Origin of the sequence: Streptomyces musisoli (assembly GCF_016741855.1) — a bacterium.
Taxonomy (GTDB): Bacteria; Actinomycetota; Actinomycetes; order Streptomycetales; family Streptomycetaceae; genus Streptomyces; species Streptomyces musisoli.
Genome location: NZ_JAERRH010000008.1, coordinates 284,390 through 340,311, shown reverse-complemented (window position 1 = coordinate 340,311; position 55,922 = coordinate 284,390). Strand labels below are relative to the sequence as shown.

Below are 55,922 nucleotides of genomic sequence, written 5' to 3'. Positions count from 1 at the left end.
GCGGCTTCACCCTCGCGCCCCTCCACCCCGGCCGGCCCGAGGACGCCGACTACACCCGGCGGATGATGTCGAAGGTCGAGGGGATGTCCCTGGTCGCCCTGGAGGAGGGGGCGCCCTGGAACTGGCACTCCTTCGGGGAGTACCTGGACGCCCTCGAAGGCCGGATCGCGGTCAACGCCGGCTTCATGGTCGGGCACTGCGCGCTGCGGCGGCACGTCATGGGCCCGGACGCGGTCGGCGGGCAGCCCACCGAGGAGCAGCTCGGCGCGATGGTCGGCCTGCTGCACGCGGCCATGGACGCCGGGGCCTGGGGCCTGTCCACCACCCAGTCCAGCACCCACTCCGACGGTGACGGGCAGCCCGTCGCCTCCCGGCACGCGGGGCCCGAGGAGCTGCTGGCGCTCTCCCGGGCCGTCGGCGAGCACGAGGGCACCCAGATCGAGGCGATCGTCGCCGGATGCCTGGACCGGTTCAGCGATGCCGAGATCGACCTGCTCGTGGAGATGAGCGCGGCGGCGGGACGGCCGCTCAACTGGAACGTCCTCACCGTCGACGCGGCCGTCCCCGAGCGGGTGCCCCGGCAGCTGAGCGCGAGCGAGCGGGCGCGGAAGGCCGGCGGCCGGGTCGTCGCCCTCACCATGCCCATCCTCACCCCGATGAACATGTCCCTGGGGACGTTCTGCGCGCTCAACCTGATCCCGGGCTGGGGGCCGGTCCTCGCGCTGCCCGTGCCCGAGCGCATCGCCAGGCTCCGCGACCCCGGCGTCCGGGCGGAGCTGCTGCGGCGGGCCCGGTCGAAGGAGGCCGGGGTGTTCCGGCGGCTGGCGGACTTCGGGCGGTACGTCATCGGGGACACCTACAGCGAGGCCAACCGGGGGCTCACCGGCCGGGTGGTGCGGGACATCGCCGCCGAACGCGGCCAGGACCCGTTCGCCTGCCTGGTGGAGATCTGCGCCGCCGACGGACTGCGCACCGTCCTGTGGCCCATGCCGAGCGACAACGACCCGGCCTCCTGGGCCCTGCGCGCGGAGACCTGGCAGCACGAGGACGTCCTGCTCGGCGGCTCGGACGCGGGCGCCCACCTGGACCGGATGTGCGGGGCGCCGTACACCACCCGGTTCCTCGGGGACTGCCTGCGCGGCCGGAGACTGGTCGGTCTGGAGCAGGCGGTGCGGATGCTGACGGACGCCCCGGCCCGGCTCTTCGGGCTGCGCGAGCGGGGCCGGGTGACGGAGGGCTGGCACGCCGACCTGGTGCTGTTCGACCCGGAGCGGATCGACGCCGGACAGGCCCGTCTGGTGCACGACCTGCCCGGGGACAGCCCGCGGCTGGACTCGCGGGCGATCGGGGTGCGGGCGGTGTGGGTCAACGGCGTGGAGGCGATCCGGGACGACGAGGTGAGCGGGGCCGTACCGGGCCGGGTGCTGCGGTCCGGGCGGGACACGCGGACGGTGAGCACGCGGTGAGCGAGGGACAGCGGCTGTTCGTCGGCGGGGCGTGGGTGGCGCCGGACGGCGGGCACTACCCGGTGACCGATCCGGCCACCGAGGAGACCGTCGGCCGGGCGCCGGAGGCCTCGCCGGAGCAGGCGCGGGCGGCCTGCGCCGCGGCCCGGGAGGCGTTCGGGGCGTGGTCGCGGACCCGGCCGGAGGAGCGGGCGGAGGTGCTGGCGCGGGCCGCCGGAATCATCCGGGACCGGCTGCTGCCGTACGCCGACCTGGCCCGGGCCGAGACCGGGGCGACCACCGGGACCGCCCGCGCGATGCAGGTCGGGGTGGCCGCCGCCCGCTTCCGCCGGTACGCGAGCGTGGAGCCCGCCGAGTGGGCCGTCGCCCCGCAGATCAACGAGGCCGGGCCGATGGGGAAGGCCGGGGTGATGGGGGCGCTCGCGGTGCGGCAGCCGGTCGGGGTCGTCACCTGCATCACCTCCTACAACAACCCGTGGGCCAACCCGGCCGGGAAGATCGCCCCGGCCCTGGCCATGGGCAACACGGTGGTCGTGAAACCGGCCCCGCAGGACCCCTTGTCCGTCTACCGGATGGCCGAGGCGCTGGCGGACGCCGGGGTGCCGCCGGGCGTGGTGAACGTCGTCTCCGGGCGGGACGTCTCGGTGGGCGAGGCCGTGGTGGCGTCCGACGACGTCGACATGGTCAGCTTCACCGGGTCCACGGCCGTCGGCCGGCGCATCGCCGAGGTGTGCGGGCGGGACATGAAACGGCAGCTGATGGAGCTGGGCGGCAAGGGCGCCGCGCTCGTCTTCGACGACGCCGACCTCGCCTCGGCCGTCGCCGGCATCGGCACCACCTTCTCCTTCTACAGCGGGCAGATCTGCACGGCACCGACGCGGGTGCTGGCCCAGCGCGGGGTGTACGAGCGGCTCGTCGAGCGGCTCGGGGCGTACGCGGCCCGGCTGCCGGTGGGCGATCCCCGGGCCGCGGACACCGTCGTGGGGCCGGTGATCTCGGCGGAGCACCGGGCGCGCGTGGAGTCGTACGTCGAACTCGGCCGCAAGGAGGGCGCGGTCGTGGTGGCGGGCGGCGAACGGCCGGACCTGGAGCGGGGGTTCTACGTCGCGCCCACGCTGCTCGCCGGATGCGCCAACGACATGCGGGTGGCACGGGAGGAGATCTTCGGGCCGGTCGTGGTGGTGATCCCGTTCGACGACGAGGACGAGGGGGTGGCCCTCGCCAACGACTCCGACTACGGCCTCGTCGACTACGTCTGGTCCGGTGACGTGGCCCGCGCCTTCCGGGTGGCGCGCCGGCTGCGGGCCGGGGGAGTGGGCATCAACACGGTCGCCCGCAACATGGAGGCCCCGTTCGGCGGCTTCAAGAAGAGCGGGGTCGGGCGGGACGTCGGCGTGTACGCCCTGCACGCGTACAGCGAGGTGCAGGCCCTCGTGTGGCCGGGCTGAGTTCGCCGCCGTGCCGGTGTCGCGTGGCGTGGTCTCGTGTGGCCGGGCTGGGTTCGCCGCCGTGCCGGTGTCGTGTGGCGTGGGTCTCGTGTGGCCGGGCTGAGCCCGCCGCCGTGCCGGTGTCGCGTGGCGCTGCTCAGTCCGTCAGGTCCACCCGGATCGTCAGCAGATCCGTGCCGAACGCCCGTACCGCCGCGCTGTTGAACCGGGGCAGGGCCCGCAGCCGGGCGGCCGCGTCGTCGTCGGGCAGGAGGTGGGCGGTGCCGTGGTGCCAGCGGCCGGCGATACGGACCCGGACCGCGGGATCGGCCTGGATGTTGCGCACGTACTGCGACTTGCGGCCGAACTCGGAGACCAGCCAGAAGGAGTCGCCGACCCGGCGCCCGCCGACCGGCGTCTGCCGGGGCAGTCCGGACTTCCGGCCGGTCGTCTCCAGCAGCACCTGGAACGGCAGGCGCCGGTTGAGCGGGTTCGCGACGTACCGCTGGAAGCGGGTCACGATGCGGTGCTTGCGGTCTGCGCGGCCTGACATCTTCTCCGGCTCTCCTGCTCTCTCGGGCCCCGCACGGGCGCTGTCCAGGGCACCGGAACAGCGCCCGCGCCGATGGCGTGTCGGCCCCGTGCGGGGCGTGTGACGGGTCGACGGCCGTACGAACGGCGCGTGTTAGCCTCCCCCGCAGCCATGAACTTTCGCAACGGGGGAGCCTGATGGGCGCGTCTTCGGACGGCTACAAGGTCAGGTCCGGCATGTCCGGGCAGGCGACGGAACTGGACGGCGCGGGCGACGACGCGGGACACATAGCCGAGGCGATCGGCACCACCGAGTGCCACACCCCGGACGCGCTGGGCGGCGCCGACTCGGCGGCGGCCTTCGACGCGTTCGCCGCCGCCTGGGAGACGGACGTGACCACGCTTCAGTCGGCGCTGCACGAACTCGCGGGCAAGGTACGGCTGGCCAAGGGGGCGTACGGGGGCGGCGACCACACCGTCGCGGCCCGGGCCGCCGCCGTCCCCGGGGACGGCCTCACCACGATGCCCGTCCCGGCCGGCGGCAGCGGCCTCACGACGATGCCCGCGTATGCCGAGCGGCCGTCCGCCCTCACGCAGTACTGAGAGGCGGACCGATGACGGGGTTCTTCAGCCCGCTCGACTCCCCGGCCGCCCGCCGCTCGTGGCTGGCCGATCTCTGCGGGAGCATTCCCAAGGCCGCAACCAAGAACGACCTGCTGGACCAGATCGACGGTGCGCTCTTCGTCTCCGCCCCGCAGGGCGACACGGGGGCCCTGGAAGCGCTGGGCAAGCGCTACCGCGGCCAGGTCGACAAGGCCGGCGACCTGCACGACCGGGTGCACAAGGTCGCCCGCAAGGGGCTGCCGGAGGTCTGGGTCGGTGACACCAGCGTGCTCGCCTCCGACGGTGTGGCCGCCGCCGCGCGGGCCGCGACGAAGATGTCGGAGGCGTTCGAGGGCGGCGCGAAGGCGCTGCACGCGCTCGCCGACGCGCTCGGCCCCGCGAAGAAGCAGGACGCCGACGGCCGCGCCAAGCTGGTGCAGGCCAAGCAGCAGCTCGGGCCCAGGGACGGCTTCTTCGACCTCGGCCGTCTGATCGAGACCGACGAGGAGAAGGCCGAGCGGCAGAAGGTGCTCGCCGCGGCCCGTGCCGTCGCCACGGACGGGGTCGCCCTGATGCACGAGGCCGCCGTCGCGGCGGACGACGCCGTGCGCGCCGCGGCCCGGGACCTGAACAAGTGGGCGGCCGAGGCGCGCGCGGGCAAGATGCACACCGGTCAGCTGTCCGCGGTGGACCGGCTGATGCTCGCCGACACCAGCGGCAAGGCCGGCGCCGCCGACTACAACGAGATCCTCACCGCCACGGAGCTGGAACGCTCGGGCCGGGCCATGGACGGCCTGCCGCCGGCCGACCGCTCGCGCATGGAGCACCTCCTGGCGGACGCGAAGTCCCCGCAGGAGAAGGCGTACCTCATGAAGGCCCTCGCCGCGGGGCACAAGGTCGACGACATCGAGGCGTTCGGCGGGAAGATCCACGGCAAGGACCCGGCGTGGCTCCAGCGGCACCTGTCGCCGATCGTCACCCAGGGGGACAGCCTCCGGGACGAGGGGACGGACCCCGGCAACGGCGCCAACCTCAACACCGACCTCCAGAGCTTCGACGGCCAGCAGTGGGCCCAGGGCGGCGACGGCAGGGAGGGCACCTGTGTGGCCTCCTCCACGGTCACCGCCCGGGCCATGGTGGACCCCGTCTTCGCCCTCGGGCTCACCGGCGGCCCCAGCGGCCAGGAGGACGACCCGGTGGCCTTCCGCATGCGCCTGGTGGACGAGCAGCACCGGGTGCACCAGGAGGGCCACGGTGGCAAGAACTGGGACGGCATGGACCAGAAGGGCAAGACCGAGGTCCTCAACAAGGAGGTCAGCCCGGAGACCGGTGGCTCCTACGAACTCCAGGAGGTGCGGGACGCGGACTCCCGGCGCAACGTCCTGCCGGAGATAGAGAAGGCGGTGGCCGAGGGCAAGCCGGTGCCCATCGGCGTCGAGGGGTACGAGGCGGACGGCACGCGGCACGGGCACGCCATGATGATCATCGGCCAGGAGGGCGACAAGCTCCAGATCTACAACCCGTGGGGCCAGACCACATGGGTCAGCGAGGACGACTTCGTCAACGGCGGCATGGCGAAGGCCAGCGACAGCAGGCTGCCCGACGCGTACGCCGTGCACCTGCCCCAGGACTGAGAGACCCAGGAACCAGCGATCCACCATGACGTCACGCACACCGCTTCTCGGCACGGCCGCCCTCGTCTGCCTGCTCACCGTCACCGGCTGCGGGAAGGACACCGGCGGCACCGGCACCGCCACCCCCGGCGCGACCGTCGGCACCGGCCCCCAGGGCGCGACCGGCACCTCCGGCGCGACGGCCACGGGCACCTCCGGCGGGACGACCGGCACGAACACGACCGGCGGCACCACGGGGACCTCCGGCGGGACGACCGGCACGAACACGACCGGCGGCACCACGGGGACCTCCGGCGGGACCACGGGGACATCCGGCGGGACCACCGGCACGGGCACGGGCGCCTCCGGCGGGAAGACCGGCACCGAATACGGCCTCGACCACCGGAGGGTGACCGTCGAGCCGGGCGAACGGTTCTCCCTCACCGTCCCGTCGTCCGCCTCGCTCGGCGAGCGCTGGTACCTCACCGTTCCCGGGCCGGACACCGCCGTGCTGAGACACCGGGGCGACCGGGCGTCCGGCAGCGGCAGCGACGCCGACGGCGCCTCCGGCGGCACGCAGTCCTTCGACTTCGCCGCACTGACGAAGGGCAGGACGACGGTCCGGCTGCTGCACTGCCCGCTGCACACGTGCACCGGGCCCGGCCCCGACGACCGCTCCACCCTGGCCCCCAGCCCGGCCGGCACGGCGTCCCCGTCCCCGTACCCCACCATGACCGGCGTCCCGGACACCCACGCCGGTGCCGGCGTCTACGTCTTCACCGTCACCGTCCGCTGACCAGGACCGGAACCGAGGCCCTCATGCCCCCTGCTCCCGACAGCCGCTCCGACGACGAGGTCCTGGCCGCCACCGACGTCACCGTGCTCCTGCGCTACGGCCTGACCCAGGACGCCTTCCGCACGGCCCTGTTCGGCGACGGCGCCGTCGCGGGCGCGGTCACCCTCGACCGGCTCGGCGTGCTGCCGCGCTCGCTGGTGTTCGTCGCCGAGATCGTCCGGGCCGGCGGCCTCGCGTACGCCGCGGAGCTGCCGGAGCCGCTGCCGGACCCGGAGCCGGCGGCCGTGCTGCGCGACTGGCTGACCGAGGCCGCCCGGACGGCGACCTCCCCGGAGGCCGAGGCACTGGCCGCCCGCTGGCTGAAGGCGGTAGCCGAACTGATAGCCCTACGCCGCACCACCCCCACCCCACAGAACCCCGGCGAACTCCCCGACTAACCCGGCCAACACCACGAACCCCCACAACCCAAGCCCCAAAGGGCCGCGACGAACCGCGCGACCACCCACGACGGCGCCACAGAAGACCACGATCCGCGCAGCGCCCCGACAGGGGCGCGGGGAACTACGCGAAGAGCCCGGACGAAGCCGCGGAAGACCACAACCCGAGCCCCAAAGGGCCGCGACGAACCGCGCGACCAGCCACGACGGCGCCGCAGAGGACCGCGATCCGCGCAGCGCCCCGACAGGGGCGCGGGGAACTGCGCGACCAGCCGCAACGGCGCCGCACACGACCGACGACACCACCCGCGCCTGCCCAGGCACCCTCGGCCCCTACCCCTCGTCGGCCAACCAGTTGCCGTGGAAGCCGAACGGCACCCGCCCCGGCAAGCGAACCGTGGCGACCGGCGGCGCGGCGAGATCGTCGGCGTCCAGGACCACCAGCTCGCTGCGGTCGGTGGCGGCATCGTGGACGTACGTCAGAAGCCACCCCGCACCACCGGCCGTACCGTCGGCGGGCGCGAAGGCGGCCTCCCCGGGAACGCGGCCGGCCCCGAAGTCGTGGGCGGTGACGGCACCGGACCGCAGGTCGTAGCGGACCAGTGAGGTGCCGCACGTGACGTGCCCGTGCCCGGCGGCGAGCCCGGTCAGCCGGTCGTCGACGCGCGGGAACTCGCCCGGGCGGTCGTCGAGCTGCTCCTCGCGGACCGTGCCGCGGGCCGGGTCGACGGTCCACTTCCACAGCACGGCCTGCTGCGGCCGTGTGCCGCCGTCGGCGGTGCGCCGCCACATCTCCGGATAACGCATCACGTACAGCACGACGGTGCCGTCCGGAGCGTCGTGGGCGTTCAGGACGTGGAAGACGTAGCAGGGATCGACGGGCAACCAGCGGACCTCGCCGTGCGGGTCGTCGCGGCGCAGCAGGCCGAGCCGCGCGCCGTGCCCGTCGTCCCAGCTGTACGGCATCGTGCCGCCGGTCAGGGCGAGTTCGACGTCGAAGACGACCGGCAGGTCCATGAAGACGACGTGCCCGGCGGTGAGGGCGAAGTCGTGCAGCATGGTCGGCGCGGGCACCTCCACCGGCCTGCTGAGCACCAGCTCGCCCGTGGCGTCGGCCCGGTGGTAGGTCAGGTGGGTGGGCTCCAGCATGCCGTAGCCGAAGAAGTGCAGTTCGCCGGTGACCGGGCAGGTCTTCGGGTGGGCCGTCATCGCGGTGTGGAGGCGGCCGCCGAAGTCGTACGGGCCCTTGGTGTCCAGCTCGCGGGTCAGTTCGTAGGGCAGGGCCGTCTCCACCAGGGCGAGGGTGCGGCCCGCGTGCCGGACGACATGCGTGTTGGCGGGGCCGGCGGTGAGGTCCCGGCGGCCCTGGTCGTCGTACATCCGCGCCCCGTCGGTGAGGCGGCTGGTGCGGACCCAGCGGTTGCGGTAGGAGGTGGCCCGGCCGCCCTCCAGCCGCACCCCGTGGACCATGCCGTCGCCGAAGAACCAGTGCCCGGAGGCGGCGTCGGCCGGGTTCGGGCCGTTGCGCAGGTACCAGCCGGACAGCTCGGGCGGGATCGTGCCGGTCACCGGCAGGTGGTGCGCGGTGAGTTCCTCGGTGACCGGGGCGTAGTTGCCGAGGAGGTGCTTCGGGGCGGTGGTCACCGGGCCACCTGCCCGGCGGCCTGGGCCTTCGCCTGGACGTGGGCGACGTAGCGGACGGTGAAGAGCATCGGGGCGGCGAAGCCGGCGATCTGGACGAGGGTGGCGGCCGTGGAACGGGCGTGTCCGGAGTGGTCCAGCACGGCGAGGGCGGCGGCGGTCAGCGCGAAGGCGGTGGTCCAGACGGCGGTGATGACCACGTTGGTCCGGATGAACGGCTTCAGGTGCCACAGCTCGCGCGGGGTGGTGCGCTTGGCGATGCCCAGGGTGAAGGGCCGGCGGGCGGCGAGCGAGAGGCCGGCGATGACGGCGAGGGTGGCGGAGGAGAGCGCGGCGGAGTAGTCGTGCACGCCCGAGTGCGGATCGGCGAAGGCGATGGCCGCGAGGACCGCGAAGAAGACCGCCGAGCCGGACTCGATGACGAGGGCGTCGAAGCCGGTCCCGGAACGCTTCTCCTGGGCGATGAGCCCGAGCGCGACCACCAGGGCGGCCAGGGCGCCCCACTGCCAGTCGGCCGAGGGGACGACGGCGAAGACGATCCATGGCAGGAAGGTGCGCAGGTACGACATGGGGACCCCCGATTGGTCTGAGTTCCGGTTTCGACATGTCAAAAGTAGAAGGTCAGAACTCGACATGTCAACAGTGGAAGGTAAGCTGGAGGTATGAGCCTCAAACACGCATTGCTCGGCCTGCTCTCGGAGCGTCCCGCCAGCGGCTACGACCTGCTCAAGACGTTCGAGACCTCGCTCGCCAACGTCTGGCCGGCGACCCAGAGCCAGATCTACACCGAGCTGACCAAACTGGCGGGCTCAGGGCAGATCACCGTGACCGCCGAGGGCCCGCGCGGCCGCAAGGAGTACGCCCTCACCGACGAGGGCATGACCGAGCTGCGCCACTGGCTGACCGAGACGCGGCCCCAGCGCAACACCCGCAGCGACGTCCTGCTGCGCGTCTTCTTCCTCGGCGTGCTCCGGCCCGAGCAGGCCCGCGAGTACCTCACCGGCCTGACCGAGATGTCCCGCGAGGGGTACGAGCAGCTGCGGCAGCTCGCCGACTCCATCGACTGGGACGACGACAACCTCTCCGTCTACGGCCGGATCGCCCTGGAGTACGGCCTGCGCTTCAACGCGATGCGGCAGGAGTGGGCCGAGTGGGCGGCGGGCCAGATCAAGTAGTCCCGAGGAAGACCGGGTTGGTGAACGCGGCCATCGCCCCCGGCACCGGCCCCAGCGCCGCCTCGTGCCGCAGCTCGGCCCGCACGTAGGCCGCGCGGGCCGGGGTCGTGTGCCACTCCACGGTGCCCGTGCCGGACACCGGCAGCGGTCCGGCGGTGAACAGCACGCCCTGGTCGGTGACGAACCGGACCGAACAGCGCGGCGCGCCGGACACCTCCAGCCGGACCGCCACGGCGGTGTCCGCGCCGACCGCCAGCCGCTCGCCGATCCCGGCCCGTTCGCCGCCGGCGGCCGTCACGGTGAACGCCACCGAGACGTGCCGCGACTCGGCCACGTAGGAGCGGCCGGCCCGCAGCCCCTCCTGGATCGCCTCGCGGGTCAGCCCGTCGGCGAGGACGACCGTCTGCGGCAGGCCGACCACGTCCGGGTCGCGGTGGGCGTCGCTGTCGCCCATCGCCGGCAGCCAGGCCCGTTCGCCCCGCGCCGACGCCAGCAGCCGCGCGTCCCACGCCGCCAGGGTCATCTCGTCGTCCGGGGTCCAGGGCCCGTTCCACACCTCCACGGCGTCCGCCTCCGCGAACCCGAACCGCCAGCCGCAGCCCACGCAGTCGGCGTGCGGATGCGCCGGTACGACCAGACCGCCGGCCCGCCGGACCGCCCGCGCGAAGTGCGCCCAGCGGCCGTCCCGCGCCCGGTAGCGCCAGTCGACGAAGGTCCCCGGGTCGGTGCCGAGGGCCAGGACGTGCCCGTTGCGGGTGGTGACCTCCTCGCCGAGCAGCACCAGCAGGTCGTCGCCGGCCGCGTCGGCCCAGTGGGCGTGCGAGGCGTTCGTGTTGTGGTCGGAGCTGCACAGGAAGTCCAGGCCGGCCGCGCGGGCCAGAGCCGCGATCTCCGCCGGGGTGCGGCGGCCGTCGGAGTGCCAGGAGTGCAGGTGGCAGTCGCCCCGGTACCAGTCCCGCCCCCGGCCCCGGGCCCGGCCGGGCGGATACACCGGCTCCGGGGCCTTGCCGGACTCCCCGGGCGTCAGCGTGACCGTCACCTCGTACGACAGCCCCTGCGGGGCCACCGTGTACGGGCCCAGCACGATGTGCCAGGTGCCCGGGCGCAGCGGGCCCGGGAGATAGCCGGGCGTCGCCTCGTCCGCCCGCACGAAGAACTCCGTCCGCGCACCCCCCGACCAGCCCCGGAAGCCCCGCCCGCCCAGCTCCGTGCCGCGCTCGTCGAAGAGCCCGATGTCCAGGGCGTTGCCGGGGACGCCGGGCGGGACGGAGGGCCTGTCGTAGGTGTAGGAAACCTTCAACTCGGCCGTCTCAGGGGGCACTTCCACGGGAAGGTAGACGTAGTCCGGTGAACCGGGTGCCAGGGTGCCGCGCAACGTCGCCACATCCACAACGTAAGGCAACCCGGGGGCGCGGGACAGTACGGAATGCGCCGCCGCCGCGCGGGCGTGCCCCCGGGACCATGTCCGGGCCGCGCGGGCGTTCAGTGGGCCGTGTCCGGCCCGCGCGGGCGCGACCGCCGTACCGTGTCCGGCCCGCCCTCCGGCAATCCCGTCCAGTCGGTATGGACATACGATCCGGCACCCGGTACAGATCGCTCATGCGTATCGCCGTCACGATCTTCCTCACGGACGAGACCATCACCCCGACCCGCATCGCCCGCGAACTCGAACAGCGCGGGTTCGCCGGGCTGTACCTCCCGGAACACACCCACATCCCCGTCGAGCGCACCACCCCCTACCCGGCCGGCGGCGACCTGCCCCGCGAGTACGGCCGCACCCTCGACCCCTTCGTCGTGCTCGGCCAGGCCGCCGCCGTCACCGAGCGCCTCGGCCTCGGCACCGGGATCACCCTGGTCGCCCAGCACGACCCGATCGACCTCGCCAAGCAGATCGCCACGCTGGACCACCTGTCCGGCGGGCGCTTCACCCTCGGCCTCGGCTACGGCTGGAACGTGGAGGAGGCCGCCGACCACGGCGTGACCTGGCGGACCCGGCGCGAGCTGGTCCGGGACCGGATGGCCCTGATGCGCGCGCTGTGGGCGCAGGAGCCGACGGGGTACGCGGGGGAGTCCGGGAGCGTGCGGGCCAGCCTCGCCCACCCCAAGCCCGTGCAGAAGCCGCGCGGCCCCGTCGTCGGCCCCCGCACGCTCGTCGGCGGGGCCGCCGGGCCGAAGCTGTTCGCGCACATCGCCGAGTACGCCGACGGCTGGCTGCCGATCGGCGGGCGCGGGCTCACCGAGTCGCTGCCCGTGCTGCGCTCGGCGTGGGCGGACGCGGGCCGCGACCCGGCCGCCCTGGAGGTCGTCCCGTACGCCGTGCAGCCGACCCCCGGCAAGCTCGCCCACTACGCGGAACTCGGCATCGAGGAGGTCGTGGTGCAGCTGCCGCCGGCCGGTGAGCGGGAGGTGCTGCAGGCGCTCGACGCGTACGGCCCGCTCCTGCCGGCCGGCACGCCCCGGACGTGATCAACGCGAACGTATGCTCAAGAGATGACGACTTCCGCGACCTCCGGAACCGGCCCGACCGAGAACTCCATGCGTCGCGCCCTCAAACGAGCCCGGGACGGCGTCGCCCTCGACGTCACCGAGGCGGCGGTGCTCCTCCAGGCGCGCGGCGAGGACCTGACCGCCCTCGCCGCCTCCGCGGCCCGGGTACGGGACGCGGGTCTGGAGGCGGCGGGCAGGCCCGGCGTCATCACGTACTCGAAGAGCGTCTTCATCCCCCTCACCCGGCTGTGCCGGGACAAGTGCCACTACTGCACGTTCGTCACCGTGCCCGGCAAGCTGCGCCGCGCCGGGCACGGGATGTTCATGTCCCCCGACGAGGTGCTGGACATCGCCCGCAAGGGTGCCGCGCTCGGCTGCAAGGAAGCCCTGATCACCCTCGGCGACAAGCCGGAGGACCGCTGGCCGGAGGCGCGCGAGTGGCTCGACGCGCACGGCTACGACGACACCATCGCCTACGTCCGCGCCATCTCCATCCGCATCCTGGAGGAGACGGGTCTGCTGCCCCACCTCAACCCGGGGGTCATGACCTGGACGGACTTCCAGCGTCTGAAGCCGGTCGCGCCGAGCATGGGCATGATGCTGGAGACGACCGCCACCCGGCTCTGGTCCGAGCCCGGCGGCCCGCACCACGGCTCCCCGGACAAGGAGCCGGCCGTGCGGCTGCGGGTGCTGGAGGACGCCGGCCGCTCCTCCGTGCCCTTCACCTCCGGCCTGCTCGTCGGCATCGGCGAGACGTACGAGGAACGCGCCGAGTCGTTGTTCGCCCTGCGGAAGGTGTCCCGTGCCTACCACGGCATCCAGGAGCTGATCATCCAGAACTTCCGCGCCAAGCCGGACACGGCGATGCGCGGCATGCCGGACGCGGAACTGGACGAGCTGGTCGCCACGGTGGCCGTCGCCCGGCACATCCTGGGCCCGGGCGCCTGCCTCCAGGCCCCGCCGAACCTGGTCGACTCCGAGTACGAACGGCTGATCGGCGCCGGCATCGACGACTGGGGCGGGGTGTCGCCCCTGACCATCGACCACGTCAACCCCGAGCGCCCCTGGCCGCGGATCGAGGAGCTGGCCCGGAAGTCGGCGGCGGCGGGCTTCGAGATGCGCGAACGCCTCTGCGTCTACCCGGAGTTCGTCCGCCGCGGCGAACCCTGGCTGGACCCGCGGCTGCGCCCGCACGTGGCCGCCCTGGCCGACCCCGCGACGGGCCTCGCCCTCCCGGACGCGCCGGTCGAGGGCCGCCCGTGGCAGGAGCCCGAGGAGGCCTTCGTGCCGGCCGGGCGCACGGACCTGCACCGCACGATCGACACCGAGGGCCGTACCTCCGACCGGCGTGACGACTTCGACGAGGTGTACGGCGACTGGGAGGCCCTGCGCGAGGCGGCGGCCCCCGGCATGGCCCCGCAGCGCATCGACACCGACGTGCGCGGGGCGCTGCGCACCGCGGCCGACGACCCGACCCGGCTCACCGACGCCGAGGCCCTCGCCCTGCTGCACGCGGACGGTCCGGCGCTGGACGCGCTGTGCCGGGTGGCCGACGACGTCCGCAGGTCGGCCGTCGGCGACGACGTCACCTACATCGTCACCCGCAACATCAACTTCACCAACGTCTGTTACACCGGCTGCCGGTTCTGTGCCTTCGCGCAGCGCCGCACGGACGCGGACGCGTACACGCTGTCACTGGATCAGGTGGCGGACCGTGCCCGGCAGGCGTGGGACGTGGGCGCGGTCGAGGTGTGCATGCAGGGCGGCATCCATCCAGATCTGCCCGGTACGGCGTACTTCGACATCGCGAGGGCGGTGAAGGAGCGCGTCCCCGGCATGCACGTACACGCCTTCTCCCCGATGGAGGTGGTGAACGGCGCGACCCGCACCGGCATGTCGATCCGCGAATGGCTCACGGCCGCCAAGGAGGCCGGCCTGGACTCCATCCCCGGTACGGCGGCGGAGATCCTGGACGACGAGGTCCGCTGGGTGCTGACCAAGGGCAAGCTGCCCACGGCCACCTGGATCGAGGTGATCAGGACCGCCCACGAGCTGGGCATCCGCTCTTCCTCCACGATGATGTACGGGCACGTGGACCAGCCCCGGCACTGGCTCGGCCACCTGCGCACCCTGGCCGGGATCCAGCGCGAGACGGGCGGCTTCACGGAGTTCGTGACCCTGCCCTTCATCCACACCAACGCGCCGGTCTACCTGGCCGGTATCGCCCGCCCCGGCCCGACCGTGCGGGACAACCGGGCGGTGACGGCGATGGCACGGCTGCTGCTGCACCCCTGGATCCCCAACATCCAGACGAGCTGGGTGAAACTGGGCACCGAGGGGGCGGCGGAGATGCTCCGCTCCGGCGCGAACGACGTCGGCGGGACGCTGATGGAGGAGACGATCTCCCGCATGGCGGGCTCCTCCTACGGCTCGTACAAGTCGATCCGCGACCTGGTCGCGGTGGCGGAGGCGGCCGGCCGTCCCGCGAAGCCGCGCACCACGCTCTACGGCGAGGTCTCCGAGGAACGGCGGCGGGCCGCCGAGGCGTCCGACGGGCACCTGCCGGATCTGCTGCCGGTCCTGGACTGAGTACGATGATCCGACCCCCGATCCTGGACGGGGACCCGTAGCGGAGGAGATGCGTCCCGTGGCTGCCCTACTGCCCTCGTGGGCCTGGGTCACCGGTCTGACGGTGGGGGCGACCGCCGCCGTCGTCGCCCTCGCGATACAGGCGGACCACGCGCCGCGACCCGCGGCCGCCGTGACCAGGCCCGCCGCGTCGGCACCGGCGAGCCCGCACGCCTCCGCGTCCCCGAAGACGCCGACCGCGCCCGCCCTGCCGGACGCCTCCGGCGAGGGCCGCCGGATCGTCTACTCGCTGGCCGGGAAGCGGGTGTGGCTGGTCGACGCGACCGGCAAGCCGGTCCGCACGTTCACGGTGTGGCCGGGCACGGTGAACCCGCAGCCCGGCCGCTACTCGATCACCCTGCGCACCCAGTCCCTCAAGGGTTCGGACGGTGTGGAGATCGAGCACGTCATGTACTTCACCAAGGCGTCCGGCGTGAACGTCGCCTTCTCCAACGCCCTGGACGGCGCCTCGCCGCCCCCTGCGAACGGCCAGAAGCTGGGCGGCATCCGCCTCCACAAGGAGGACGGTGCCGCGCTGTGGTCCTTCGGCGATCAGGGCACCAGGGTGGCGGTCGTCAACTAGCGTCCCGGCGGCCGGCGGGCAAGTGGTTGACGATCAACGCCACCCCGCTGAGCAGGAACACCCGGGTCGCCGCGTCCAGCCCGTTCCACGTCTTCGACTGCCACATCGCGAACCACTCGCCGCCGATCGCGATGAACCCGGCGCCGAAGAGCAGCAGGAGCATGAGCAGGCCGTAGGTGGAGAACCGCCGGGCCCGGTCGTGGTCCCGCCGCGCCCACAGCCACGCGCCCCGCACCAGCACGAGCGCCGCCACCGTCTCCCACGCGATGATCAGGACGTAGGCGGTGTCCTGGAGCGCGGTGCTGGTGATCGCGCGCCACATCAGGTCGTCGTCCTGGAACGTGGTGTCCATCGCCAGCACATGCCGCACGAACTGCTGGTTGGTCCCGAAGTCGGTGATGTTCCCGAGGGCGACGAGTGCGATGTAGAGGGCGAGTATGCCGGTGAGGACACCGGCGGCAAGGCTGAGGCCGGTGTGGCGTGTGGGGGTGGTGGTCATGGCTGGATTCTCCCCCGCCCAACACCGCTTTGGCTCGCGATCATTGAGCCAGAGTTACCCCGGCCGGGAGGCGAACCCGAGGCATCCGCCGCCGAACACCGCGGCGTACGACCACCGGGCCGGCGTCACCCCAAGCGGGAGGCGAACCCGAGGAATTCCGTCCAGGTGCCACCACCGACGGCGAGCTGGGCGCGCTCGGGGTCCTTGGAGTCGCGGACGTGAACGGTGGCGGGGGCTATGGCTACCTCGACGCAGTCGGGGCCGTCGTTCCCGCTGTAGCTGCTCTTGAACCAGGTCAGCTTGTCGGTGGTCATGTCTCTTCTCCCAGAATCTTCTCGATGAGAGCCACGGACTCCCGAGGCGAGAGTGACTGCGCTCGGATCATTCCATAGCGCATCTCCAGGATCTGCACTTCCTGTGGCTGACTGATCACTCGGCTGTACAGCTGGCCTTCGGTCTGGCCCATTGTCTTGCCCCTGCGGAGCTTCAGCACACGGAACGAGCCCATCATGCCCGCGTGGTCCTCGCGGTCGGTAGGCATCACCTGGATCTCCACGTGCCTCAACCCAGCCAGTTCCAAGAGGTGTTCGAGCTGCTGCCGAAGGACCAGTCTGCCTCCGACGGGCCGCCGTAGCGTCACCTCTTCCAGCACGAAGGTGATGAGCGGCTTCGGTACCCGCTCGAACACGGACTTCCGTGACATGCGCGCCGTGACGAGCCGGTCGATCTCCTCTTCGGAGTACGAGGGGCGCCGCATCTCGTACAACGCCTGCGCGTACTCGGGGGTCTGGAGGAGTCCGTGGATGTGGAGAGCGGCGTAGGCGCCCATCTCGACCGACTCGTCCTCCAGTTTCTTCAGGTCCCGGACGTTCTTCGGGTACCTGGCCTTCTCGACGTCCTCCTTCATCGCTGCCAGCTTCCCGGCAGCGCCCAGCACCTCATCTGCCGCGTCCAGGAATTCCGGTTGGGGGACTCGTACTCCTCTTTCCACTGCGGAGACCAGATCCATGCCGTAGCCGATGCGCGCGCCCAGTTCTCCCTGCTTCAGGCCCGCGGCTTCACGCCACACCCTGATCTGCCGCCCGACCGCCTTGAGTACGGCCGCGGCCTCCTCGTCCTCCATGCTCACCCTCCGTGTTGACGCTGTCACTCAACAGCGTAGGGGCGGGCGGCGGCGCCGGGTGATGCCAATGGGGAAGTCGATGGCCGGCCGCGTCCCGACCGTCCACGACCCGGTGAACGACCCTTGCGCACCCGGTACTTGGAGCTACGGTCCGTACCGGCGCGCGGGGGGCCACGACCCGGTGGTGCCCGACCCCAGAAGACCAAAGAACCGGGGTAAGAACCGAACCCACCCCCACCGCCCCGTCGCTCACTCGCCGGAGTGAATATGCCCGACGCAACTGGCGCGGCAGGGGAGTCGTCGGGCAGTGTCGGCGACGACCACCTGGCCCAGCACGCCGAGCTGTCGCTCGTGGCCATCGGCCTGGCGCTGCACATCCAGTCGCTGCCGGAGGGGACGCCGATCGGCATCAAGGCGCTGGCGGCGAAGTTCCCCGAGGGAGAGATCCGGATCGCGGCGGCACTGCGCGAGCTGGAGGAACACGGATACCTCTCGCGCCCCAGGGAGCGTCTTCAATCGGGACAAGTGACGACCCGGACGATCTCGTACAACAAGCCGAGGCTCGCGGTGGCCCTCGCCGCCCCGGCGGTGGCATGACCCCGGAACCAGGGCCGACGTGCCACCTCGCGCAGCCGTCGCATCGACGGTCCCACCGGTACCGTACGAGGACCGACACACCTGCCCCGGAGGTCACCGTGAGCGCTCAGACCGACGGCCCGTACGAACCGCTGATCTCCATGCCCGAGCTCACCCCGGACGCATTGCGGGCGGCGGTCGCCCGCATCGCTCCGAGCCGGGTCCCAGCTCTCACGCAGCACCTTTTCGAAGCCACGACCAATGCCCAGCAGACCCAGAGCCTGGCGCCCCTGCGAGCCTTCGTACACTCCTGGGCCGTCTTCGTGGCCATTGAACGGCACCCGGAACGCGCGGCCCGGCTGAAGGAACTGGAACGCATCGTGGACGGGGGGCAGCAGGACCCGACGCCTGCCGTCGAGGAGATCCGTGCGATCCGTGCGGCGGCCGAGGCGGAGGCCGGGCTGTGACGGATTGGGCCTGGGACTAGAACCCGAGCGCCGAGTACATCACCGACGGGCTGCCCCCGGGGGTGGTGGCAGAGGTGGAACGCCTCGCGGTCGAGTTGGCTGCTCTCGGCCAAGACGCCGTCAAGTGGGCCGGCCCTTCGATCGCGAGGGTGGGCTGCGGGAATTCGACATCCTCCAAGGACGGGGCTTCATCGGCTTCCTGGCCGTGCCGCGGCACGAGTGCGTGTATGTCTGCAACGTCACGTGGTACGGCTGACCTCATCCCGGTCCCAGGCTGATCGGGAATGACCGGCCGGGGCGGATTTGTCCCGCTGAACGGATCGTTCCCGGTCGATTACAGTGCCTTGCGTCGTACAGACGGACCGTGCCGTGGGAGGTCTGGTGAGCGCCACGTCCGGTGCCGTGTGGGGCCGCGCCGAGCAGCAGGACTTCCGCAGCCGGGTGCGCGGCACGCTGCTCGGGGCCGCGTTGGGCGACGCCCTCGGCGGGCCCGCCGACGCGCTGTCCCTGGAGGAGATCCGGGCCGCGTACGGCGGCGAGGGGCTGCTGGACCTGGTCTTCGGGCACGGCAGGCGCGGCACGGTCACCCACCACACCCAGCTGAGCCTGTTCAGCGTGGACGGGCTGATCCGCGCGCAGGTGCGTCGCGACACCGGCGCCTGGCACCCGCCGACCGATCTGCACCGGGCGTATCTGCGCTGGGCGGCGACCCAGCGGGACTGGGGGCCCGACGAGCGCCGCAAGGACGACGGGTGGCTGGCCCGGGAGGAGTGGCTGTACGCCCGCCGGGACCCGTCCCGGGCGCTGCTCGTCGGCTTCGGCGACGGGACCATGGGCACGCTGGAGACCCCGAAGAACCCGGGAGAGCTGGGCCCGGAGGCCGTCGCCCGCTCGGCGCCCTTCGGCCTGCTGGTCGGCTGGGAGCCGCAGCTCGTCGTCCAGCTGGCGGTGGAGTGCGCGGCCCAGACCCACGGTCACCCCATCGCCTACCTGTCGGCGGGCGCGTACGCCGTGATCGTGCACGCGCTGGCCCGGGGCGACAGTCTCGACGGCGCGGTGCAGCGGGCTCTCGCCCTGCTCGCCGCCCGCCCCGGGCACCAGCCGGTCTCCGACGCCCTCCAGCACGCCCTCGGTGCCGTACGGCAGGGGATGCCGACTCCCGCCCGGGTGGAGGAACTGGCCGGGGACGGCACGGCGGACGGGCTGCTGGCGGCGTCCGTGTACTGCGCGCTGGTGGGGGAGGACGTACGGCACGGTCTGTGCCTGGCGGTGAACCAGAGCGGTCCGTCGGCCGCCGCGGGTGCCCTCACCGGGGGTCTGCTGGGTGCCCTGCACGGCGAGACGGCCCTCCCGCCGGCCTGGCTGGTCGAGCTGGAAGGCCGCCCGACGATCCTGGAACTCGCCGACGACTTCTCCATGGAGATGACCCAGGGCCCGGCCCTGCACGGCCCCACCGGCTCCTCCCCGGGCTGGCTGGCCCGGTATCCGCGTTAGCCGTCGCTGTCAGGCGATGATGGCCTGGAAGAACCTGATGCCTCCCGCGACGCTGGCGACGCCGGCGACCACCGCTGCCGACAGGGGGTAGCCGGCCCGTACGGTGAAATGTCTCGGAGGACGTCCAGGCGGCGCCGGTCATGCTGGCGTCAAGAGACAGGCATCTCGTCGTCGGTGCCGTCGAGTAGGTTCTGTCCGTTCGGCCCGACAGGCGGGCCTCCGAACTCGAGGACTCGTCGCTGTGAGCATCCACATGCATATGCGCGCCGTCGCGGAATCCGAGATCCGGGACGACCACACCTGGCTTGCGGCGTTCATGTGGGAGGCTTGGGAGAACCACGCCGCCGAGTACGCAGCGGGCGTGGCCGTCTCGATCGACAAGGTCTGGGGCGCCGTCAATGACCTCTACGCCGCTGCCGAAGTCCTCGACGCAGACGCCGCCAAGCCCTGGAAGCTGCCGATTTACGGTGGCCGTCCCGTCGCTCACAGCGGCGACGCCGACCCCTCCAACCCCCCGATGGGGATTCTGGAGCCGCCTGAGGTGTCACAGGCCGCAGGCTTCCTCGGACGTGTCTCGTTCGACGAGCTGTGGAACGTCGCCAGTGCCAAGCTCGTCTGGTCCGGCAGGGACGAGGCGCAGGTCAGGCTGGAGTTCCTCGACCATCACAGGCCCCTCCAAGAGTTCTACGGCCGGGCGGCTGCAGCAGGCCACGCCGTCGTCAGGGCGGTGTGGGCCTGAGGCTCGTGATCAATACACCTAGTCCTTCACCGCCGTACCGATGACGTCGTCCCCCGCCCCCGCAGGCACCGGCACCGCCTGCGCCGCGCCCTCGTCGTCCGTGTTGACCTTCTCGATCACGGCCATCCGCTCCGGCGTGTCCTCCGGCTTCAGGTAGCCGATCAGGACGTACAGGACCAGGGAGACGGCGAGCGGGATCGAGACCTGGTACTGGAGCGGCACGCCCCCGTCGACGTTCCAGTTGATCGGGTAGTTGACCAGCCAGAACGCCAGCAGACCGGCCGCCCAGCCGGTGAGCGCCGCCGTCGGCCCGGACCGGCGGAACGCCCGGAGCAGACCGAGCATCATCGGGATCGCGATCGGCCCCATCAGACCGGCCACCCACTTGATGACGACCGTGATGATGTCCTTGAACGCGGGCGAGTCGACCTGCGTCGCGACCGCCATGGACAGGCCGAGGAAGACGACCGTCGTGACCCGGGCCGCGATCAGCCCCGAACGCTCACCCCACGCCCGGGCCCGCGCGGACACCGCCGGCGCCACGTCCCGCGTGAACACGGCCGCGATGGCGTTCGCGTCGGAGGAGCACATCGCCATGGTGTGGGAGAAGAAGCCGACGATGACCAGGCCCAGCAGACCGTGCGGCAGCAGTTGTTCGGTCATCAGCGCGTAGGAGTCGGAGCCGTCCGGCTTCTGCGCGTGCACCAGCAGCGGGGACATCCACATGGGGAAGAACAGGACCACCGGCCAGACGAGCCACAGCGCCGCCGACAGCCGGGCCGAGCGCTCGGCCTGGCGTGCGCTGCCCGTCGCCATGTAGCGCTGGGCCTGGTTCAGCATGCCGCCGTTGTACTCGAAGAGCTTGATGAACAGGAACGCCAGCAGGAACACCGTGCCGTACGGGCCCACCAGCGGCTTGCCGTGACCGTGCAGCGCGGGCTCGTCCCACGCCCCGAGGAAGCCGATGTCCTTGTCGCTCAGCTTCACCACGACCGCGACGAACATGGAGACGCCGGCCAGCAACTGGATGACGAACTGGCCGAGTTCGGTCAGCGCGTCCGCCCACAGGCCGCCGATCGTGCAGTAGACGGCGGTGATCGCGCCGGTGATGAGGATGCCCTGGTTCAGCGAGACCCCGGTGAACACGGACAGCAGCGTGGCGATCGCCGCCCACTTGGCGCCCACGTCCACGATCTTCAGCAGCATGCCGGACCAGGCGAGCGCCTGCTGGGTCGGCAGGTTGTAGCGGTTCTTGAGGTACTCCAGCGGGGAGGCCACATGGAGCCGGGAACGCAGCCGGTTGATGCGCGGCGCGAACAGCTTCGAGCCGATGGCGATGCCGAGCGCGATGGGGAAGGACCAGGTGATGAAGGAGGTGACGCCGTAGGTGTAGGCGATGCCCGCGTACCCGGTGAACATCACGGCGCTGTAGCCCGACATGTGGTGCGAGATGCCGGAGAGCCACCAGGGCATCTTGCCGCCGGCCGTGAAGAAGTCGGAGACGTTGTCCACGCGCTTGTGCGACCAGACACCGATCGCGACCATCACTCCGAAGTAGCCGATGAGCACGGCCCAGTCGAGACTGTTCATGTGCCCGATCGTGAGTCCGCCTACATGAACGCGACAAGCAATCGGTACGTCAAGTCACGGTAAAATTGTTCGACTTGATGACCTCGATTCATGTGTATGAACAAGCAGGTGATCGCCGAAGCCCCCTCGGCCGCCCGCTACCGCATCAGCTCCCCGGCGTTGACCAGCAGCGACTGCCCCGTGATCGCCCGCGCCCGGTCCGAGGCGAGGAACACCGCCGCGTCCGCCACGTCCCCGTCGGTGGCCAGCTCCGGCAGCGCCATCCGCTCGCCCAGCCGGCCCAGCACCTCGTCCTCCGGCAGCCCCTCCGTCTGCGCGGTGAACCGGACGTACGCCTGCACCGGCGGCCCCCACATCCAGCCCGGCAGCACGGTGTTGACCCGGATCCGGAACGGCCCCAGCTCCCGGGCCAGTGAGTACATCGCACTGGTCAGCGCCCCCTTCGAGGCGGCGTACGCGGCCTGCTTCACCTGTGAGGGCGCGGCCACGGCCGACTGTGTCCCGATGAACACCACCGACCCGCCCCCGCCCTCCTTCAGCGCCGGCAGGCACGCCCGGGTCATCCGCAGCGTCCCCAGCAGGTTCACGTCGAGGACCGACCGCCAGCTCGCGAAGTCGGCGTCCTCCAGGCCGCCGAAGTACGAGTCCCAGGCGGCCACGTGCACCACGGCGTCGATCGCGCCGAACCTCTCCCGCGCCAGCGCCGCCAGCGCCTCGCACTGCCCCTCGTCGGTGATGTCGGCCACCCGGTACGCCGTGCGCGTGCCGTCCGGGTCGATCCCGGCCGCGCTCTTGGCGAGGTTGGCCTCGGTGCGCGCCCCGAGCACCGCGTTCCCGCCGTCCCGCACGACGGCCGCGGCGACCTGGTGGCCGAGCCCGGCCCCGACACCCGAGACGACGACGGTCTTGCCGGTGAGCAGGGACATCGGGGCCTCCCGGGGTCTGGCGTTCTATCTGACGGAGCGTCAGAGTATGGGCGTCCGCGGGAGGACGGAAGGGGAACAGCATGAGCGAGGACACCCACAGCGAGCTGTACGCCGAGCTGGCCGCCGCAGGACCGTACGGCGTCCGCCCCGGCCACGCCCTGATCACCATGGTCGAGCCGCACCCCGGCCACGAGTACGCCTACAACCGCTGGTACGAGGACGACCACTACTACGCCGGCGCGATGGCCATGCCCTGGATGTACGCGGGCCGCCGCTGGGTCGCGACCCGGGAGCTCCAGCTCCTGCGCTACCCGGAGAAGTCGGCGGTCGCCCAGCCGGTCACGGCCGGCTGCTACCTCTCCACCTACTGGATCACCGCCGGCCGCTACGCCGACCACATGAAGTGGACGGTCGCCATCAACAAGCGCCTCAACCGGGACGCCCGCGTCCACCACGCCCGCACCCACGTCTTCACGGCCTTCCAGGACCACGAGACGACGGTGTACCGGGACGGCGCCGCGGGGCCCAGGGACTTCCATGCCCTCGACCACCCCTACGCCGGCCTGGTGCTGGAGGTGATCGACACCGAGTCACCGCAGCAGCGGACCGAACTCCTCCAGTGGCTGCACACCCGCCATCTGCCCCGCCGCCTCGCGGGCTCCCCGTCCGCCCTGGTGACCGTGTTCCGGCCCACCCCGCTGCCGGGCGACCGCATGACCTACGTCAAGCAGGTGGAGGGCGTGACCACCCGGCTGACCCTGCTGTGGTTCCTGGAGACGGACCCCCGGGAGTGCTGGCAGGAGCACTTCTGCGGACTGGACGAGCAGGTGGCGGACGCGGGCCTGGGCCGGGTGGAACTGGTGGCGCCGTTCATCCCCACGGTGCCGGGCACGGACACGTACGTGGCCGAGCTGCGCGGGACCGAATAGCCCCGGCCGGCCCGGACCCGCCCGCGGGCCCAGGGCCCCGGGCGGACGGCGGGGAGGTCACTTCAGTTCGTCGGGGCACGGCGTACCGCGGGGCAGCTGGTACGGGGCGGCCAGGTGGTACGTCCCGGCCCGCGGAGCGAGCAGCACCGTCCACCTGTCGCCGTTCCCGTCCTCCGGCGTCTGCAACAGGCACCCGTTGACGTTCCGGTACGCCTTCGGCGTACCGGTGGACGCCTGCGGCGGCTTCACGCTCTTGCCGTGCTCGTCGACGACGCTCAGCCACGGGGAGTACGGAATCCGTATCAGGATCCGCCCGGCCTTCTTCACCTGCAACGTCATCTCGCCCTGCTCGGCCCGGTCGACCACCGCGTTCGGCTCGGCGAGCGGCGCCGGATCCGTCACCTTGAACAGCTGCCAGTTGGTGTCGCCCCAGACCTGCTTCAGATACGGCATCCCGCGCCGCAGCAGCTCCCGCTCGCCGCCGTCGCCGTCCACGTTGTCCTTGGGCAGCACCACGAAGTGCACCGCCCACCGCTGGAGCCACTCGTGGTAGGTCGCCGAGTTGAGCGTGTCGTCGTAGAAGAGCGGATTGCGCTCCATGTCGGCCTGCCGGTTCCAGCCCCGGGCCAGGTTGACGTACGGCGCGAGCGCGGAGGCCTCGCGGTGGGAGCGGGCGGGGACCACCTCGACGCGGCCCTTCTCGGCGCCGGCCTTCTGGAGCTCGTTGACGAGCGGGGCCAGCTCCCGCGCCCAGGAGGCGGCCGGCGTGGTGTGGATGATGTCGTCCACCGACTTGAAGCCGATCCAGCCGACGAAGCCGAGGAAGGCCAGCACGGTCACGTACCACGTGCGGGTCTTCGGCACGGTGTACGGCAGGGCCGCGATCAGGGTCGCGCCCGCGAACAGCATCGGCAGCCGCGAGATGTTGGACCCGATCTGCGAGCTGATCAGCCACACCAGGACGACACCGACGCTGTAGACGGCGGCCGTCAGCCGGACGGTCACCCACTCCTTCGGCACCAGGAACAGGCACAGCAGGCCGTACAGCAGCGGCAGTATCACCGAGCCGATCCCCATCGGCTGGGTGCCGGAGAACGGGAACAGCCAGGCCGACACCGCGACCACCGCCGACGGCGCGATCCCCAGCGCCCAGGCACCCGGGCGCCGCTTCTGGAGGAACAGCGCGACCGCGACCAGGCCCACGAACAGCCCCGCGACCGGCGAGGCCATCGTGGCGAGCGCGGCCAGCGGGGCGGCTACCAGGGCCTTCGCCCAGCGTTTGTACCGCCACCGGTACGGCCAGCAGAACACGGCCGCGACCGAGCCGAGCGCGAACATCGTGCCCAGCCCGAAGGTCACCCGGCCCGAGATCGCGTTGCAGATCAGTGCGAAGAGCGCGGCGAGCGAGACCCACAGCGGGTTCTTCACCGCCCGGCTGCGGATGAGGAGCATCGTCAGCAGCCCCGCCGACAGCGTCCCGGCGATCATCATCGTCGTACGGACGCCGAGGACCGACATCAGGTACGGCGACACCACGCTGTACGACACCGGGTGCATGCCCCCGTACCAGGCGAGGTTGTACGCCGAGTCCGGGTGCCGGCCGACGAACTCGGCCCAGGCGTCCTGCGCGGCCAGATCGCCGCCGCTGTTGGCGAACGTGAAGAACCAGACGATGTGCAGGACACCCGAGAGCGCGGTCATGGACAGCACGGGGTGCCGCAGCAGCCGCTGCCGGAGGGGTTCGAGGAGGGCGAGCGCACGGGCACGTGCGCCGGGACGGTCTGCCAGGGCTCCGTCACCGTCCGTGCCGGACGGTGTGCGGGCGGCCCCGGCGACGGACGTGTCGGCGGCCGTATCCGTCGCGACGTCGGTCATGGACAGACGTATTCGCGGCCCGGATTCCGGCCCCGGATCGGCGTCGTCGGCGCGTGTCGGCTCCGCTGTGGCCACCTGAAGGCACTCCCCGTGTCCTGTTTTCTGTTCTCGGCCGCTTCCTACGGTGTTCCCGGCCGCTTTCCGTCCAGTTCGCGGTTTCGCCCCGTGACCCCGCGACCTGCCCCGATTCGTGACGCTAGCACGCACCCCGCGACGGGGCTCCCGGGTGGGGCTCCGTCGACGGGGTGCGCGGATGGGCCGGCGGCCGTGTGGTCAGCCCAGACGCGTGAGCTTGGCGCCGAAACCGGGCTCCGCGAGATCCTTCTGGAGGGCCACGGGAACCTTCACGGCACCGGCCGAGCCGTCACCGACGGTGAGCGTGCCGACCTGGGTGCCGGCCTTCGCCGTGTGCGGCACGGTCCCGGAGGCGAAGGACAGCTTCACCTTCAGGCCGGCCCAGCCGACGGCCGTGACGTCCTTGGTGATCACGATCGGGGTGTGGCCGCCGAGCCCGTCGTCCACGTAGCCGACCACGTCCCCCTTCTTGAGGATCTTCGACGAGGTCAGCGCGTCCTGGGCGGCGAGCAGCGCGGTCTGGCTGACCTTGTTGGCCGTCTCGAGGATCTTCGGCTTGTGCTGGCCGAGGATCGCGCCGACGAGGGTCACCGTCTGCCCGCCGACCTTCTTGCGGGAGGCGAAGAGCAGGTTGCCGCCGGCCTTGGAGGTGCTGCCGGTCTTGATGCCGAGCGCGCCGATGTTGTACGGCAGGTGGTTGGTGTTGTCCCAGTACTTGCCGGACGGGTCGGTCCAGCTGGCGGAGCTGGTGATGGCGACCAGGGCCGGGACCTTGACGAACGCGCGGCCGAGCTTCACCTGGTCCCCGGCGGTGGAGACGGTGGTCTCCTTCAGCCCCGAGGGGTCGGTGTACGTCGTGTGGGTCATCCCGAGTTCCTTGGCGGTGGCGTTCATCTTCTTGACGAACGCCGCCTCCGAGCCCGCGTCCCAGCGCGCGAGGAGCCGCGCGATGTTGTTGGCGGAGGGGATGAGGACGGCCGACAGGGCCTGCCTCTGGGTGAGGGACTGACCGGCCTTGACGGTGTCGAGCGTCGACTCGCCGTCCTTGTTGTAGCCGCCCTCCTTCTCCGCCGTCGGGTCGATCTTGATCTTCGGGCCTTCCTGCCCCGGCTTCAGCGGGTGGTCCCTCAGGATGATGTAGGAGGTCATGGTCTTGGCGACCGAGCCGATGGCCACGGGGGTCTGCTTGCCGAAGCTGCCCATCGTGCCGATGCCGTCGCCGTCGAGCCAGCCCTGGCCCTCGCCCGGCCAGGGCAGGTTCGTCTTGCCGTCGAAGGTGTACGTGTCCTTCGCGGTGAGCGAGAGGGTGGGGGACGGCAGCGGGCGGAAGGTCTGCACGACCGCGAAGACGATCGCCAGGAGCACGACCAGGGGGGTCCAGATCTTGACCCGGCGCACGACCGTGCGGACCGGGGTCTCCGGGGGCGGGGGCGTGTTGGTCAGCTCCGCCAGCAGGTCCAGCGGGGGCTTGGGCGGGAGCGGCTGCTGGGTGGTGCGTTCCGGGCCGACCTGGGGGACGGGGGTGGTGGCGTCGGGGGGCGTGACCGGGGGTGCGACCGCGGACCTGGGCTTGCCGGCCGGGCGCATGTCGTTCTTCAGCGCGACGAACTTGCTGGTGCGCTCGGGGTCGGACTCGGCCGGGGCCGCGGAAGCCTCGGACTTGGAGCCCCCGGGCTTGGAGCCCTTGGGCTTGGCATCCTTGGGTTCGGCGTCCTTGGGCGTGCCGGCCTTGGGAGCGGCGTCCCTGGGCTTGGCGTCCTCGGGCGTGCCGTCCTTGGGCTCGGCGTTCGTGGGCGTGCCGCCGAGCTTGAGCATGGTGGTCGGCTGGTCGACGCGGGGCTTCTTGGGCTGTACGGCCTTGAAAACGGTGGTCGGCTGATCGACGCCGTCCGCGGACGGCTTGGGCGCCGCCTCGGCGGGCTCGGCCTCCGCCTCGGCTTCGCCTTCGGCGGCGTCCGTCTTCCCACCCGCACCACCCGTGCGGCTCTCGTCGTCACCTGCGGGTGGCCCCTGTGGGGCGTCCCCGCCATCGGCGACCACCGGCCCGTCCCCGACCGCACCCACCTCAGCCTCGGCCGCCGCGCCGTCGGCCTTGGTGTTCGCGTTGCTCTCGGCGCTCGCGTCCGTGTCGCTCTTCGCCGCCGAGCCGCCCTTGGCGCCCGCGTCGGTCTTCGGGCTCGCCTCCGCCTTGTTCTTCGCGTCGTCGCTGTTCGCGCTCGCGTCGGCCTTCGCCCCCGCGGCACGCTTGGCGCCCGCGTCGGTCTTCGAGTCCGCCGCCGGCTCGTTCGTCGAGTCCGCGTCCGCCGTGGTGTTCGGCTCGGTCACGGTCTTCGGGTTCGGCTTGGTCTTCGCGTCTGCGTCGGCCTCGGTGTCCGCCTTGGCCTCCGCGTCCGTCGTGGCCGGCTTGTTCTTCGCGTTCATGTCACGCTTGGCGCCGGCGCCGGCGCCGTCCTTGTCGGCCGCGTCGTCCTTGTCGGCCGCGTCGTCCTCGTCGGTCGCGTCGGCCTTCGTACCGGCGTCGGCGGTCGCGGTGGCCGCATCCGTCTCCGCGCCGTCCGCGTCCGTCGGCTCGTCCGAGGTCGGCTCGTCCGAGGTCGCCTCCGTGTCCGCGGCCGTGCCAGACGGCGTCTCACGCTCGGCTTCCGTCTCGGACGTCGCCCCGGGGCCGGACTCGGCGCGGCCGGCCGGTGAGGCCTTGTCCTCGGTCGCCGCCCCGGCCGAGGCATCGGTCCCGGGCGAAGTCTCCGGCTTCGCCTTCGGGTTGGACGGGGCCCCGGAGTTCGCGTCCGTGTCGTCCTCGGACTTGGCCTCGTTCTCGGCCCCCGTCTTCCCGGACTTTGCAGTCGCGTTGGTTCCCGGCTCGCGTACCCACGCCGAGACCGCCGCCCGCAGGGCGGCGTCCTCGCCGGACGCGGAGGAGTTCTCGCCGGACGCGGGGGAGTTCTCGGCGCCGGCCGGCTCATCCGGCTCGGCCGGGGTTTCGGCTCGTACGGTCAGGACCTTCGTCGCCGTGTCCGTACCGCCGCCCGAGGAATCCTTTTCACGGGCGACCGCGAGACGCGGATCGCGCGCCTCGGGAACCGAACCCGCGCTCCCCGACGTCGGTTCCACCGACGACTCGCGCTTCTTCGACCTGTCGGGGGACTCGCCCGCCACCGATGCCTCCTCCTGCGCCGCACGCCTGCACGCGCCCTGTCCGAACCATGTACCAGTGTCCTGTGTGAGGGCTTGGCCCCTGTGGTAGACGAGAACGACATACCTACCGGTTCCCTCACGAACCGGTCACGCACTCTCGACAGACCAATGTGAGAGGGGTCACCCTGTCATTCATCCACGCGGGGAGGCATGGATGGGCAGGAGCCGCAGAACACTTCCGGAGGAGCTTCTGCTGCTGGCATTGGACCCGGCCACGGGTACCACTGCACAGCCGCAGTCGCTCGACCTCGGTCTGGCCGGAGCACAGCTAGTGGAGCTGGCGCTGGCCGGACGGATAGCCCCAGACGGGGATCGTATCGCCGTGGTCGTACCACGGCCGACAGGAGATCCGACTCTGGACTGCGCGTTGGAGTTGCTGCGAAGGCGCGGCGCTCCGGTACGCGCTGTCCACTGGATCGGCGGGCCGCGTCTCGGGCTCCGCCAGGTCTACCTCTCGCATCTGGAGCGGTGCGGCATGGTCGCCGCCGTGCCGGGCCAGATGTGCGGGGTGTTGCCGACGACGCGGTACCAGGCGACGGACACCGCCATCAGCCGGGAGATCCGAGCCCGGCTGGACTCCGCGATCCGCACCGGCGTACCGCCGGACCCGCGGACCGCGGCGCTCGCCGCCCTGGCGCACGCCGTCGGGCTCGGCAAGCACCTGTATCCGGGGAACGAGGGGCGCTCGTCCCGGTCCCGGCTGCGGGACCTGATCCGGCACGACCCCATGGGCGGGCTCGTCGCCCACGCCGTCATGGACGTGCAGAACGGTGCGGCCGCCCAGCCGCGCCGCGGCCCGGCCTCGGCCGGCCGGCCGGCCACGCCCGGAGCCCGGGCCGTGGCGGAACCCGCACGCGGGGTTCCCATGCAGCCGCGTCACGGGTCCATGGCGCGCGCCGTGGCCCACTGAGCCGCAACCCCGTTCCCCACGAACCCGGTTCGGGAGCCGCTGGTCCGAGCGGGGCGGTGAGACCCCTGTGGTCCCACCGCCCCGCTCGACTGCGTCCGAGCGCCACGGCACGGGCGTCCCGGGTTCGGGCGGAAAAGGGGGACGGGAGTGCGGGGCGCGGGAGTTCGGGAGGTCAGGAGTTCGAGGGGCGCCGCATATCCGTCGTTTCCCAGCGGTAGAAGACACCTTGGTGGCAGTCTGCTCAACAGCAGATACGCAAAGTGTTAAGTAACAGGCAGGCAGCCGGAGGTGCACGTCCCGTGGCGTCCAATGTGAATCCCACCGTCAGGCGGCGCCGGCTGGGCCAGGAGTTGCGCAGGCTTCGCGAACTCAAGGGCATGACGGCCGAAGAGGTGGCGGAGCGGCTGCTCGTGTCGCAGTCGAAGATCAGCAGGCTGGAGAACGGCCGCAGAAGCATCAGCCAGCGCGATGTGCGCGACCTGTGCGGGGTCTACGAGGTCGAGGACCAGCGGATCGTCGATTCGCTGATGGAGATGGCCCGGGACTCGCGGCAGCAGGGGTGGTGGCACACCTTCGGTGACATCCCGTACAGCGTGTACATCGGCCTGGAGACCGACGCCGAGTCGCTGCGGGTGTACGAACCCCAGTTGGTGACCGGTCTGTTGCAGACCCGCGCCTACGCGGAGGCGCTGGTGCAGGGCGCGTTGCCGGAGACGTCGACGGCCGAGATCGAGAAGCGCGTCCAGGTGCGGATGCGGCGACAGGAACGTATCACCGCCGACCACAACCCGCTCCGGCTGTGGGTGGTGCTGGACGAGGCCGCGCTGCGCCGGGTCGTGGGCAGCAAGCTGGTGATGCGGGAACAGCTGGAGCACCTGATCGAGATGTCCCAGCTGCCGCACGTCACCGTGCAGGTGCTGCCCTTCGAGGTGGGCGCGCACCCGGGGCTCAACGGCCAGTACGCGATCCTGGAGTTCGCCGACGCGGCCGACTCCAGCGTGGTGTACCTGGAGGGCGTCACCAGCGACCTGTACCTGGAGAAGGCGCAGGACGTGCAGAAGTACGCCGTGATGTACGAACATCTGCGGGCACAGTCCCTCAATGTGGAAGCTTCCCGGCAATTCATCGCGGATGTGGCGAAAGCGTACGCCGACTGAGCCCGGATCACGGAGGGCGCGGGATCGTACACCGTGGGTACGTCTCAGTGGAAGGCTCGCCTGGAATATGCCATCCGGTTGAGTGAACGACTACTCCGCCGAGCGCGGTTGCCCGGTAGCGTCGATCACGCCAATCAGACGACATGGTTGGCGTGAACCGCACTACTGCAACTCGCAACAGGAGTGGACATGGCACTGATTCAGGGCGCTTCGGAGACGTGGATGAAGTCCTCTTATTCCGCGGGCAACGGCGCTTGCGTCGAGGTCAAGTCGCCCACCGCCGCCGAACTCGCCGTCCGCGACTCCAAGATCTCCGAGGGTCCGATCCTGGCCTTCCCCGCCGACGCGTGGAACGCCTTCGTGGCCTCGGTCAAGGCGTGAGGGGTTCCCCCTGACCCTGGCAGGAACAACTGCACAAGCACCACCAGAAGAGCCCTCTCGACCGGTCGCCGTCCTTGCCGAGAGGGCTCTGTGCTGGGCGGTGGCCCGCCCGGCTCAGCCGAGCTGGCCCTCGATCGCGGCGACGACCTCGGCCGACTCCGGCTCGGTCTGCGGGGAGAACCGCGCCACGACCCGGCCGTCCCGGCCGATCAGGAACTTCTCGAAGTTCCAGCGGATGTCGCCGCTGTGGCCCTCGGCGTCGGCGAAACCGACGAGCCGCTCGTACAGCGGGTGCCGGCCCTCGCCGTTCACCTCCACCTTCTCGGTGAGCGGGAAGGACACGCCGTACGTCGCCGAGCAGAACTCGGCGATCTCCTCGGCGCTGCCGGGCTCCTGCCCGAGGAACTGGTTGCAGGGCACGCCCAGCACGGTGAAGCCCTGCCCGGCGTACCGCTCCTGGAGCTTCTCCAGGCCGGAGTACTGCGGGGTCAGTCCGCACTTGGAGGCCACGTTCACGATGAGCACGGCCTTGCCCGCGAGCTGCGGCAGGTTCGCGGGACCGCCCTGGAGGGCCCCGATCTCGACGTCCAGCGGAGAGCCGTTGTGGTCAGTAGTGGTCATGCCCCGGATGCTAGCCCTGCCGGGCAACGGCCCCCTTGCCCGGCCTCGCCCCGGACGTCGTCACGGGCCGCCGTCCCCCTTGCCCGGCTTCGGCCCACCGGTCGTCACGGGCCGCCGTCCCCCTTGCCCGGCCTGGGCCCACCGGTCGTCACGGACCGCCGTCCGCCTTGCCCGGCCTCGACCAGGACGTCACCGGCCGCCGTCCGCGTGTACAGCACGGAACGCCCGGCGCGCCGGCGCTCCACCAGCCCCGCGTCCCGCAGCACCTTCAGATGGCGTCCCACCGAGCCGAGCCCCTGGCCGGTGACGGCGGTCAGGTGGCTGGTGCTCAAGGGCGAGTCGAGCAGGACCAGCACCCCGGCCCGGGCGGCCCCGAGCAGCGCGCCGAGGCTCGCCGGGACGGTCCGGTCGGTGACGTCGGCGAGGACGCCGGCGCACGGATAGATCACCGCGTACCGCTCGCCGTCGTCCCAGGACACCCAGCCGTGCCGTTGCGCGGTCACCGGCACGAAGAGCAGCTCGGCCCCGGAGATCTCGCGCGGCGGATACTCGTGCAGGTTGATCTGGAGCCGGTTCTCGCCGAGCCACCGGGTGCGTCCCGGCCGCAGCGAGTCCAGCGCGCTCACCCAGCCGCCCCGGCTCACCTGCGCGGTCCGCGCCACCACGTCCGCCTCCAGCACCCGCCGGCGCCGCCCCCAGTACGGCCGTACGGTCTCCTCCCACACCCGCTCCAGCAGCCCGGCCGCCCGCTCGGTCAGATCGTCCCGGTCCAGCTCGGCGGGGAGCGGACCGGCGAGGGAGGTGCGCAGATGGGCGCGGGCCGCGGCGGGCGCCACCGAGCGGACCCGGGCGACCTCCTCCGCGAACGCCTCCCCGTCCCGGGGGGCCGGGGTCAGGAAGTCGGCGATCCACTCCCGGCCCAGCCCGGCCCGCACCAGCAGCGCCGTCACCGGGTCGGCCGCCAGCCACGCCCGGTAGGCGGGCAGATGGGCCCGCAGCCACGCCTGCTCACCGGGATGGGCGCCCTCACCCGCGTGCAGCAGCTTCAGACAGGCGAACGTCTCGGCGAGCGGGGAGATGACGAACCGGCTGCGGGCCAGCGTATCCGCGTTGAGCTGCCACCATCCCACCGGCTCCCTCCCCAGGGCGCTGCGAACTTTCGCGCTGCCGCGAAACAATAACGAGAACGCGCCGGGCGGCCGAGACTCCCCGGCATGCCCGGCTACCGCGCTCTCCTCCGCACCCCCGAATTCACCCCCCTCTTCCTCGGCTCGGCCGCACAGACGGCCGCGCAGACCGTCGGCGGACTCGCCCTCGGCACGCTCGTGTTCCGCGCGACCGGCTCCCCGCTGCTGTCGGCGGTGAGCATGTTCGGCCCGTCGCTCGCCCAGGTGCTGGGCGCGACCTTCCTGCTGTCCGGCGCCGACCGGCTGCCCCCGCGCACCACCCTGGCGGCGATCGCGCTGACCTTCGCGGCCGGTACGGCGGTGCAGGCGCTGCCCGGCCTGCCGGTCGGCGCGGTCCTCGCCGTCGTCCTCACCCTGGGCCTGGTCGCCTCCCTCGGCGGCGGGGTCCGCTGGGGGCTGCTGAACGAGATCCTCGCCGAGGAGGGCTACCTGACGGGGCGATCGCTGTTCAACATGATGGGCGGCCTGATGCAGATCACCGGGTTCGCCACCGGCGGCGCCCTGCTGACCGCCCTCTCCCCGCAGACCTGCCTGCTCCTCGCGGCGGCCCTGTACCTGACCGCCGCGCTGGTCCTGCGCCTTGGCCTGACGGCCCGCCCACCCCGGGCCACGGGCCGTACCTCCCCCTCGGCGACCTGGCGCACCAACGCCCTGCTGTGGTCGTCCCGGCCGCGCCGCCTCACCTACCTGGGCCTGTGGCTGCCCAATGGCATGGTCGTCGGCTGCGAGTCCCTCTACGTGTCGTACGCGCCCCACGCGGCCGGCACCCTGTTCGCCTGCGCGGCGTTCGGCATGTTCGCCGGGGACGTCACGATCGGCCGCCTGCTGCCCGCCGCCCTGCGCGCGCGCCTGGCCACCCCGCTGCTGCTCCTGCTGGCGACGCCGTACCTGGTCTTCTGCGCACACCCGTCGCTGCCCGTCGCCGCGGCCTGTGCGACGGTGGCCTCCGTCGGCTTCGGCGCGAGCCTCGTGCAGCAGGAGCAGCTGATGGCGCTGACCCCCGGCGAACTCGCCGGGCACGCGCTGGGGCTGCACTCGGCCGGCATGCTGACCCTTCAGGGCGTGAGCGCGACGCTGGCCGGTGCGGTGGCCCAGCTCACCTCGCCCGCCGCGGCGATGACCGCGATGGCGGCGGGCTCGGTGTGCACGACGCTGGCGCTGGTCACCGCTGCTCGGCGGAGTCCGGTCCGTCCTGCTCCCGAGCCTGCGCCGGAACACTCCCCGTCCTGATCTCGGAGTCGATCTTCTGCACGGCCCGGTCGAAGTACCGCAGCAGCTCCACCGGGAACGGCATCACCAGCGTGGAGTTCTTCTCGGCGGCCACCTCCACGACCGTCTGCAACAGCCGCAGCTGCATGGCCTCCGGCGTGTCCGACATGATCCGTGAGGCGTTGGCGAGCTGCTGGGCGGCCTGGAACTCACCGTCCGCGGTGATGACCCGGGCCCGCCGCTCCCGCTCGGCCTCGGCCTGCCGGGACATGGACCGCTTCAGCGACTCGGGGAGCTGTACGTCCTTGATCTCGACCCGGTCGATGTGGACGCCCCAGCCGGCGGCCGGGCTGTCGATCATCAGCGCCAGTCCCTCGTGCAGCCGCTCCCGGTCGCTCAGCAGGTCGTCCAGGTCGCTCTTGCCGATGATGGAGCGCAGGGAGGACTGGGCGACCTGCCCGACGGCGAAGACGTAGTCCTGTACCTCGATGGCCGCGCGCACCGGGTCGGTGACGCGGAAGTAGACGACCGCGTCGACCTTCACCGACACGTTGTCCCGGGTGATGCCCTCCTGGGTGGGCACCGGCATGGTCACGATCTGCACGTTCACCTTGCGCATCCGGTCGGCGAACGGGATGAGGAAGGTGATGCCGGGCTGCCGGTGGGTGGGCAGCGCCTTGCCCCACCGGAAGACGACCCCGCGCTCCACCTGGTTGACGACCCGCATCCCGCTCTTCAGCACGAGCAGCAGAAGGCCGACGACCACCACTGCAACGACAGCGCCTTCCATGGCACTCCCCTCTCCGACGTGAACCGGACACCGGGGAGGACACCGGGGGGAGGGCCGCCGGATCCACCCGGCGCATCAGGAAACCGTAAAGAAGACGACCCCCGCCGAACCGAGTACGAGCGCCCCCTGCCGATGCCTGGTGCCGCCGATTCAAGTGGCCCCGGCAAGGCGCCCCTTGTGGTCCCCGCACGGCGGAGGGGCTCGGCCGGGGCGCGCGTGTACGATCACGGGATTGTCCTTACATGTACACGTAAAGGAATTCCTCGATGAAGCATCTCAAGGCCCTGCAAAGCGGCGCGGTGGGCGCCGCCGCCGTGGCCCTCCTGGCCGTCGGCACCACCACGGCCCAGGCCGACCCCGGCAACCCGACCGTCGGCTACGGCTACCCCGACCACGCACGCCAGGTCGCCTGCGTGCAGTTCTTCGTGAACTGGTACACCGGCATGCGCATCGAGGTGGACGGCAAGTTCGGTCCCCGGACCCAGCTCGGGGTCAAGCGCCTCCAAGACATCTCCAACCGCACCTGGGCCACCCAGGAACTCGCCGTCGACGGCGTCTTCGGCCCGCGCACCGGCCAGGTCGTCCTGACCCACGCGAAGAAGGACCGCGGGATGGACCAGTACAAGGCCGCGAGCTGCAGCCACGTCCTGCCGTCCTACAGCGTGGTCTACTGACCCGGCTCCGCCGCCGGTACATCAGCGGTTCCCGCGGGTCCAGGGGCATCGCCGCCGGGCGGGACGGGCGGTGGGCCGCGCCGTGGCGGAGGGCCCGGCCGGTGTGCCGCGCCGTGGCGGAGGGCCCGGCCGGTGTGCCGCGATGTGGCGGAGGGCCCGGCCGGTGTGCCGCGATGTGGCGGAGGGCCCGGCCGGTGTGCCGCGATGTGGCGGAGGGCCCGGCCGGTGTGCCGCGATGTGGCGGAGGGCCCGGCCGGTGTGCTGTCCGCCCGGTCGGCGCGCGGGCGTCCCGGAGGCGCGTCCCACGTAACCTCTTCCTGTGTCAGCCTCCCGCCTGCATCGCGTCGCCGTCCTCGTGCTGGAGGGCGCGAAGCCGCTCGATGTCGGCATTCCCGCGCAGGTCTTCACGACCCGCGCGAGCATGCCGTACGAGGTACGGGTGTGCGGGGCGGCACCCGGTCTCGTGACCGGCGGCGACGGCCTCGCGTACCACGTCGCCCACGGCCTCGACGCCCTGGCGTGGGCCGACATCGTCTTCGTCCCCGGGTACCGGTTCCCGGACCGCGACGACCCGCCGCGGGCCGTCGTCGACGCACTGATCGCCGCCCACGACCGGGGCGCGCGGCTCGCCGCCATCTCGACGGGCGCCTTCGCGCTCGCCGCCACGGGCCTGCTCGACGGCAGGCGCGCCACGACGCACTGGCACTACGCGCGGGCACTGATGGCGCGGCATCCGCTCGTCCAGGTCGACGAGAACGTGCTGTTCGTCGACGAGGGCAGCGTGCTCACCTCGGCCGGCGCCGCCTCCGGCATCGACCTGTGCCTGCACATCCTGCGCGGCGACCTCGGGGTGGCCGCGTCCAACCACGCGGCCCGGCGTCTGGTCGCCGCCCCCTACCGCAGCGGCGGCCAGGCCCAGTACGTGCCGCGCAGCGTCCCCGAGCCGCTCGGCGAGCGGTTCTCAGCCACCCGCGAGTGGGCGCTGCACCGGCTCGGCGACCCCCTCACCCTCGACATCCTGGCGCGGCAGGCCGGGGTCTCGCCGCGCACGTTCTCCCGGCGCTTCGTCGAGGAGACCGGCTACACGCCGATGCAGTGGGTGATGCGCGCCCGCATCGACCTGGCCCGCGAACTGCTGGAGCGCTCGCAGCGCAGCGTCGAACAGATCGCCGCCGACGTCGGGCTCGGCACCGGCGCCAACCTGCGCCTGCACTTCCAGCACATCCTCGGCACTAGACCGAGCGAGTACCGGCGCACCTTCACCCGGGGGGAGTGACCCGCCCGGCGCCACGGAGCGCTATGCAACGGGCCGTGGCGGGGCCGTGTCGGTGGTGAGGCCGTGTCGGTGGTGGGGCCTTGGCGGGGGCCGTGGCGGGATCCTTTTGAACCGTGGCGATCCCGCCACTGTCAGCGGCGGGAGCCACGGGCGAGCCTGGTGGCGCGAAGGGAAGGGACCTCACTCATGACTCGCATCGCCATCAACGGATTCGGCCGCATCGGACGCAATGTGCTGCGCGCACTGCTGGAGCGCGACAGCGCCCTCGAGATCGTCGCCGTCAACGACCTGACGGAGCCCGCCACTCTCGCCCGGCTGCTCGCCTACGACAGCACGGCCGGCCGGCTCGGGCGCCCGGTGACCGTCGACGGGGACGCCCTCGTCGTCGACGGCCGTCGGATCACGGTGCTGGCCGAGCGCGAGCCGGCGCAGCTGCCGTGGGCCGAACTCGGCGTCGACATCGTCCTGGAAGCCACCGGCCGCTTCACCTCGGCCAAGGCGGCCCGCGCCCACCTCGACGCGGGCGCGAAGAAGGTACTCGTCAGCGCGCCGTCGGACGGCGCCGACGTCACGCTCGCGTTCGGCGTCAACACCGATGCCTACGACCCGGCCCTGCACACGATCGTCTCGAACGCCTCCTGCACCACCAACGCGCTCGCACCGCTGGCCGCGGTCCTCGACGAACTCGCCGGAATCGAGCACGGGTTCATGACGACGGTGCACGCCTACACGCAGGAGCAGAACCTCCAGGACGGTCCGCACCGCGACGCCCGTCGCGCCCGGGCCGCCGGCGTCAACATCGTGCCGACCACGACCGGTGCCGCCAAGGCGATCGGCCTGGTGCTGCCGAACCTCGACGGCAAGCTGTCGGGCGACTCGATCCGCGTGCCGGTGCCGGTGGGCTCGATCGTCGAACTCAACACGACCGTCGCCCGCGACGTGACGCGCGACGACGTGCTGGCGGCGTACCGCGCCGCGGCGGAGGGGCCGCTCGCCGGCGTCCTCGAGTACTCGGAGGACCCGCTCGTCTCCTCCGACATCGTGGGCAACCCCGCCTCGTCGATCTTCGACTCGGCCCTCACCCGCGTCGACGGCCGCCACGTCAAGGTGGTCGCCTGGTACGACAACGAGTGGGGCTTCTCGAACCGCGTGATCGACACGCTCGAGTTCCTCACCACCCGCTGACCGCCCGCCACCCCGCCTCCGGCGACAGCGCCGGCACCCCCCTCCGGCGACAGCGTCGGACGACACGTCTTCCGGACGCCCAGGCCACCCAGCCGGACCGCCCAGCCGGGCCGCCCAACTGGGCCGGCCAACTGGGCCGGCCCGAGCGTCCGGTGGGCCGGGGGGCCTTGGGGGAGCGGCTCACGAGCAGGCCCCCGCCCGGCCGGGCGTTCACTCGTCCCCACTTACGGACGACAATGCGTTCGGCTGCAACCCGCCGGGCTCCTACTTCTATCTGGCTTCTATCCGGACGACCTCGGAAGCTCGACGGCTCGGCAGCCGCACGCCGCCTGTCGGCCATTCCGTGGAACACAGCCGCAGTTCCCGTCGGGACCTCCGCCTATGCCTATGCCTATGCCTATGCCATCGTGTCCGTCCATCTACTGCAAGCGTTTTGAATCTGCCGCAGAGAAATCTTCGACCGCTTCCACGGACCCTCGCCCATGATGTCCCGCTCTATGGCTTCTCTGAGACCCCTGACCAAGGCCACGCGAGTCGACGTGGGGAGCAGGCTGGTGCCTGTCAATTTGTATCCTGTATTGAGTCGGGTCCGCAGCATGCGATCAAGAGTATCCACCCTTTCCAGGGCCTCTCGTCTGAGATTTACCGCATTCGTGGACGCGATATCGACACGCAGTGCCTCGACGGTTCGGAACACTTCGGAAATCTCACCATCGATGGCAGTGCACAGCTTTCGGGTGCGCGCGGTCGCCTTGTTGACGGCAACGAGCAGGGCGAGGGACAGGCTGATCGTGATGGTCACACGAGGCGCGGTGTCCAGATGCTTGACGGCCGCGACCTCCAGCAACAGGCCGGCAGTGAGGCCCCATAGTGCGAAGCAGTGGAAGAACACTTCCGTGGCGACATGCAACCGGAGTTGCTCCAATGGCTTCTTCCAGTACCTGAACATCGATCGGGCGGCGACGAGTCGCACAGCGGCGGCAGCCATGACGACGAGGCCGGCGGCAGCAATACTGTGGCGCGCCAGGAGCTCCCAGACTGCAAGTGCGACACACATCCCACTGAGCGCAGAGTAGGTTGCAGTTTTTGTCCGGGCCCTCAGCCACTGCCAGGTCTGCCTCGACAGCTCCCTGAATTCAGGTGCCACAGCCGCGGCCACCGTACTGAGAATAACTCCCAGAATGGCGGTGAAGCTCGCGAGAATGCTAGCGGCGTCCCCTTCCCGGGAAGCATTGTAGAATGAGGGGATCGCTGTTACCGTGCCGCTGATGGCTGCTGCTATGCCCGCAGCCTGGAATGCCAGTGTGAGGCGCCGTCGAGGCTTACCTTTGCGGGGCTCGTCTCGGCCGTCCCCGCCTGGCGCAGCAATTCCTTCATTCGCAGAGGATCGGATTTGCTCGTCGCGTCTGCCGACTTCCTGTTCCGCCATGACATCCTCGCAACATGAAGCATGGAAGAACGTGGCCCACGTAGCCGTATCTCCAGGTTGCCATCGCCTCAGGGGTCATGCCAGTCGGCCATGGCAACGGTCCACGACCGTGCCACCTGTGTTCGCGGTGTACTCGGCCGCCGGTAAGCCGGCGCGCGGCGGTAGGGTTCGAGGAGACCGAGCGGGAGTGGATGTACCCATGGGCCTGGGCATCGTCGACAGGCGGCCGGCCTGTTCGCCGTCACCAACATCGACGACATCCTGGTCCTGTCGTTGTTCTTCGCCCAGGGTAAGGGACACCGCGGCCATGCTGGGCCAGTACCTCGGCTTCGCCGCCATCCTCGCCGCGTCCGTGGCCGCAGCGTTCGGCGCGACCTTCCTGCCCGAATCGGCCATCCCCTACCTCGGCTTTCTGCCGCTGGCACTCGGACTCGAGGCGGCCTGGCAGACCTGGAGGCACCGGGGCATCGAGGACGACGACCGGGCGGCGGAGGAGGGCGGCCCGAAAGCGCTGGAGGTCGCCGCGGTCACCTTCGCGAACGGTGGCGACAACATCGGTGTTTACGTCCCCGTGTTCGCCACAGCCGGTGTGGGCGGCATGAGCGTGTACGCCCTCGTCGCCCGTGTCGGTCGGAGGCTGCCGAGCTCAGCTCGCGTCTCCCCATAGGGCTTGCAGGTCCGCACAGCGGACGGTGATCGACGCGTCGGTGAGCGCGATCTCGTGCACGCAGCCGCCGTCCTCGTCCGGGAGGATCTCGTCGAGGAGTACGGTGTCGACCAGCATCCAGTCGATGGCGTGCTCATAGTCGATGGAGAAGTGCGTCACGCCTGAATAGCTGATGCGCAGCCCGGAGTCGTGCTTCCACTGATTGGGGGCGAATTCCAGAGTCAGCCCCCCGCCTTTGTCGGTGGCCACCTGAATACCGGACAACTCCAGGTCCTTGACACAGTGACTGTTGCCGTGCCCCAAAGCGTAATGCGCCGGATCGGACGCGAAGGCCCAAGCTCCAGCTGGCAATTTGTCGCGGAGCTTGGGGAGTTCGGCCAGATAAGCCCTCGGATCCACGAAGAACCCGCCGTCGTCCCAGACGGCCGTGACGTACTTCATTTGCAACCTTCCGCGGCGAGAGGCGGTCGCCTCCGCTTGTCTCCGGTGATGTCCTCGGTCCCCTTGGGGCCGATGCGGCCGACTTTCCGCAGTTCGTAGATCTCGGGTCATCACGGTGAGGACCGGCGAGGCCGGTGACGGCTGACTTTGCCCGATGTCCTCGTACCCCCACGACTCGTAGAGCGCATGGACCCTTCCGTCCCCAGCGGCCGGCTTGCCCATGAGCGTGACGTACGGCTCGTCGCGTGTGGCGAGGAGGGCGTCGTGGATCCGGCGGGCGGCGCCCGTCTTCCGCCAGGTCGGAGCCCGAGCCCGACGACGCGAAGCATCCCGGCCCGGAGGCCATGCCGGTGATGCTGATCCGGTGGGAGGACTTTCGGAGATCAACTCTCCGTCCGCTCACGCAAACGGCCCCGGACGAAGAGTCCGAGGCCGAGCAGGAGCCCTCCCTGGGGAAGAAACCCCAGGTCAGAGCGGAAACGCATTGTGCCCCCGGCAGGATTCGAACCTGCGACACCCGCTTTAGGAGATCATCTCGGCGATGTAGTGATCAGCGTTGTGACTCTCTCCGCCTGCTCGGGATGGTGTGGGGCTGGTTCTCCAGATACGGCATCGTGCGCCGGCGTTGCCGTCAAGAAGTGCCGTCAACCTGAGGAGGCAAGGTGGCATGCAACGGCACACGCCACCTTGAATCAGCCGCGCTGCGGCCCCATCGCCACGCGACCAGCCCGATTCCTTCCATGGCAGATTGTTGCGAAGTGATCAGCCTGCGCCACTCTTGGGTAGAGGGTTCTGCTGGACTCCCGGCGCTTGCTGGATATGCACTGGCGTGTTGTTCTTGATGCCGAGGCGGGAAGGATCCTTCTCGTAGGGGGCTACTGCTTCTTTCCCCTGTTCATCAGCATAGACGTCAACAATTCTGGCACACGTGAATGTCGTGCCTACGGCACCTGGAAGCGCTGAGCCGACTTCCCAAATCATCGTTTTGGTGTCGCCGCCTTGCGCTGCTTGAACATAGGCTTCGCCAGCGTTGATCCACTTTACGACCCTGTAAGCGTTCTCCACATCTTTCGGTATCTCCCCACCGGGGAGCACTCTTAGTGTGCATTTCAATGCTTGTGTGAGTACCGGTGACAGGTTCTGCGTCTTGCCGTTGGCGTCGGAGGAGGACCCCTTCGGCTGCTGCCCCTGATCTCCGCCGAGCGCGTAGAACGGGACCTTGTTGTCGGCATCCCCGCGACTGTGCGAGTTACCTGTGTCCGTGTTCGGGTGACCAACGTCCATGCCGCCATTGTCGGAGGGCGGGCTCAGATGGTCGTTGGTGTCGCTGGGCTGGTGGGCGGTGTACGTGCCATCGCCACTCTGGTCGTTGGTGTCGCTGGGCTGGTGGGCGGTGTACGTGCCATCGCCACTCTGGTCGTTGGTGTCGCTGGGCTGGTGGGCGGTGTACGTGCCATCGCCACTCTGGTCGTTCGTGTCGCTGGGCTGCTGACCGATGCCCGTGCCATCGCCACTCTGGTCGGCGGTTCCCGAGCCTGAGTCGTTTCCTCCGCTGTCAGTGGAGGTATCGGAACCGCCGGAGTCCGACTCTTGATCGCTACCGCCCGGGTCGTCCCTGGGCATTTGCTGTGTCGGCACAGAAGACTGGTTGGCTGCTATGGCTGTAGGGGCACCTACGGAAATGAGAAGCGCGCTACTGATGCAGGAAGCGCGGATAATCCGGGGGAGTCGCCCCCGGGCCGTGGTGCTCATGATGACTCCGTGAGCGCGTAATGCTTGCACTAGGTGCGGATGCGCTGTGGCCGCTTAGGGCTCATCTATTGAAAGGGGTACGGCTTGGGTGCCAGTCCCAAAAGGGGTACGGTCCCGGGCCCCGTGCAGACAATTTTATCCGTCCTGCTCTGTCATTATATGGGCCTTTCGGTCCATGTGTTCGGAGAGTGGCCCGGCGAGGCGAGCGCCCGGACTCAGGTAGTGATCTGGCTCTCGCTAATGAGGCGGAAGTGTGACAGAAAGCTTGTCGGGCTGGGCATCAGCCCTCTGTGGGGCGAGGGGGAGAGCCGACCAGAGCCGCAACGACGGCCGCAGTGTCGCCGTCATGCATGAGGTGCGGTTCGTCTGCCTGAGGGGGGATGAACCGGGTGCGGTACCGCTGGAGGTCGCTCTCCGAGAAGTAGATGGAGTTCGGGTCGTTCTCGTGGAACTCGTTGCGTCTGCTGATCCTTGCCCACAGCTCGTCGTGGCTGGCTGAGAGGTAGACGAGCACGGGCCTGGCGCCAGCGTCGGTGGCGATGGCTCGCCACCGGTCTCGGTCTTCCGGGGTCCAAAAACCGTGGTCAACGACGACGTCATGTCCTGCCTTGAGCTGTTCTCTCAGCTCAGCCGCCACGTCTTCGAGGACCGGCTTCTCAAGGGTGGGAAAGGTGCCCCGGGGGAAGTCCACGCCATAGACCCCGTGCCGGCGGTACATCTCTTCGTCCGGGCACAGCCGCACGAACCCACGAGCTGTCAGAGCGCGGGAAAGGGTGGTCTTGCCGGAGCCGGGGAGTCCCGCCATCAGGACACAGAACGGCGGGCGGGTGACCGTCACTACGAGACCTCCGACTCTGTGCGCCATGTGCGGCCGGGACCGCCGAGGTCCACGCCGTACTCCACGATGTTGCCCTCGCTGTCGACGAACTTAGCCGTCATCACGACCACTGGGTCCGTCGGCGGGTGATCGGGGTCAAGTTCCAGGAGCCGCGCGTACTCCGGCGTGAGCAGGCTGGCGGAAGCGGTGTCGATCCGGTGACTGATCGGATGGCCGGTCGCCTGGGCGATGAGCTGGAGCGACGTTCCTCCCGTCAGACGCTCACTCGCTGCCAGCTGGGGAATCAGCGTCGCGTACCGAGCAGGGATCCACGACGTGCTGTGGGCCACGATGCCATGCCGGTCCCGGTAGACGCGGCTACGACGGATCACGTCCGAGCCCGGTTCGATGTCCAGAGCTTGGGCCACTTCATCGGGCGCGGGCACGACGGCCGCCTGCTGCGAGTCGGACCTTTCGCCCGCCCCCCAACTGGACCCCGTGCGGCGCCCCCGGTCCTGTCGCTGCGACCCCGACGACATCGGAGTGGGCTGATCCAAGACCTCGGTCCCGATGCCGTGGATGCCGCGAACAAGTCCGTCGTTACGCAGCTTGCGCAGGGCCTTCTCGGCCGTCGCGGTGCTCACCTTCCACTCTTCCGAGATGTTCTTGATGCTCGGCAAGAGTGATCCCGGCTGGAGCTGACCAGACGTAATCAGCTCCGTGAAGTGAGCGGCAATCCTCGCGTACGGCGCCCGATTGTCGGCCTGGCCTGCCATGTCGATTGCTCCTTGTCGCGACATCCCTGTGGTTCCCTAGCCTACCGCTTGACACCGCAGGGAACCCTAGGGAACCTTAGGGATGTGCCCGCCGGTCACCTCGGTAAGCGGCGGTCGCTGAACCTCGGCACACCTGTGTGCAAAACAGGCGTGAACCGGGGGTTGCGTCAACGCCCGGAGGGTGCCGCGAGAGCGGGCTCGAAGGAAGCGATAGCCGTTTGAGAACTCAACAGCGTGCCAAGGGAGCCCGTCCCCCCTTCGCAAGCAAGAGGGCGGGCGCGCGCAGGTTCAGTCCTGCGCGCGGTACAGCGCGTTTCGACCTTCCCGCAGGTCAACGACTGCGGCCGGTTGCCTCCGCTGCTCGTCTCGTACGAGCAGCGCTGAGGGGAGCCGGATCTTCCGACTTCAACGGCGTGCGCCCCCGGTGCGGGAACACCGGGGGCGCTGTTCGGGCCGTTCCTGACTGAGAGGAACACGACCCAATGGAGCACATCGTCACTGTTCAGGACGCTGTTACGGCGTTCGCCGACTTCATGGAGCCGACGGACGCGGAGCTGGACGCGATCGAGCGTGAGATGCCCGTGATCCTGGCGGACGTCGACCTGCTGGACGCACAGATCGCCACCCTGGACCGCGTCCCGACCGAGCTGGACGCCCGCCGTATCCGTCGCGCCCGCCGCCGGGCGCTGGCCGCGCGGGTCGCACTGGTCAACCGCACGGCCGGCACCAGCCTGCCGGGTGGTGCGGCGTGATGAACCACAAGGAACTGACCACCCCGCAGCGCATCGTCCTGGGGACCGCGTTCGTCATCATGGCCGCCGTCGGCGGCATCGGCGGATACGGCACGTTCAGCAACATCGGCCACGCCTACGGCACCGGCACCGCGCTCGGTGCCGTCGCGGCCGGCGAGGGCGCCACCGCCGTTCTCGGCCTGGTCCTGCTCGGCCTGACCATGCTGGGCCAGTCCTCACCCCGCGTCGTCCGGCTGGGGCTGTGGGCGCTGCCCGCCGCCGCCTCGGTCATGGCCGCGATGGCCGGCCCCGACGCTGGCCGGACCGTCATTTACGCCGTGACCCCGATGGGTATGTGCGTCTCGGCGGAGGGCATGGCGTTCCTGGCCCGGCGGATCGTCGTCCACACCGACGGCCACGACGCCGAAGCCGAAGCCCGGGCGGCGGCCGTCGTGCGGCAGTTGGCCTATCACCGGGCCGTGGCCGCCAACCACCCCAGCGACCGCGTCAAGAAGTGGTCGGAGCGCAAGTCGTGGCGGCTGGCCCGAAGGGTCGGCACCGGCGACCACGCACTCGGAACACGCCTGCTCGACGTGCAGCGCGAGCGCGTCACGGCGGGTGCGGATGCCGCGCTGGCAGGCATGTTCACCACCCCGGCCGACCCGCCGCCGCTGCCGTCGGTCGACCCGATCGGCCCGGCAGCCACCGCGAGCGCGAATGCGGAGGAATCTACCGAGACCGAGAGGATTCGGTCTACGGCTGACCAGCCGGAATCGACTCCGGTCACGATCGCCCTCACGCGTCTCCCGGTGCCCGCCCCGGTCCCGGCGGACGCGGGCAAGTCGAGCTTGCTGCTCAAGCCGATCCCCGCGCTTACGGCCCCGGTCGAGTCGACCCCGGCCCGGCCGATCGTGCGCCGGTCGGTGGCTGCCGCGTCGACCCGGCAGCGGCGGGCGACGTATCGGGTGCCGGATGCCGCGAAAGCACCCCGGACCCGGCGGAGTCCGGAGCAGCTCCTGACCGAGGCACGGACCGTGACGGCTGACTGGCCCGAGGCGAAGGTGACTGCCGAGGGCATCCGCCGTGTCCTGCACGTCTCCCCGGTCAACGCGCGGATGCTCCGTGACGCGCTGCTCGCCGAACGGGCCGCGTGATCGCAGCGCTGCCCGTCTATCGGTGGCGGCTTGCCCCGGACGGCTACGCCACCCGTCGGCAGCTCCGTGCGCGGGGCCTGCGACCGGGCGGCCAGGAGGTGGCAGCGCAGCTCGAACGACCGCGCCGCCGCCGTGGCCCGCTGGTCGCCTACCTGTACCGCGTCGACCTGGCCAAGCCGGTCCGTCCGATGACGCCGGCGCGGTGGGCGGCGCTGGCCAAAGCCAACCGTGCCCGTCGTATCTGCCCGCAATGCCGCACCGATGCGGGCTACGTCATCCCCGCCGCGCTCGGCACCTGCGGGCCCTGCGCTTCCCCTTCTACCTCGCCGAGGAGTGCCTGACATGGGCAAGCCCGACACCCGTCGCCTGGACAAGGCGATCCAGCAGACGATGCGCAAGCTGGAAGCGGTCCGCAACCGCGAGATGTGGCCGCTGGACGGCCGCGAGCGCCGCGCCGTCCTCGGTGCCCTCGCCGGCGGCTCCTACCGGATCGTCCGGGGCAACAGCCCGGGACGTGCCGAGCAGCGCATCGAGACCGCATGGCAGAGCGCGGAGACCCGGCTGACCACGGAAATCACCGCTTTGCGGATGGAGCGGCAGCGCATCGTGACCGAGGCCGCCAAGGCCAAGGCCGCGAAGAAGTCCTCCGGGTGGTGGTGATCGTGGCCGCGCAGCAGGCGCCTGCGGGTGAGTGCCCGCAGTGCTGGCAGCACGCCCACGACAAGCGCGCACACAGCCACCTCGGTCCGCGCGAGGACTGCCCGCAGTGCGTGGACCACATGCGCAACGGCCACCCTTACCTCGTGCCCAAGGCCGGCTCCCGGTGGTGGTGACCGCACCGTCCTGACCGGTTCAACAGGTGTGGGCGGCCGGGAAGGGAAGTCCGGCCGCCCACGTTCACTCTCACACACGAAGGCCCACCGGGCCCGTGCGGCCTGTCCGGTCAGATCAGTCCTCGGCGCAGGTGTTCCCGAAGGTCGGGTTGAGCAGGCCGACGACGTTGATGCTGTTACCGCACGCGTTGACCGGGACGTGAACCGGGACCTGAATCACGTTGCCGGACACCACACCAGGGGAATTCACTGCGGCGCCCTGAGCACCGCCATCGGCGGCCGCGACGCCTGCTCCGCCCAGGACGACGGCGCAGGCAGCGGTGGCAACCGCAAGCATCTTCTTCATGACGATCATGACTCGCTTTCTTTGAGTTCGAACAGGCGAGGGTTCGTCTCGGCCGGCTCCCGGAGCGCCGTCCCGGCGAGAGGGGCACGGCCCGACCGGACGACTTCCCGACTCAACAGGCAGCCGCCCGCCCGGACACGGACGTTCACCCGAACTGCTCGGCACCCCCACCCGCCAACCGGAGCAGCGCCCGAACGCGCGCCCCCCTCGGGACCCGAACCGCCGCCCCGACCCTTCTTCACTCCCGCCCCACGGGGCAGACAGGAGTACTTCCGCATGAGCGGCAAGGTCGTTCACCTGCACAAGACCACCGACCCCGACCCGGCCCCCGTGACCACGCTGACCGTGGTCCCCGACCCGCCGGCCACGCCCCCGGTCCCGCTCTGGGTCCGCTCGGGCCGCGCCATCAAGACCGCCGTCACCCACGAGACCACCAAGACCACCGCCCGCACGGTCGCCCGGCACTCCCTCTACGTCTACGGCGGGGCCCGGATCGTGGGTCGCCGTGCGTGGGACGGCCGGACCGCCGCCCGCTACGAGCGCTACATGCGCACCGCCGAAGCCGCGGGAAACATGGAGGCGGCTGCCGACTGGGAAGAGCGCGGGCAGCGCTTCCGCGAGGCCCGCCACCGCCGCCGCATGGACCTGCTTCACTCCCCGCTGGACGCGGCCAAGGGCGCGGCCGTCGGCACCGGCATGGGCGTCGGCGGTCTGCTCCTGCTCGGCATCGCCATGGCCGTCGCCACCAAAGAGCCGGCCGACGTCCTCACACCGCTGATGGCGGTCATCAAGTTCATCAACCTGCTGATCACCATCGTGCGCGTGGTGTGGGGCCCGGCCCTCACCCTCGGCCCGTTCCTCGCCCTGCTCGCCCTGTGGTCGGTCGGCGCCCATCAGAAAGCCGCACCGCAGTGGGCCCTGCCCGCAAGCGTCCGCACGGGCGAGGGCGAGCCGATCACCCCGTCCATCGTGGTCAAGGCCCTGCGCGACCTCGGCATCCCGGCCCTGCGCAAAGCGATCACGGAGATGGGCGACGGCGGTGCGTCGATGCTGTCCCCCATCGTGATCGCCGGATGCGGGGTGGAAGTCGACGTCACGCTCCCCTCGGGGGTGTCGACCAACGAGGTGCAGGGCAAGCGGCGCAAGCTCGCCGAGAACCTCTCCCGGCACGAGCACGAGGTGTTCATCACCATCCCCACCGCCGCCCGCACGGTCCGGCTGTGGGTGGCCGACTCCGGGGCGCTGGACGAGCCGATCGGCCCCTCCCCGCTGGTCACGGACGACACGATGACCGCCGACTACGCCAAGGGCAAGGCGCCCTGGGGGCAGGACCTGCGCGGGGATGCCGCCGCCCTGAGCCTGTATCAGCGGCACCTGCTCATCACCGGCCTGTCGAACCAGGGCAAGACCGTGGCACTGCGGTCCCTGGCGCTGTGGCTCGCACTGGACAAGTCGGTGCAGTTCCTCATGGGTGACCTCAAGGGCGTGGGCGACTGGGCCATGTTCGACGGCCTCGCCCGCACCCTGATCCAGGGGCCGACCGATGAGCACGTCATCCAGGTGACCGAGATGGTCGAGGGCGCAGTGGAGGAGATGAACCGCCGCCTCATGGCGCCGCCCGGCACCGTCTTCCCCGCGCTGATCGTGCTGGTCGACGAGGCGCAGGTCGCGTTCATGTGCCCGGTCAAGGACGAGGAAGGCCGCTACTACGGCGGCTCCAAGGCCACCTCCCGCTACTTCATGGCCGTCCGCAAGATCCACAACCAGGGGCGGGCCGTGAACGTGCTTATGTGGCAGGGCACCCAGGACCCCACCGACCAGAACCTGCCCAAGCTGGTCCGCGAGGGCGCCCACACCCGCGCCTCCCTCGCCCTCGGGACGGAGTCGCAGGCCCGGATGGCTTTGGGTGACAAGGCCGTCGACGGCGGCGCCGCGCCGAACCTGCTGCGGCCCGGCCTGGATCAGGGCACCCTCGTGGTCGCGTCGTCCGGCATCGACATCCCCAAGGGCCAGTCGTCCATCACGGTCCGCACGCACTACGTCGATGACGACGCGGCCAAGGCCATCACCGACCGCGCCAAGGCCCTGCGCGACGGCGTCACCACCCTGCACGCCATCGACCGGGGCGAGGACCACGATCCGCTCGCCGACATCGCCGGCGTCATCGGCGACGCGCCCCGGCTGCGCACGCAGGACGTCATCAAGCGGCTGTCCGTGCTGAACCCGACCGCCTACGGCGACTGGTCACCCGGCGACCTCACCCGCGTCCTGGAGGACGCCGGCGCCGAGCCGTACAAGTCCGACGGCCGCATGGTCGTCGGCCGCGACCGCGTGGCACGGGCCCTCGCCAACCGCGACGTCGAGGGTTCCGCTTCCGACGCCGGATGACAGGGAGCCGACCCCACACGGGCCAGGGAGGCAGGGAGAACTCCCTGAACACCTCCCTGACCCGCCTCCCTGGCCCTGACCAGCACGAATGATCGCCCAGGGAGTCAGGGAGGCGTGCAGGTCAGACCCCTGAAACCCCCCTCTACACGGCCCCCCGCAGGGGGTGTCTCCGCCTCCCTGCCCGAACACCGGATGGGATTCCACATGCACCCCGAGAGCATCCCCAACGTGTCCGTCCTGCGGCCCGTCGAGGTCCATCAGCCGACCCCGTTCACCCCCGCCACGGCGGTACCGGCGCCTGTCGTCGCGGTGCAGCCGACGGCGGCGCCAGCCGTGGCGAGCATCGTCCTGCCGGACGGCCGTGTCGTCACCGGATACGCCATCAACCCCATGCAGCCCGCACCGGTCGCACCGAAGCCACCCGTGTCCCGAGCGGCGTTGAACGTCGCCGTCGGGGGCGTCGGGTTCCTCGCGGTGTGCGGAGGGCTGCTGCTGATCAGCACGTTCATCGCCGCGCTCACCGCGCTCATCACCCAGCTCATCACCCTCGCCGCCGTCATCTTCGGCGGATGGATTGCCGTGCAGGTCTCCAGCGCGAGCGCCCACAAGAGCGGCACCACCGTGAACATCCGCAAGGCCGTGATCAAGCGCAACCACTTCCACGGCTAGCTACGCCAAGGGCGGCCCCCTCGTCTCGCCAAAGTCGCGGGGCCGCCCTTGCCCAACCAGCAACCCATCAAGGCACTGGAGGTATCCAGCATGACTCATGACACCCGCTTAGCGCTGTTGTCCGCAGCGCTGGACGCTGCCGAACGCGGCTGGCACGTCTTTCCGCTGCGGCCCGGCGGCAAGCCGCCCGCGCTGCACGGCGAGAGGACCTGCCCCCGCACCGGCGACTGCGCGGCCGGCCACCAGAAGTGGGAGCAGCGCGCCACCACCGACCCGGACCGTATCCGCGCCGCCTGGACCCGGGCGCCGTTCAACGTCGGCATCGCGTGCGGCCCGTCCGGGCTGCTCGTGGTGGACCTGGACACCCCAGAGCACAAGGGCAGTTCGGATGCGCCTGACGGCGCGACAACCTTCTCTGCGCTCTGCGAGCGCGCCGGGCAGGCCGTCCCCACCACCTACCGGACCCGGACCCCGAGCGGCGGAACCCACCTGTACTTCACCGCCTCGCCCGGTCTCCGGTTGGGCAACACGGCGGGAACGGTGACCGATTCGGTGGACACACGGGCGTGGGGCGGGTACGTCGTCGCGGTCGGCAGCATCACTCCCGCCGGACGGTACGAAGCGCTGTGCGCCTCTGTGGCGGCCCCTCTGCCATCGTGGCTGCAAGCCATCCTGCAACCCGCTCCCACGCGACCTGTGGGCCCGTTAAGGCTGCCTGCGGCGGACGGTAGCCGCGCGGCGCTGGCCGCGCTGGAAGCTGAGTGCGCAGTCGTGGCCGCCGCCCCGGGAGGGGAGCGCAACTCCACGCTGAACCGGTGCGCGTTCAAGGTGGGGCGGTTCGTCGCGTGGGGCGACCTCCCCCGGCACGTGGTGGAGGAGGCCTTCCAAGGGATCGGCGAGACGGCCGGACTCACCGCTGCCGAGTGCCGCACCACCATCCGCAGCGCCCTGGACGGCTCCATCCGCAAAGCCCGCCCCAGGGAGGCAGCATGAGCACCCCTGCCGCCCGTCCCTTGGAAGGCCAACCCCCGGCACCCACCGGCCCGCAGGCCGCTCCACAAGGTGTGGACACGGCGACCGTGGGCGAGCCGAAAGGCGCCGCCCGTAAGGGCGTCCCTTCTGCTCTTCTCTCTGACCAGCACTCGGCAGACGGCCGCTACCCCGTCTCGTGGCTGAGCATCAGCGCGCCGTACCGAGGTATGCCCGCCGCCGCCTCGCGGTGCTTGTGCGGCTGGGATCGCAGCGCCATCGGCCACGCCCAGGTGGCCGCATTGATCGAAGCCCACACCGCCCATCGCGACACCTGCCCGCTCCGCCATCCGCAGGAAGGAAGGGCCGCCGCATGACCCCCACCATCGACGGGGCCGCGCTGCTGAACGAGGTGGAAGCCTTCCACCGCCGGTTCAACGTCTTCCCCACCGAGGCCGCCTACGTCGCCGTCGCGCTGTGGGACGCGCACGCTCACCTGCTCGATTGCTTCGACAGCACCCCGCGTCTGGCGTTCCTGTCGCCGGAGCCGGGGTCGGGCAAGTCCCGCGCGCTGGAGATCGTGGAAACGCTGGTTCCGCAGCCGATGACGGCCGTCAACGCTTCCGCCGCCGCACTGTTTCGGTCCGTGTCCAACCCCAACGGCCGGCCGACGATCCTGTTCGATGAGATCGACACAATCTTCGGTCCCAAGGCGGGAGACAACGAGGAACTGCGCGGGTTCCTGAACGCCGGGCACCGCCGTACCGGGGTCACCTATCGGTGCATCGGCGATGGCGGTAACCAGACCGTTCAAGCGTTCCCGTCGTACGCCGGCGTCGCCGTCGCCGGTCTCGGCAACCTGCCCGACACGATCATGACCCGGTCCGTCGTCATCCGTATGCGCCGCCGGGCCCGCAACGAGCACATCGAACCCTTCCGGGCCCGCGTCCACGAAGCCGAGGGGCACAGGCTGCGCGACCGGCTCGCCCAGTGGGCGGAGCACGCCCGCGGATTCGTCATGGGTGCCTGGCCCGACATGCCCGACGGAGTCACCGACCGGCCGGCGGACGTGTGGGAACCCTTGCTCGCCATCGCCGATGCGGCTGGCGGTGACTGGCCCGAGCGGTCCCGCGCCGCGTGCGTGACGCTGGTTACCGCCTCCAAGGCCAACGACAAGGGCAGTCTGGGAATCCGGTTGCTGACCGACCTCCGCGACCACGTCATGGTCGGCATCGACCGCCTTCCCACCGTCGCCATCCTGGACCGGCTCAACGCCCTGGACGACGCTCCGTGGGCCGATCTGCACGGCAAGCCGCTCGACAACCGGCGCCTGTCCCGGATGCTCGCCGAGTACATGACGGCCGACAACGAGCCCATCGCCTCCCGCAACATCAAGACCGCCGGGAGCGTCCTCAAGGGCTATTACGCCACCGATCTCCGCGACGCATGGGCCCGCTACTGCCCCCCTCCCCCGGAAAGTCCGCTACTTCCGCTACCCGGCACCGAAAACACGGTCTGAGCTGCGTCAATGCGGTAGCGGCAAGCCGTCGTGCTTGCCGCTACCCATCCGCTACCGCTACCCCATCCGCTACCTCCGACAGGCCCTCTGACCTGGGAGGTAGCGGCGGTAGCGGAAGTAGCGGACTTTCCAGAAGGGGGCCGTGGACGCCCCCGTATCCCAGGAGGTTCGTCGTGCGCACCGCCATGCCCGCAGCCCCCGAAGCCCTCACCGTCCCCGAAGTGATGACCGCCCTGCGGCTGAGCCGCAGCAAGGTCTATGACCTCATCCGATCCCGTGAGTTGGCGAGCTTCACCGTCGGGCGCGCACGCCGCGTTGCCCCCGACAGCCTGCGCGCCTTCATTCAGGCACAGATCGAGGAGAACGCAGCCTGATGGCCCCCCGTAAAAGGAACCCCAACGGCGCTGGCAGCATCTGGCAGCGCAAGGACGGCCGTTACGAAGCGCGGGTGTACGTTCCCCAGCCCGACGGCACACGCAAGCGCAAGACCGTCTACGGCAGCACGTGGGAGGAGTGCGACACCAAGCGTCAGGAGTTGGTGCGCCGTGACCGCCAAGGCATCCCGACGCCAACCCGTTCCGCCAAGCTCTCCGAGTGGTTGCCGTACTGGCTGGAGCACTACATCGAGCCACGTCGCAAGCTCAGCACGTACGACAAGTACGAAGCACACGTGCGCATTTACCTTGTGCCCCTGTTGGGTACAAAGCGGCTGGAATCGTTGAGCGTTGCTGACGTGCGCCGCTTCATCACCCGAGTGCAGAACGCCCACACGGCCGCGACCGCGAAGGAAGCGCACCGGGTGCTGCGCACAGCGCTCACGGCGGCCGTGCGGGAAGAATTGATCACCCGGAATGTCGCGTCGCTGGTCGAGCCACCGCGAGTGAAGCAGCGGGAGATCCGGCCGTGGACTCTGGAAGAGACGCTGTCCTTCCTGGAGGCTGCTCGCCGAGACCCGCTATACGCGGCGTTCGTGCTGGCCGTTGCTATGGGCCTGCGCCGCGGTGAGCTGGTAGGCCTGCGTTGGTCCGACATGGACCTGGATAACCGCGTCCTGCACGTCCGACAGCAGACTCAGCGCCGTAGGGGCACCCTGTACGACGACGACCCCAAGAGCCGCCGGAGCCGAGTGGTGCCGATGCCCGCGCTGTGCATCGCGCCCCTGCGCTGGCACCGACTGAGGCAGCGCGAGGCGTTCGCGCGCACGGGCGTCGCCTGGTCGGAGACCGGCTACGTCTTCGCCACGCGGAACGGCCGACCGGTCGAGCCGCGGAACGTCTACCGGTCCTTCACACGGGTCGCGGCCGATGCGGGGCTGCGGGTGGTTCGGCTGCACGATGCGCGGCACGGCTGCGCCACGCTGCTGACGGCGGCCGGCGTGGCACCGCGCGTCATCATGGAGATCCTGGGACACAGCCAGATCAGCATCACCATGGACGTGTACACGCACGTCGTGCACGACACCCAACGGGAGGCGATCAGCCACATGGATCGGCTGCTCAAGCGCCGTCTGCCCGCCGCCTGAGAGGCGACTGCCGTCAAATGGTGCCGTCAAAACGGCCCGAACCTTGATCGGTCCGGGCCGTTTTCCCTGGTGCCCCCGGCAGGATTCGAACCTGCGACACCCGCTTTAGGAGAAAACGTTCATCGTCCGTGAGTCTCGGTGAGACTGAGTGAGTCTCGATGAGTCTCGATTCGCGGGGGCGTGACCAGTGCAAACAGGTATCAGTGAGTGTCAGTGAGGATCAGTGAGGGGGTGTTGTGGCATCCATGTGGCATCCGCGTGGCATCCGGCCTCACACCGCCTTCAGCATTCGAACAGCCGGCCTCTCCGGCGCCATCACCGCGAGCACCTGAGCTGCCACATCCTCGGCACTGTGCTGGTACAGCCACGTCACCTTGCTGCCGCGGTCGTGGCCCATCACCGTCTGGACGTCCTTCTCAGGGACGCCGAGATCCTTCAGGCGCGTGGCGAACACGTGCCGCAGATCGTGTACCCGCGGCCACCACTCGGTCCGCTTCGTCTCCTCGTTCACGACCTTCCGGGCCAGGCCGGCCGCCTGAATCGCCGGGATCCACGTCCGCCGGAAGTTGTGCCGGGTCAGGCAGCCACCGTTCGGCCCGCGGAACACGAGTTCCTCAGGGTGCATCTCGCGGCCGTCACCGATGGGCGAGACGGTGTCGACCGGCTTGAAGCGCGCGGCCATCGTCTGTACCGCTTCGATCGCCTCCGGGGTGAGCGGCACCGTACGGAAGCCGGCCACGCTCTTCGGCGCGGCCTTCCTCAGCAGCCGGCCCTTGTCCTCGGTGAGCACTTCCTTCACTCTGAGGTGCTTAGCCTCCAGGTCGACGTGAGCCCAGCGCAGGCCGGTGGCCTCACCCCAGCGCAGACCGGTCTCTTCGAGGAACACCACCAGCGGCCGGTACCAGATGCCGACGTGCTGCCGGATCAGCGCGCACTGTTCCCGGGTCGGCGGCCGGGTGTCCTCGGCGTCCTTCTTCGGTGGTGCTTCGAGCTGGACCTCGGCGGCCGGGTTGAACGGGATGCGTTTGCCGTCCCGTACGGCGTCGCGCAGCATCCCGGACAGCAGCTCCAGCACTTTCTTCCGGGTGTGGTGCCCCTTCACCTCGGTCGTGATCCACTTCTGAAGCTCGATGAACTCCAGGTCGCACAGCCGCCACCGGCCCCACTTCGGCTCGATGTGGGCCCGCCAGTTCGACAGCTTCCTGTTCGTCGTCGTGACGGCCTTCTTCGGCTGAGCCGGCCACCACAGGTCCCACCACTGCGCGAGGGTGATCTCGCCGCGCTTCGGGTCGGCGTACGTCCGCTTCCGTACGCGGGTGCGGACCTCATCGAGGAACGCCTCGGCAGCGCGCTTGCCGCCCTCGGAGATCGGGAAGCACTTCTGCTTCTGCCGGCCGTCCGGGTCGCGGTAGCGGGCCTGCCACGATCCGATGCAGTCTCGGCGCCTGTTGCGCTCGCCGTGCTGCTCGGGCGGGTACGCCTCCATGCACTTCGGGCAACCGCATGTCTTCTGCCGCAGCTGCCGCGGATTGTTCGAGGCCTTACGCCCCATGCTTCACCACCTGCTCAGTCCTCCGCTGTCCGGGTACGCGGGGCCTCAGGTCGACGGTGGCCCCGCACCAGCAGACTGCACCGAACTCGGGC

At 70.8% G+C, this 55,922-nt stretch carries 54 protein-coding genes and 2 pseudogenes (1 of these 56 cut by a window edge); 34 read left to right on the top strand and 22 right to left on the bottom strand.

Annotated features, from left to right (window positions below; genetic code table 11):
* Positions 1-1,466 (top strand): annotated as a pseudogene (locus tag JK361_RS23035) (N-acyl-D-amino-acid deacylase family protein); its annotated part reaches 289 nt to the left of the window's first position; the annotation flags it as partial.
* The gene (locus JK361_RS23030) at positions 1,463-2,914 is read left to right on the top strand and encodes an aldehyde dehydrogenase family protein (RefSeq protein ID WP_201821255.1); all 1,452 of its coding nucleotides are present in this window, start codon (positions 1,463-1,465) and stop codon (positions 2,912-2,914) included. The pseudogene JK361_RS23035 and the gene JK361_RS23030, both read left to right, overlap by 4 nt.
* A gap of 136 nt (positions 2,915-3,050) precedes the next feature.
* Here JK361_RS23030 and JK361_RS23025 read toward each other — a convergent pair whose 3' ends face one another.
* Positions 3,051-3,446 carry a nitroreductase family deazaflavin-dependent oxidoreductase gene (locus tag JK361_RS23025; protein ID WP_201821253.1) on the bottom strand — a complete coding sequence of 132 codons (396 nt, stop codon included), beginning with the start codon at positions 3,444-3,446 and terminating at the stop codon, positions 3,051-3,053.
* A 176-nt stretch (positions 3,447-3,622) separates the two neighbouring features.
* On the opposite strand from JK361_RS23025, the gene JK361_RS23020 reads away from it, so the two are divergent.
* The 4 genes from JK361_RS23020 to JK361_RS23005 are packed head-to-tail and all read left to right on the top strand — an operon-like array spanning position 3,623 to position 6,873.
* Positions 3,623-4,027 (top strand): hypothetical protein, encoded by a 405-nt coding sequence (locus JK361_RS23020; protein ID WP_201821251.1) that lies wholly within the window; start codon positions 3,623-3,625, stop codon positions 4,025-4,027.
* A gap of 11 nt (positions 4,028-4,038) precedes the next feature.
* Complete coding sequence (locus JK361_RS23015) at positions 4,039-5,661, top strand: peptidoglycan-binding protein (RefSeq protein WP_201821249.1); 1,623 nt, start codon at positions 4,039-4,041, stop codon at positions 5,659-5,661.
* Between the two features lie 25 nt (positions 5,662-5,686).
* A complete protein-coding gene (locus JK361_RS23010; RefSeq protein WP_201821247.1) occupies positions 5,687-6,436 on the top strand; it encodes a protease inhibitor I42 family protein in 750 nt (249 codons plus the stop codon).
* Positions 6,437-6,459: 23 nt separating this feature from the next.
* Entirely contained in the window at positions 6,460-6,873 is a 414-nt protein-coding gene (locus tag JK361_RS23005) for a hypothetical protein (RefSeq protein ID WP_201821245.1), read from the top strand.
* Between the two features lie 333 nt (positions 6,874-7,206).
* Here JK361_RS23005 and JK361_RS23000 read toward each other — a convergent pair whose 3' ends face one another.
* Together JK361_RS23000 and JK361_RS22995 are read right to left on the bottom strand one after the other, a co-directional pair.
* On the bottom strand, positions 7,207-8,517 hold the full coding sequence (locus tag JK361_RS23000) for a carotenoid oxygenase family protein (RefSeq protein WP_201821243.1): 1,311 nt from the start codon (positions 8,515-8,517) through the stop codon (positions 7,207-7,209).
* A complete protein-coding gene (locus JK361_RS22995; protein WP_201821241.1) occupies positions 8,514-9,083 on the bottom strand; it encodes a hypothetical protein in 570 nt (189 codons plus the stop codon). Before JK361_RS22995 ends, JK361_RS23000 begins: the two co-directional genes overlap by 4 nt.
* Positions 9,084-9,176: 93 nt before the next feature.
* On the opposite strand from JK361_RS22995, the gene JK361_RS22990 reads away from it, so the two are divergent.
* Positions 9,177-9,689 (top strand): PadR family transcriptional regulator, encoded by a 513-nt coding sequence (locus JK361_RS22990; protein WP_201821238.1) that lies wholly within the window; start codon positions 9,177-9,179, stop codon positions 9,687-9,689.
* Here the strand turns inward: JK361_RS22990 and JK361_RS22985 are convergent.
* The gene (locus JK361_RS22985; protein WP_201821236.1) at positions 9,682-11,073 is read right to left on the bottom strand and encodes a CehA/McbA family metallohydrolase; all 1,392 of its coding nucleotides are present in this window, start codon (positions 11,071-11,073) and stop codon (positions 9,682-9,684) included. The two genes, JK361_RS22990 and JK361_RS22985, sit on opposite strands and share 8 nt — an antisense overlap.
* A gap of 215 nt (positions 11,074-11,288) precedes the next feature.
* Between JK361_RS22985 and JK361_RS22980 the strand changes: the two genes are divergently transcribed.
* Genes JK361_RS22980 through JK361_RS22970 form a run of 3 tightly spaced genes read left to right on the top strand, consistent with a single transcriptional unit; the run spans position 11,289 to position 15,387 of the window.
* On the top strand, positions 11,289-12,155 hold the full coding sequence (locus tag JK361_RS22980; RefSeq protein ID WP_201821234.1) for an LLM class F420-dependent oxidoreductase: 867 nt from the start codon (positions 11,289-11,291) through the stop codon (positions 12,153-12,155).
* 24 nt (positions 12,156-12,179) lie between these two features.
* Positions 12,180-14,765, top strand: coding sequence for a bifunctional FO biosynthesis protein CofGH (locus JK361_RS22975; RefSeq protein ID WP_201821232.1), 2,586 nt, complete (start codon positions 12,180-12,182; stop codon positions 14,763-14,765).
* Between the two features lie 49 nt (positions 14,766-14,814).
* On the top strand, positions 14,815-15,387 hold the full coding sequence (locus JK361_RS22970) for a hypothetical protein (RefSeq protein ID WP_201821230.1): 573 nt from the start codon (positions 14,815-14,817) through the stop codon (positions 15,385-15,387).
* Here the strand turns inward: JK361_RS22970 and JK361_RS22965 are convergent.
* From JK361_RS22965 to JK361_RS22955, 3 genes are all read right to left on the bottom strand, one after another.
* Entirely contained in the window at positions 15,380-15,886 is a 507-nt protein-coding gene (locus JK361_RS22965) for a DUF2165 domain-containing protein (RefSeq protein WP_201821228.1), read from the bottom strand. The two genes, JK361_RS22970 and JK361_RS22965, sit on opposite strands and share 8 nt — an antisense overlap.
* 125 nt (positions 15,887-16,011) lie before the next feature.
* Complete coding sequence (locus JK361_RS22960; RefSeq protein WP_201821226.1) at positions 16,012-16,200, bottom strand: DUF397 domain-containing protein; 189 nt, start codon at positions 16,198-16,200, stop codon at positions 16,012-16,014.
* A complete protein-coding gene (locus tag JK361_RS22955; protein WP_201821224.1) occupies positions 16,197-17,009 on the bottom strand; it encodes a helix-turn-helix domain-containing protein in 813 nt (270 codons plus the stop codon). Before JK361_RS22955 ends, JK361_RS22960 begins: the two co-directional genes overlap by 4 nt.
* Positions 17,010-17,276: 267 nt before the next feature.
* Between JK361_RS22955 and JK361_RS22950 the strand changes: the two genes are divergently transcribed.
* The 4 genes from JK361_RS22950 (at position 17,277) to JK361_RS22935 (ending at position 20,285) form a co-directional block, all read left to right on the top strand.
* Positions 17,277-17,606 (top strand): hypothetical protein, encoded by a 330-nt coding sequence (locus tag JK361_RS22950; protein ID WP_372448733.1) that lies wholly within the window; start codon positions 17,277-17,279, stop codon positions 17,604-17,606.
* A 98-nt stretch (positions 17,607-17,704) separates the two neighbouring features.
* Complete coding sequence (locus tag JK361_RS22945) at positions 17,705-18,052, top strand: DUF6247 family protein (protein ID WP_201821222.1); 348 nt, start codon at positions 17,705-17,707, stop codon at positions 18,050-18,052.
* A gap of 381 nt (positions 18,053-18,433) precedes the next feature.
* Entirely contained in the window at positions 18,434-19,546 is a 1,113-nt protein-coding gene (locus tag JK361_RS22940; protein WP_201821221.1) for an ADP-ribosylglycohydrolase family protein, read from the top strand.
* 241 nt (positions 19,547-19,787) lie between these two features.
* A complete protein-coding gene (locus JK361_RS22935; RefSeq protein WP_201821220.1) occupies positions 19,788-20,285 on the top strand; it encodes a DUF1877 family protein in 498 nt (165 codons plus the stop codon).
* A gap of 18 nt (positions 20,286-20,303) precedes the next feature.
* Here JK361_RS22935 and JK361_RS22930 read toward each other — a convergent pair whose 3' ends face one another.
* Complete coding sequence (locus tag JK361_RS22930) at positions 20,304-21,875, bottom strand: sodium:solute symporter family protein (protein WP_201821219.1); 1,572 nt, start codon at positions 21,873-21,875, stop codon at positions 20,304-20,306.
* Positions 21,876-22,012: 137 nt separating this feature from the next.
* The gene (locus tag JK361_RS22925) at positions 22,013-22,801 is read right to left on the bottom strand and encodes an SDR family oxidoreductase (RefSeq protein ID WP_201821218.1); all 789 of its coding nucleotides are present in this window, start codon (positions 22,799-22,801) and stop codon (positions 22,013-22,015) included.
* Positions 22,802-22,881: 80 nt separating this feature from the next.
* On the opposite strand from JK361_RS22925, the gene JK361_RS22920 reads away from it, so the two are divergent.
* Positions 22,882-23,730 (top strand): hypothetical protein, encoded by an 849-nt coding sequence (locus tag JK361_RS22920; protein ID WP_201821217.1) that lies wholly within the window; start codon positions 22,882-22,884, stop codon positions 23,728-23,730.
* 57 nt (positions 23,731-23,787) lie between these two features.
* Here JK361_RS22920 and JK361_RS22915 read toward each other — a convergent pair whose 3' ends face one another.
* Both JK361_RS22915 and JK361_RS22910 read right to left on the bottom strand, forming a co-directional pair.
* Positions 23,788-25,680 carry a DUF8823 domain-containing protein gene (locus JK361_RS22915; RefSeq protein WP_201821215.1) on the bottom strand — a complete coding sequence of 631 codons (1,893 nt, stop codon included), beginning with the start codon at positions 25,678-25,680 and terminating at the stop codon, positions 23,788-23,790.
* A 198-nt stretch (positions 25,681-25,878) separates the two neighbouring features.
* A complete protein-coding gene (locus tag JK361_RS22910; RefSeq protein WP_201821214.1) occupies positions 25,879-28,836 on the bottom strand; it encodes a D-alanyl-D-alanine carboxypeptidase in 2,958 nt (985 codons plus the stop codon).
* A gap of 193 nt (positions 28,837-29,029) precedes the next feature.
* Between JK361_RS22910 and JK361_RS22905 the strand changes: the two genes are divergently transcribed.
* The 3 genes from JK361_RS22905 to JK361_RS22895 all read left to right on the top strand — a co-directional run bounded on the left by JK361_RS22905 (position 29,030) and on the right by JK361_RS22895 (position 31,323).
* The gene (locus tag JK361_RS22905) at positions 29,030-29,785 is read left to right on the top strand and encodes a GOLPH3/VPS74 family protein (protein ID WP_201821212.1); all 756 of its coding nucleotides are present in this window, start codon (positions 29,030-29,032) and stop codon (positions 29,783-29,785) included.
* 299 nt (positions 29,786-30,084) lie between these two features.
* On the top strand, positions 30,085-30,942 hold the full coding sequence (locus tag JK361_RS22900; RefSeq protein ID WP_201821210.1) for a helix-turn-helix domain-containing protein: 858 nt from the start codon (positions 30,085-30,087) through the stop codon (positions 30,940-30,942).
* A 189-nt stretch (positions 30,943-31,131) separates the two neighbouring features.
* Positions 31,132-31,323: a DUF397 domain-containing protein gene (locus tag JK361_RS22895; RefSeq protein ID WP_201821208.1), complete on the top strand. Its 192-nt coding sequence runs from the start codon at positions 31,132-31,134 to the stop codon at positions 31,321-31,323.
* 114 nt (positions 31,324-31,437) lie between these two features.
* On the opposite strand, the gene JK361_RS22890 is transcribed toward JK361_RS22895, so the two are convergent.
* A complete protein-coding gene (locus JK361_RS22890; RefSeq protein ID WP_236053386.1) occupies positions 31,438-31,944 on the bottom strand; it encodes a glutathione peroxidase in 507 nt (168 codons plus the stop codon).
* Between the two features lie 104 nt (positions 31,945-32,048).
* Positions 32,049-33,074 carry an ArsR/SmtB family transcription factor gene (locus JK361_RS22885; protein WP_201821206.1) on the bottom strand — a complete coding sequence of 342 codons (1,026 nt, stop codon included), beginning with the start codon at positions 33,072-33,074 and terminating at the stop codon, positions 32,049-32,051.
* Between the two features lie 84 nt (positions 33,075-33,158).
* On the opposite strand from JK361_RS22885, the gene JK361_RS22880 reads away from it, so the two are divergent.
* Positions 33,159-34,361, top strand: coding sequence for an MFS transporter (locus JK361_RS22880; RefSeq protein ID WP_201821203.1), 1,203 nt, complete (start codon positions 33,159-33,161; stop codon positions 34,359-34,361).
* Here JK361_RS22880 and JK361_RS22875 read toward each other — a convergent pair.
* Positions 34,294-35,130 (bottom strand): slipin family protein, encoded by an 837-nt coding sequence (locus JK361_RS22875; RefSeq protein WP_201821201.1) that lies wholly within the window; start codon positions 35,128-35,130, stop codon positions 34,294-34,296. The two genes, JK361_RS22880 and JK361_RS22875, sit on opposite strands and share 68 nt — an antisense overlap.
* Before the next feature lie 266 nt (positions 35,131-35,396).
* On the opposite strand from JK361_RS22875, the gene JK361_RS22870 reads away from it, so the two are divergent.
* The 3 genes from JK361_RS22870 to gap all read left to right on the top strand — a co-directional run bounded on the left by JK361_RS22870 (position 35,397) and on the right by gap (position 38,265).
* Positions 35,397-35,804, top strand: a complete 408-nt coding sequence (locus JK361_RS22870; RefSeq protein ID WP_201821198.1) for a peptidoglycan-binding domain-containing protein — start codon at positions 35,397-35,399, stop codon at positions 35,802-35,804.
* A gap of 319 nt (positions 35,805-36,123) precedes the next feature.
* On the top strand, positions 36,124-37,080 hold the full coding sequence (locus JK361_RS22865) for a GlxA family transcriptional regulator (RefSeq protein WP_201821197.1): 957 nt from the start codon (positions 36,124-36,126) through the stop codon (positions 37,078-37,080).
* 186 nt (positions 37,081-37,266) lie between these two features.
* Positions 37,267-38,265 (top strand): type I glyceraldehyde-3-phosphate dehydrogenase, encoded by a 999-nt coding sequence (gap, locus tag JK361_RS22860; protein WP_201821196.1) that lies wholly within the window; start codon positions 37,267-37,269, stop codon positions 38,263-38,265.
* A 397-nt stretch (positions 38,266-38,662) separates the two neighbouring features.
* Here the strand turns inward: gap and JK361_RS22855 are convergent, their stop codons facing one another.
* A complete protein-coding gene (locus tag JK361_RS22855) occupies positions 38,663-39,694 on the bottom strand; it encodes a hypothetical protein (RefSeq protein ID WP_201821191.1) in 1,032 nt (343 codons plus the stop codon).
* A gap of 307 nt (positions 39,695-40,001) precedes the next feature.
* Here JK361_RS22855 and JK361_RS22850 point away from each other — a divergent pair, with 307 nt between their 5' ends.
* Positions 40,002-40,361, top strand: coding sequence for a cadmium resistance transporter (locus JK361_RS22850; protein WP_236053385.1), 360 nt, complete (start codon positions 40,002-40,004; stop codon positions 40,359-40,361).
* Here the strand turns inward: JK361_RS22850 and JK361_RS22845 are convergent.
* From JK361_RS22845 to JK361_RS22830, 5 genes and pseudogenes are all read right to left on the bottom strand, one after another.
* On the bottom strand, positions 40,341-40,802 hold the full coding sequence (locus JK361_RS22845; RefSeq protein ID WP_201821189.1) for a hypothetical protein: 462 nt from the start codon (positions 40,800-40,802) through the stop codon (positions 40,341-40,343). The genes JK361_RS22850 and JK361_RS22845 overlap by 21 nt on opposite strands.
* Positions 40,803-40,904: 102 nt before the next feature.
* Positions 40,905-41,105, bottom strand: a pseudogene (locus JK361_RS41365) (GNAT family N-acetyltransferase); the annotation flags it as partial.
* Between the two features lie 459 nt (positions 41,106-41,564).
* A complete protein-coding gene (locus tag JK361_RS22840) occupies positions 41,565-42,554 on the bottom strand; it encodes a hypothetical protein (RefSeq protein ID WP_201821187.1) in 990 nt (329 codons plus the stop codon).
* A gap of 280 nt (positions 42,555-42,834) precedes the next feature.
* Positions 42,835-43,392: a P-loop nucleotide/nucleoside kinase family protein gene (locus tag JK361_RS22835; RefSeq protein WP_307787306.1), complete on the bottom strand. Its 558-nt coding sequence runs from the start codon at positions 43,390-43,392 to the stop codon at positions 42,835-42,837.
* Positions 43,392-44,147, bottom strand: coding sequence for a GntR family transcriptional regulator (locus JK361_RS22830; protein WP_201821185.1), 756 nt, complete (start codon positions 44,145-44,147; stop codon positions 43,392-43,394). The genes JK361_RS22835 and JK361_RS22830 overlap by 1 nt, the downstream gene beginning before the upstream one ends.
* A 482-nt stretch (positions 44,148-44,629) precedes the next feature.
* Between JK361_RS22830 and JK361_RS22825 the strand changes: the two genes are divergently transcribed.
* The 5 genes from JK361_RS22825 to JK361_RS22805 are packed head-to-tail and all read left to right on the top strand — an operon-like array spanning position 44,630 to position 46,865.
* Complete coding sequence (locus tag JK361_RS22825; RefSeq protein WP_201821182.1) at positions 44,630-44,899, top strand: DUF6284 family protein; 270 nt, start codon at positions 44,630-44,632, stop codon at positions 44,897-44,899.
* Complete coding sequence (locus tag JK361_RS22820; RefSeq protein ID WP_201821180.1) at positions 44,899-46,032, top strand: conjugal transfer protein; 1,134 nt, start codon at positions 44,899-44,901, stop codon at positions 46,030-46,032. Before JK361_RS22825 ends, JK361_RS22820 begins: the two co-directional genes overlap by 1 nt.
* On the top strand, positions 46,032-46,373 hold the full coding sequence (locus JK361_RS22815; RefSeq protein WP_201821375.1) for an RRQRL motif-containing zinc-binding protein: 342 nt from the start codon (positions 46,032-46,034) through the stop codon (positions 46,371-46,373). Before JK361_RS22820 ends, JK361_RS22815 begins: the two co-directional genes overlap by 1 nt.
* A 1-nt stretch (position 46,374) precedes the next feature.
* Positions 46,375-46,692, top strand: a complete 318-nt coding sequence (locus JK361_RS22810; protein ID WP_201821179.1) for a hypothetical protein — start codon at positions 46,375-46,377, stop codon at positions 46,690-46,692.
* Complete coding sequence (locus tag JK361_RS22805) at positions 46,689-46,865, top strand: pRL2-8 (protein WP_201821373.1); 177 nt, start codon at positions 46,689-46,691, stop codon at positions 46,863-46,865. Before JK361_RS22810 ends, JK361_RS22805 begins: the two co-directional genes overlap by 4 nt.
* 115 nt (positions 46,866-46,980) lie before the next feature.
* Here the strand turns inward: JK361_RS22805 and JK361_RS22800 are convergent, their stop codons facing one another.
* Complete coding sequence (locus JK361_RS22800; RefSeq protein ID WP_236053384.1) at positions 46,981-47,220, bottom strand: chaplin; 240 nt, start codon at positions 47,218-47,220, stop codon at positions 46,981-46,983.
* Between the two features lie 267 nt (positions 47,221-47,487).
* On the opposite strand from JK361_RS22800, the gene JK361_RS22795 reads away from it, so the two are divergent.
* The 6 genes from JK361_RS22795 (at position 47,488) to JK361_RS22770 (ending at position 54,278) form a co-directional block, all read left to right on the top strand.
* On the top strand, positions 47,488-49,599 hold the full coding sequence (locus JK361_RS22795; RefSeq protein WP_201821178.1) for an FtsK/SpoIIIE domain-containing protein: 2,112 nt from the start codon (positions 47,488-47,490) through the stop codon (positions 49,597-49,599).
* A 204-nt stretch (positions 49,600-49,803) separates the two neighbouring features.
* Positions 49,804-50,268: a hypothetical protein gene (locus JK361_RS22790; RefSeq protein WP_201821177.1), complete on the top strand. Its 465-nt coding sequence runs from the start codon at positions 49,804-49,806 to the stop codon at positions 50,266-50,268.
* Positions 50,269-50,358: 90 nt separating this feature from the next.
* Positions 50,359-51,261, top strand: coding sequence for a bifunctional DNA primase/polymerase (locus JK361_RS22785; protein ID WP_201821369.1), 903 nt, complete (start codon positions 50,359-50,361; stop codon positions 51,259-51,261).
* A gap of 349 nt (positions 51,262-51,610) precedes the next feature.
* Entirely contained in the window at positions 51,611-52,756 is a 1,146-nt protein-coding gene (locus JK361_RS22780) for a DUF3631 domain-containing protein (protein WP_201821176.1), read from the top strand.
* A gap of 173 nt (positions 52,757-52,929) precedes the next feature.
* Complete coding sequence (locus JK361_RS22775; protein ID WP_201821175.1) at positions 52,930-53,130, top strand: helix-turn-helix domain-containing protein; 201 nt, start codon at positions 52,930-52,932, stop codon at positions 53,128-53,130.
* The gene (locus JK361_RS22770) at positions 53,130-54,278 is read left to right on the top strand and encodes a tyrosine-type recombinase/integrase (RefSeq protein ID WP_236053383.1); all 1,149 of its coding nucleotides are present in this window, start codon (positions 53,130-53,132) and stop codon (positions 54,276-54,278) included. Before JK361_RS22775 ends, JK361_RS22770 begins: the two co-directional genes overlap by 1 nt.
* A gap of 271 nt (positions 54,279-54,549) precedes the next feature.
* Here JK361_RS22770 and JK361_RS22765 read toward each other — a convergent pair whose 3' ends face one another.
* On the bottom strand, positions 54,550-55,830 hold the full coding sequence (locus JK361_RS22765) for a tyrosine-type recombinase/integrase (RefSeq protein WP_236053382.1): 1,281 nt from the start codon (positions 55,828-55,830) through the stop codon (positions 54,550-54,552).
* Positions 55,831-55,922: the final 92 nt, after the last annotated feature.

What these genes read in the sequence shown, in the direction of transcription:
- JK361_RS22880 (WP_201821203.1), top strand. Translation starts at nt 33,159, where the DNA reads ATGCCCGGCTACCGCGCTCTCCTCCGCACCCCCGAATTCACCCCCCTC.
- JK361_RS22795 (WP_201821178.1), top strand. Translation starts at nt 47,488, where the DNA reads ATGAGCGGCAAGGTCGTTCACCTGCACAAGACCACCGACCCCGACCCG.
- JK361_RS22960 (WP_201821226.1), bottom strand. Translation starts at nt 16,200, where the DNA reads ATGACCACCGACAAGCTGACCTGGTTCAAGAGCAGCTACAGCGGGAAC.
- JK361_RS22830 (WP_201821185.1), bottom strand. Translation starts at nt 44,147, where the DNA reads ATGGCAGGCCAGGCCGACAATCGGGCGCCGTACGCGAGGATTGCCGCT.
- JK361_RS22920 (WP_201821217.1), top strand. Translation starts at nt 22,882, where the DNA reads ATGAGCGAGGACACCCACAGCGAGCTGTACGCCGAGCTGGCCGCCGCA.
- JK361_RS22875 (WP_201821201.1), bottom strand. Translation starts at nt 35,130, where the DNA reads ATGGAAGGCGCTGTCGTTGCAGTGGTGGTCGTCGGCCTTCTGCTGCTC.
- JK361_RS22770 (WP_236053383.1), top strand. Translation starts at nt 53,130, where the DNA reads ATGGCCCCCCGTAAAAGGAACCCCAACGGCGCTGGCAGCATCTGGCAG.
- JK361_RS23005 (WP_201821245.1), top strand. Translation starts at nt 6,460, where the DNA reads ATGCCCCCTGCTCCCGACAGCCGCTCCGACGACGAGGTCCTGGCCGCC.
- JK361_RS22930 (WP_201821219.1), bottom strand. Translation starts at nt 21,875, where the DNA reads ATGAACAGTCTCGACTGGGCCGTGCTCATCGGCTACTTCGGAGTGATG.
- JK361_RS22825 (WP_201821182.1), top strand. Translation starts at nt 44,630, where the DNA reads ATGGAGCACATCGTCACTGTTCAGGACGCTGTTACGGCGTTCGCCGAC.
- JK361_RS22890 (WP_236053386.1), bottom strand. Translation starts at nt 31,944, where the DNA reads ATGACCACTACTGACCACAACGGCTCTCCGCTGGACGTCGAGATCGGG.
- JK361_RS23025 (WP_201821253.1), bottom strand. Translation starts at nt 3,446, where the DNA reads ATGTCAGGCCGCGCAGACCGCAAGCACCGCATCGTGACCCGCTTCCAG.
- JK361_RS22845 (WP_201821189.1), bottom strand. Translation starts at nt 40,802, where the DNA reads ATGAAGTACGTCACGGCCGTCTGGGACGACGGCGGGTTCTTCGTGGAT.
- JK361_RS22810 (WP_201821179.1), top strand. Translation starts at nt 46,375, where the DNA reads ATGGGCAAGCCCGACACCCGTCGCCTGGACAAGGCGATCCAGCAGACG.
- JK361_RS22950 (WP_372448733.1), top strand. Translation starts at nt 17,277, where the DNA reads ATGCCCGACGCAACTGGCGCGGCAGGGGAGTCGTCGGGCAGTGTCGGC.
- JK361_RS22820 (WP_201821180.1), top strand. Translation starts at nt 44,899, where the DNA reads ATGAACCACAAGGAACTGACCACCCCGCAGCGCATCGTCCTGGGGACC.
- JK361_RS22870 (WP_201821198.1), top strand. Translation starts at nt 35,397, where the DNA reads ATGAAGCATCTCAAGGCCCTGCAAAGCGGCGCGGTGGGCGCCGCCGCC.
- JK361_RS22895 (WP_201821208.1), top strand. Translation starts at nt 31,132, where the DNA reads ATGGCACTGATTCAGGGCGCTTCGGAGACGTGGATGAAGTCCTCTTAT.
- JK361_RS23010 (WP_201821247.1), top strand. Translation starts at nt 5,687, where the DNA reads ATGACGTCACGCACACCGCTTCTCGGCACGGCCGCCCTCGTCTGCCTG.
- JK361_RS22785 (WP_201821369.1), top strand. Translation starts at nt 50,359, where the DNA reads ATGACTCATGACACCCGCTTAGCGCTGTTGTCCGCAGCGCTGGACGCT.
- JK361_RS22955 (WP_201821224.1), bottom strand. Translation starts at nt 17,009, where the DNA reads ATGGAGGACGAGGAGGCCGCGGCCGTACTCAAGGCGGTCGGGCGGCAG.
- JK361_RS22790 (WP_201821177.1), top strand. Translation starts at nt 49,804, where the DNA reads ATGCACCCCGAGAGCATCCCCAACGTGTCCGTCCTGCGGCCCGTCGAG.
- JK361_RS22840 (WP_201821187.1), bottom strand. Translation starts at nt 42,554, where the DNA reads ATGAGCACCACGGCCCGGGGGCGACTCCCCCGGATTATCCGCGCTTCC.
- JK361_RS23020 (WP_201821251.1), top strand. Translation starts at nt 3,623, where the DNA reads ATGGGCGCGTCTTCGGACGGCTACAAGGTCAGGTCCGGCATGTCCGGG.
- JK361_RS22975 (WP_201821232.1), top strand. Translation starts at nt 12,180, where the DNA reads ATGACGACTTCCGCGACCTCCGGAACCGGCCCGACCGAGAACTCCATG.
- JK361_RS22855 (WP_201821191.1), bottom strand. Translation starts at nt 39,694, where the DNA reads ATGGCGGAACAGGAAGTCGGCAGACGCGACGAGCAAATCCGATCCTCT.
- JK361_RS22765 (WP_236053382.1), bottom strand. Translation starts at nt 55,830, where the DNA reads ATGGGGCGTAAGGCCTCGAACAATCCGCGGCAGCTGCGGCAGAAGACA.
- JK361_RS22990 (WP_201821238.1), top strand. Translation starts at nt 9,177, where the DNA reads ATGAGCCTCAAACACGCATTGCTCGGCCTGCTCTCGGAGCGTCCCGCC.
- JK361_RS22980 (WP_201821234.1), top strand. Translation starts at nt 11,289, where the DNA reads ATGCGTATCGCCGTCACGATCTTCCTCACGGACGAGACCATCACCCCG.
- JK361_RS22800 (WP_236053384.1), bottom strand. Translation starts at nt 47,220, where the DNA reads ATGATCGTCATGAAGAAGATGCTTGCGGTTGCCACCGCTGCCTGCGCC.
- JK361_RS22780 (WP_201821176.1), top strand. Translation starts at nt 51,611, where the DNA reads ATGACCCCCACCATCGACGGGGCCGCGCTGCTGAACGAGGTGGAAGCC.
- JK361_RS22970 (WP_201821230.1), top strand. Translation starts at nt 14,815, where the DNA reads ATGCGTCCCGTGGCTGCCCTACTGCCCTCGTGGGCCTGGGTCACCGGT.
- JK361_RS22925 (WP_201821218.1), bottom strand. Translation starts at nt 22,801, where the DNA reads ATGTCCCTGCTCACCGGCAAGACCGTCGTCGTCTCGGGTGTCGGGGCC.
- gap (WP_201821196.1), top strand. Translation starts at nt 37,267, where the DNA reads ATGACTCGCATCGCCATCAACGGATTCGGCCGCATCGGACGCAATGTG.
- JK361_RS22905 (WP_201821212.1), top strand. Translation starts at nt 29,030, where the DNA reads ATGGGCAGGAGCCGCAGAACACTTCCGGAGGAGCTTCTGCTGCTGGCA.
- JK361_RS22995 (WP_201821241.1), bottom strand. Translation starts at nt 9,083, where the DNA reads ATGTCGTACCTGCGCACCTTCCTGCCATGGATCGTCTTCGCCGTCGTC.
- JK361_RS23015 (WP_201821249.1), top strand. Translation starts at nt 4,039, where the DNA reads ATGACGGGGTTCTTCAGCCCGCTCGACTCCCCGGCCGCCCGCCGCTCG.
- JK361_RS22965 (WP_201821228.1), bottom strand. Translation starts at nt 15,886, where the DNA reads ATGACCACCACCCCCACACGCCACACCGGCCTCAGCCTTGCCGCCGGT.
- JK361_RS22850 (WP_236053385.1), top strand. Translation starts at nt 40,002, where the DNA reads ATGCTGGGCCAGTACCTCGGCTTCGCCGCCATCCTCGCCGCGTCCGTG.